This is a genomic window from Mycobacterium sp. NGS67 (assembly GCF_059812185.1).
This window is the reverse complement of record NZ_JCALCF010000029.1, coordinates 1-55555: the sequence shown is the minus strand read 5'-3', so window position 1 is coordinate 55555 and position 55555 is coordinate 1. Positions and strand designations below refer to the sequence as shown.

Here is a 55555-nt window from a genome sequence, read left to right as displayed (position 1 = left end):
ATCGGTTCGCCGCAAGCGAAAGGCAAAAAAATCCGGCGCTCAGGCCTCGGGCCCGGACGCCGGATCAAGCGTGTCGTGCGGTTAGGTTGCGGCGTGGAAGGCGTCGATGACGTCGGCCGGGATACGGCCGCGGGTCGACACGTTGTGCCCGTTGCGGCGCGCCCATTCCCGAATCGCGGCGCTCTGCTCACGGTCGATGGCGCCGCGGCCCCGTCCGGTACCCGAACGACCGCGCCGCCTGCCCCCGACCCGGCGCCCGGCAGCCACCCAGCCCTTCAGGTCGTTGCGCAGTTTCGCCGCATTTTTACTCGAAAGGTCGATCTCATAGGTCACCCCGTCAAGCCCGAATTCAACCGTTTCGTCGGCGGCGCCGGCACCGTCGAAATCATCGACCAAGGTGACGGTCACTTTCTTCGCCATTGGCTTACCCTCACGTTTCTTCGTGTGCTGTTACAGATCCAGTTCGGATAGACTCCCCGGAACTAATCTGCCATAAGAACCTCAAATACTCAATCCGGCACAACTCCGCCAGTTCAGTTGGAGTGCGGCCGAACAATCGGGAACAAAACGGTCTCCCTAATTGACAGCCCGGTCAAACACATCAACAACCGATCGATACCCATTCCCGTTCCGGTGCAAGGGGGCATACCGAACTCCAGAGCGGCGAGAAAATCCTCGTCGAGAAGCATCGCCTCGTCGTCGCCGGCGGCCGCCGCACGCGCTTGATCAGCGAATCTCTCCCGCTGCACCACCGGGTCGTTCAATTCCGAGTAACCGGTGGCCAGCTCCACGCCGTGCAGGTATAAGTCCCACTTCTCGGTGACCCCGGCAATACTGCGGTGCTGGCGGGTCAAAGGGGTGGTCTCGACGGGGAAATCCCTGACAAATGTGGGTGCGGTCAAGCTCTTGCCGACCGCGTGTTCCCAAAGTTCTTCGACGAGTTTGCCGTGCCCAAAACCCCGGTCGTCGGGAATCTCCACGTCTAGCCGAGCCGCGATCGCACGCAGACTGTCAACCGAAGTATCGGGTGTGATCTCTTCCCCGAGTGCGTCGGAGAGTGAGAAATACATCTCAAGAGTTGCCCATTCTCCGTCGATGTTGTACACGCTGCCATCTGGCATCGGAAGTTCTCTGGTGCCGATCGCCTCGTCGGCCACCTCTTGAATAAGTTCCCTAGTGACGACCGCCGAATCGTCATAGGTGCCGTAGGTCTGGTAGGTCTCCAGCATTGAGAATTCCGGCGAATGGGTGGAATCGGTTCCTTCGTTTCGGAACACTCGATTTAGTTCGAAGACCTTGTCAAAACCGCCCACGATGCAGCGCTTGAGGAACAGTTCCGGAGCGATCCGCAAGTAAAGATCGATGTCGAGCGCATTGGAATGGGTGACGAAGGGCCGCGCCGCCGCGCCCCCGGCCAACGTCTGCAAGATCGGCGTTTCGACTTCGAGGAACCCGCGGCGTTCCAGCGCATTCCTGATCGCGCGGATGACCGCGATCCGCTGCCGGGCCACGTCGCGCGCTTGCGGGCGCACGATCAGGTCGACGTAGCGCTGCCGGACCCGCGCCTCCTCGCTCATCTCTTTGTGCGCGACGGGCAACGGCCGCAGTGACTTGGCGGCCATCCGCCAGGAATCGGCCAGCACCGACAATTCCCCGCGCCGTGAACTGATCACCGTGCCGTGCACGTAGACGATGTCGCCCAGGTCCACGTCAGCCTTCCAGGCATCCAGCGAGGCCTGTCCGACCTTGTCCAGGCTGACCATCGCCTGCAGCTGGGTTCCGTCACCGTCTTGGAGCGTCGCGAAGCACAGTTTTCCGGTGTTGCGGGCGAACACCACGCGCCCCGCGACACCGACGACGTCCTCGGTCGCGGTGTCGGTGGGCAGGTCCGGGTAGGCGGCCCGGATCTCGGCAAGCGTGTGCGTGCGATCGATGGCCACCGGATAGGGGTCGTGCCCGTCGGCCAACAGCCGAGCCCGCTTGTCCCGACGGATCCGGAATTGTTCGGGAAGATCCGCGGCGGCGTCTTGATCGGGGGAACTCACGACGTGCCAGCTTAAATGAACTCGCGCCGTCGTTCGCTTCAGCGTGCGGACTTCAGCCGGCCGCGCTGGGCATCCCGGTTGCGTTCGAAGACCAGCCGCAGTCCGTCCAGCGTCAGGTGCTGGTCGTAGTGCTCGACGGTGTGCAGTTCGGGGAGCAGCAGCGGCGCGGTGTGGCCGGTGGCGACCACGGCGACGTCGTCGTCGGCGGAGAAACCCTTGACGTCGTCGCGGATCCGGCCGACCAGTCCGTCGACCAGCCCCGCGAAACCGAACACCGCGCCGGACTGCATGCATTCCACGGTGTTCTTGCCGATCACCGACCGCGGCCGGGCCAGTTCGACCCGCCGCAGCGCCGCCGAGCGGGCCGCGGCCGCGTCCGAGGAGACCTGCACGCCGGGCGCGATGGCGCCCCCGAGGAACTCGCCCTTGGCCGACACCACGTCCACGCAGATCGAGGAACCGAAGTCGACGACGATCGCGGCTTTGCCGAACTTGCTGAATGCCGCCAGGCAGTTGACGATTCGGTCGGCACCCACTTCCTTGGGATTGTCGACCAACAACGGGATCCCGGTGCGGACCCCGGGCTCGATCAGCACGTGCGGCACCGACGGCCAGTACTGCTCGAGCATGATCCGCACCTCGTGCAAGACCGAGGGAACGGTGGACAGCGCCGCGGCACCGGTGAGTCGCTCGGCGTCCTCACCGACCAGGCCGTCGATGGTGAGCGCGAGTTCGTCCGCGGTGACTTCGGACTCAGTGCGAATCCGCCACTGCTGCACGACTTTCGCGTGTTCCTTCGCGCCGGACAGCAGACCGACGACGGTGTGGGTGTTGCGGACGTCGATCGCCAGCAGCACGGTTATCGCACACCGATCCGCGGGTCGAGCAGTTCGTCCACGCCGTCGGGCACGAAGGCCGGGTCGTGGCCGAGGTCGATCTGCTTGTTCGCCGCGTCGACGAACACGATCCGCGGTTGGTAGGCGCGCGCCTCGGCGTCCTCCATGGTGCCGTAGGCGATGAGGATGACCAGGTCGCCTGGATGTACGAGATGTGCTGCGGCGCCGTTGATTCCGATGACGCCGCTACCACGTTCGCCGGTAATCGCATAGGTCACCAGCCGGGCGCCATTGTCGATGTCGACGATGGTGACCTGTTCGCCCTCGAGCAGGTCCGCGGCGTCCATCAGGTCGGCGTCGATGGTGACCGATCCCACGTAGTGCAGGTCGGCCTGGGTGACGGTGGCGCGGTGGATCTTCGACTTCAACATCGTCCGTAACATCAGTTCCTCCAATATGATTCGTCCGACCCGATGGCGGTGTCGGCGAGATTACCGATTTGGATAGCAACATTGTCCAGCAGTCTGGTGGCGCCGAGCCGCGCCGCGATCAGCAGCCGGCCGGACCCATTGGTAGGCACCGGGCCCAACTCGGTGTCGCGCAGTTCCAGATAGTCGAGCACCAGCCCCGGCGTCGCGTCGAGCACGGCCTGCGCCGCGTCCAGCGCGGCCTGCGCACCCTCGGTGGCAGCGTGCGCCCCAGCCGTCAGCGCCGCCGAAAGTGCCACGGCCAGTTCACGTTGCGCCGGGTCCAGGTAACGGTTGCGCGACGACATCGCCAGGCCGTCGGCCTCCCGCACGGTCGGCACGCCGACCACCTGCACGCCGACGTTGAGGTCGGCGACCATTTGCCGGACCAATACCAGTTGCTGGTAGTCCTTCTCGCCGAAGAAGACGCGGTCCGGGCGCACGATCTGCAGCAGTTTCAGCACGACGGTCAACATCCCGGCGAAATGCGTTGGCCGCGCGGCACCTTCGAGCTCGGCGGCGAGCGGGCCGGGCTGCACCGTGGTGCGCATGCCGTCGGGGTACATCGCCGTCGCGTTCGGGGCGAACACGATTTCCACACCCTCGGTCTGCAACAGCGCAACGTCCTGATCGAGGGTGCGGGGGTAGGCGTCGAGGTCTTCGTTGGCGCCGAACTGCAACGGGTTGACGAAGATCGACACCGCGACCACCGAACCCGGCACCCGCTTGGCGGCGCGCACCAGGGTCAGGTGACCGTCGTGCAGCGCTCCCATGGTGGGCACCAACATGATTCGTCGTCCGGTGTGCCGCAGCGCGCGGGTGACATCGGAGACGTCCCGCGGTGTTTCGTAGACGTTGAGTTGGCCTCGGTCGAACGTCGGCGCCTTCTTGGACCTCATCGCGCCAACACCTCGACAACGGCCGCGGGGGCATGGGCGCGCTGCGCGGTCCGCAGCGCATTCACCCGATAGGCCTGCGCCAGTTGCGGATCCGCGGCTTCCAATGCCCGCAGATGCCCGGCTACGGCGGCGGCGTCACCGCGGGCGACGGGCCCGGTGAGCGCGGCCTGCCCGCGCTGCAGGGTGTTCTCCAGCGCCGCGCGCGCCAGTGGCCCGACGATGCGTTCGGCGATGCCGCCCGGCTGGTCGTCGACGCGTTCCGCGCCGAGCAGTTCGTCGCCGCGCACCGCGGCCCGCAATGCCTCGAGCGCGTCGGCCAGTACCGTCACCAAGTGGTTGGCGGCGTGGGCCAGCGCGGCGTGATAAAGAACACGTGCGTCCTCGGGCACAGCGAACGGCTCGCCACCCATTTCCAGCACCAGCGACTGACCGATGGCGTAACCCACTTCGTCGGCTGCGGTGATACCGAAACAGGTGTCGGGCAACCGGACGATGTCCTCGTCGGAGCCGGTGAACGTCATCGCCGGGTGGATGGCCAGCGGTATGCAACCTTGTGCGGTCAGCGGCGCCAGGATCGCGAGGCCGTTGGCTCCGGAGGTGTGCGCCACCATCGTCCCGGGCCGCACCGCCGACGTGGCGGCCAAGCCGGATACCAGACCGGGCAACTCGCTGTCGGGAACCGCCAATAACAGCAGTTCAGCGCTGGCAGCGACGTCCGGTGGCGGCAGCACCCGGGTATCGGGCAATCGTCGCTGCGCCCGCTGCAGCGAGGCGTGGGAGATGGCGCTGCACGCGACCACGACGTGGTCGGCGCGCTCCAGCGCGACCCCCAGCGCGGTGCCCACCCGGCCGGCGGAGATGATTCCCACCTTGAGCCTGGCCGGGCGCACACCGTCGAACTGCCCCATCGCAGACGACCTCACAGAGTTATTCGTTCGTTCCAGTCCCGCGGCGCGGGTACCGGACGGTCACTAAGACTGTAGTCGATCCACCGGTGGGACCCCAGTTCATCCCTCGCGGCGACGACGCCGTCCGCCCCCGCCGGGCTGGACCTGTAGCCGCGCCATCAGGTCGGCCACCGTCTGCCCGGCGGCGTGCCGCTCGGCTTCAGCGGGTTGCTCGTTTTCCTCCTCGGCGCTGCGATGCCGAGGCGCCGGCGCGGGGGGTTCGGGTTGCTGGGGGGGAGCCGACGGGATCTCCTCGACGGCGCTTTCGGCCGGACGCGCGAAACTACCCACACCGAACTCGCGATACTCCTCGGAGTGGCGCGACCGCGACCGGCGACCCCCGTACTGGGGCGGCTCGTCGACCTGGGCCACCGGTGGCGCCGCGTCCTCAGCATCGTCCCGGCGTCGCCGGCGCCCGCCCGACGCCGCGGGGGCAGCGGGTTCTTCGGGGGACACCCAGTTGCTGCCGGGCGCGCCGGGCGGCAACCACTGCCCTTCCGCCGCGACCGGTTGCCACGGCTGCGGCTGTTGTGCTGGCGGAGCGGGTTGCGGCTGCGGCTGTGCTGGTGGAGGGGGCCGGTGCCGCGGCCCGACAAACGGCTCCGGAGGTGGGGGCGGCGCCGGGGGCGCATACTCGCGCGCCGGCTCAGGACGCGGCGGCAAGAGCGGTTCCTCGGGCACGTCGATGATCGCCGTGTCGTCGGTGCGGGCGATCCGCTCGTCCCGTCGCACTGCGGTGACGCGGTCGCTGGTCACCCAGTCGGCCGGCGGGAGGTCACCGTGTTGGGCGCCGTTGGGGGCTCGATCGGTCAAGGCCCGGGCGCCGTCTCGGCCCAGGGTTTCCAGCGCTGGTCGCTGCTCGAGGTCGGTGTCGAACAGGATCTCCAGGTTGGTGCGCAACGAGGCCAGTTCGGCCCGCAGCGCCGCGATTTCGTCGGCGGCCTGCGCGTGGATCTCGGCAGCCAGTTCGCGGCGCAGCTGCGACTCCACCGTCAGCTCGTACTCCCGGCGCGCCGATATCTCCCGATCCAACTGAAGGTCGTAGACCAACTTCATGTCCCGGGCTCTGGCCTGGTCCGCCTCAGCCTGCCGGCGGTACAGCACCGACACGAAAGCGCCGGCGACAGCGGCCCACAGCGCCAGGATCACAGCTAGCTTGAGAAGTTCCACGCGATCGGTGAAAACCAGTGCGGAACTGGCCCCGATGGCCAGCACCAGCAACGTCGTCAAGAGCACCCACCCCGGCCTGCGGCCGCCGCGCCGGACCCGGGCGCCGCGGGACAGAACGGTCATGGCCCCTGACTGTACCGGGCGAGGTCACTTGGCGTGTCGCGCCAGTCCGGCGATTCTCGCGCCGAGTTGCCGCCCGGCTAGGTCTCGGCTCCCTCGCCGTGCTCGGCCGGATCCTGCGGTGGGGACTTGCAGCAATGCTGCAACCACAACGCCGCGACGATCAGGGCCAACGCGCTGACGGCGGCCACCACGGCACCGGCGGTGTCCTCGGCGGCCGCCCGCATCCACGACATTCGCGGCAGAAAATAGACCAGTACCCCCAGCCACCAACCCAGCACCAGCGCACCCACCCACGCCGACGCCTTGGCCACCACCACGCTGCGCGCCACCGCCAGCGGATGCAGCCGGCCGGGTCCGTCCCCGATCTCGCCGTCGTCGATCTTGGTGCGCACGAAGCGGCCCCATCGCCATTCGGCGAACGCGACCACCAGCAGCGAGATGCCCGTCCACAACGTGATCGGGGGGAACCACCGGTACAGCGCGTTGATAAGCAGGTAACCCACCACGGCGGCACCGAGCACCAGGATGCTCAGGTCACGTTTGCGGGTGGGTCCCATCAGCGTTCCAGCGTCAACGACGTCGGTCGCACACCGGCCCGGTCGGCGGGTTCGAGTTCCGCGAGCAGCTTCGCGACGGGCTGCGGCCCGCCGGCGAGCGTCAGCTCGGCTTCGGGATCGACATCCAGCCAGGGGATCAACACGAACGCCCGCAGATGCGCATGCGGGTGGGGCAACGTCAACTCGCTTCGACTGCTCAGCACTTCGCTCGGGCCGTCGTAGCAGGTGATCAGGTCGACGTCGAGAGTGCGTGGCCCCCAGCGCAGTTCGCGCACCCGTCCGGCGGCGTGCTCGAGTTCTTGCGCGTGGCGTAGCCAGCCGTACGCATCGCGGCCCGGATCGTCGGCGATCACCACCGCGTTGAGGAACGGGCCCTGGTCCACCCCGCCCCACGGATCGGCTTCGTAGACCGGAGACACCGCCACCAGCGTCGGTCCGGGCGCGTCGCCGAGTCCGTCCACCACCGACTGCAGCCGGGCCAGCCGGTCGCCCAGGTTGGATCCGATCGAGAGCACCACGCGCGACATCAGACCGGGATCACCGAACCTCGACCGCCGCGGCGCGACCGCCGGGTCACCACCGCCACGTCGTCGAAATTCTGCGCGATGGGCGCCTGCGGCTTGTGCACGGTCACTTCCACGGCATGCACGCGCTCGTCGGTGATCACTTCCTCGGCGATCTGCGCCCCGACGGTTTCGATCAGGTTCCGGGCGGTTCCGCCGACCACGTCGGCGGCCAACTGGGCCAGCACGCTGTAGTCGTGGGTGTCGGTCAGTTCGTCACTGGCCGCGGCGCGAGCGAGGTCGATCCACACGGTGATGTCGACGACGAAGTCCTGGCCGTCGCGCCGCTCGTGTTCGAACACACCGTGATGACCACGAATCCGCAAGCCGCGCAACTCGATTCGATCAGCCATCGGACACCCCCTGCCAGGCCGCGACCACCTTGAGCGCGTCGACCGAAGCGCGCACGTCGTGCACCCGCACACCCCACGCCCCGTGCAGGGCGGCCAGCGCCGAGATCACCGCGGTCGCCGTCTCGCGGCCGTCCGGCGGGCGGGGGACGCCGTCGGGGCCGGCCAGCAGCGTCCCCAGGAAACGCTTGCGGGAGGCCCCGACCAGCACCGGCACCCCGGTGGCGACCAACGCCGACAAACCGTGCAGCAGCGCCCAATTGTGTTGTCCGGTCTTGGCGAATCCCAGTCCGGGGTCGATCACCAGCTTGGCCGGGTCGACGCCGGCGGCCACCGCGTCGTCGACGCTGGACAGCAGGTCGGCGCGCACGTCGGCCACCACGTCCCGGTAGTCCGGGACCTGATGCGGATGTTGCGCCGACACGGGCCGCCAGTGCATCAACACCCACGGCACCTTCGCCTCGGCCAGCAGGGGCGCCATCGCCGGGTCGGCCCGCCCGCCGGACACGTCGTTGACGAGCTGAGCGCCGTTCTCCAGCGCCACCCGGGCGACCTGCGCGTGCATGGTATCGATACTGACCGTGATGCCTTGCGCGGCAAGCTCTTTGACCACGGGGACGACGCGGTGGGCCTCGACGTCCGGTGCCACGCGCGTGGCGCCGGGGCGCGTCGACTCGCCGCCGACGTCGACGATCTCCGCGCCTTGGGCGGCCAGCGCCAGACCGTGCTCCACGGCGCCACCGACCTCGAGGTAGCGGCCGCCGTCGGAGAACGAGTCATCGGTGACGTTGAGCACCCCCATCACCTGCACCGGCGCCGAATTCACTTGCGCAGAATGAGATCGAGCGCCTCGGCTCGAGAGGCGGCGTCGGTCTTGAACTGACCCCGCACCGCCGACGTCGTGGTGATCGCGCCCGGCTTGCGCACGCCGCGCATCGCCATGCACAGGTGCTCGGCCTCGACGACCACGATCACGCCGCGCGGATCCAGCTTGCGCACCAGGGCGTCGGCGATCTGGCTGGTGAGTCGTTCCTGGACCTGCGGACGCTTGGCGTACAGATCGACCAGCCGGGCGATCTTCGACAGACCGGTGACGCGGCCGTCCTCCCCGGGGATGTAACCCACATGGGCCACTCCGTGAAATGACACCAGATGGTGCTCGCAGGTGGAGTACATCGGTATCTCCTTGACGAGCACCAGTTCGTCGTGATCCTCGTCGAACATGGTGTTCAGCACCGAGGCCGGATCGGTGTAGAGGCCGGCGAATATCTCCCGGTAGGCCCGAACGACGCGAGCGGGAGTGTCCCGCAAGCCATTTCGGTCCGGGTCCTCGCCGATCGCGACAAGCAGCTCGCGAACGGCGGCCTCGGCGCGGGATTGGTCGAACTCCCGCACCCGATTCCTGGAATCCAGCTGCGTCATCGAAGCCTCCGTTATTCAGCCGTGGGCCGGCGGGTTGGACCGAGTCACGTCCTTCTCGTGCTGGTCGGACTCGGCGGGGTCCTCGTCGGTATCCGGGCTGGGATAACTGGGTGCGGGTTGCGGACGGTTGGACGACTTGGGCGGCCACCCGGGTGCGTGCCAGCCGGCCGGTGCGCCGTAGTCGGGCTGAGTGGGGCCACGAGAACCATTGGGTGCCTGAGAACCGCTGTCGCCGTTGCCTTGCGACTCCGCCTGCGCATCCTCGGCGGCCTTGCTGGCGCGCGCGATCGCGGCCTTGAACTCCGGCTCGGGGACGGGCCGCGGCCACGGCTCGCCGCGCTCGATCGCCAGTTCGCCGGGCGTCTTGATCGGCGGCTTGTCCGACGGGATCCGCCCCCCGAAGTCGTCGAACATCGTCAGCCTGGGCCTCTTTTCGACGTCGCCGAAGATCGCCTGCAGCTCGGGCCGGTGCAGGGTCTCCTTCTCCAGCAACTCGCCGGCCAGGGTGTCCAGCACGTCGCGGTATTCGGTGAGGATCTCCCACGCCTCGGTGTGGGCGGCCTCGATCAGCTTGCGCACCTCTTCGTCGATCGCCCCGGCAACCTCGTGCGAATAGTCCGGCTGGGTGCCCATGGTGCGGCCCAGGAACGGATCGCCGTGTTCGGTGCCGTACTTCACCGCGCCCAGCCGGGCGCTCATGCCGTATTCGGTGACCATCGCGCGGGCCACCTTGGTCGCCTGCTCGATGTCGGACACCGCGCCGGTGGTGGGCTCGCGGAACACAAGTTCCTCGGCCGCGCGCCCGCCCATCGCGAACACCAACTGGGCGATCATCTCCGAGCGGGTTCGCAGGCCCTTGTCCTCTTCCGGAACGGCGACCGCATGCCCCCCGGTGCGCCCGCGGGCCAGGATCGTCACCTTGTAGACCGGGTCGATGTCCGGCATCGCCCACGCGGCCAGGGTGTGCCCGCCCTCGTGGTAGGCGGTGATCTTCTTCTCGTGCTCGCTGATGATGCGGCCCTTGCGGCGCGGCCCGCCGATGACGCGGTCGACCGCTTCTTCCAGGGCGGGGCCGGTGATGACGGTGCCGTTCTCGCGGGCCGTCAGCAACGCCGCCTCGTTGACGACGTTGGCCAGGTCGGCACCGGTCATGCCGACGGTGCGTTTGGCCAGCCCGTCCAGGTCGGCGTCGTCGGCGATCGGCTTGCCCTTGGAATGCACCCGCAGCACGGCCCGTCGGCCGGCCAGGTCGGGGTTGGACACCGGAATCTGCCGGTCGAAGCGACCGGGTCGCAGCAGCGCGGGGTCGAGGATGTCGGGCCGGTTGGTGGCCGCGATCAGGATGACGCCGGCGCGGTCACCGAAGCCGTCCATCTCGACCAGCAACTGGTTGAGGGTCTGCTCGCGCTCGTCGTGGCCACCGCCCAGCCCGGCGCCGCGCTGGCGGCCCACCGCGTCGATCTCGTCGACGAAGATGATGCACGGGCTGTTCTGCTTTGCCTGCTCGAACAGGTCGCGGACGCGGGAGGCGCCAACCCCGACGAACATCTCGACGAAATCCGAGCCGGAGATGGTGAAGAACGGAACTCCGGCTTCCCCCGCTACGGCGCGGGCCAGCAGCGTCTTGCCGGTTCCCGGCGGCCCGTAGAGCAGCACGCCCTTGGGGATCTTGGCGCCCAGGGCCTGGTACCTGGACGGGTTCTGCAGGAAGTCCTTGATCTCGTAAAGCTCCTCGACCGCCTCGTCGACGCCGGCAACGTCGGCGAACGTGGTCTTAGGCATGTCCTTGGACAGCTGTTTGGCGCGCGATTTACCGAAGCCGAAGCCCATCCGGGCGCCACCCTGCATGCGGGAGAACATGACGAACAGCCCCACCAGCAGCAACAGCGGCAACACGTAGACCAGCAGCTCGCCGATCAGACTGCCCTCATTCACGACTGTGCTGATCTTGGCGTTCTTGGCGTTCAACGCGTTGAACAGGTCCACGCCGTAGCCGGTGGGGAATTTGGTGATGACCTTGTCGGCGTTCTCGGTGTCGTTGTTGCCCTTTTTCAGGGTCAGCCGCAGTTGCTGTTCGCGGTCGTCGATCTGCGCGCTCTTGACGTTGTCGCTGTTGATCTGGGCCATCGCCACCGAGGTGTCGACGGGTTTGTAACCGCGGGTGTCGTCGCCGAAGTAGAAGAACGACCAGCCGAGCAGCACTAAAACGGCGATCGCCGTGATGGTGCGGATCACGTTTTTACGGTTCATCGATCATCGGCCGCCTCGGCCAGGTCCTTCCCGATACACGCAAGCTGGAAATGTCCAGGTTACCGCCCGTGGCGATCGCAAGCTCCGGCAGAGCCGGAGCGGCGCGGGTCGCCCGCATATGCCCCGTGGCGATCGCAAGCTCCGGCAGAGCCGGAGCGGCGCGGGTCGCCCGCATATGCCCCGTGGCGATCGCAAGCTCCGGCAGAGCCGCGACCCCTGCGTCACGCTGTCGTGACGCTCGGCGGCGACGGCCACTCGGCCGTGACACTCGACGGCTCTGATGAAGCGAATCACTCGTAGTAACGCGCCTCGAGCACATTGCCGTCGAGATCGGCGAAGTAGTAGGCCTGCGGTGCCCAGCCCTGGGCGCCGAAGCTGGGACTGAGCCGGGCGCTGGTATCCACACCTTCGTCCTGCAGCCGCTGGTCGAGCGCGTCGTACTCGTCCTTGGTCATCGACAGGCAGACGTGGTTGACGGTATGCCCCGCACTGCCGTCGACCTTGGTCATCGCGTCGGTGAAGACCGCGCCTTGGGTCGCCATCAGGTCGATGATTGCGTCGTCGCAGACCCGCACGCTGGGGAAAGGCCCGTCGCCGGCTTCGTACTCCTCGAACCGAACCGGCGCGAGCCCGACCACTCGCGTGTAGAAATCCATGGCCGCGCGCGGATCTTTGGTCCACAGCACGACGTGATCCACCCGCATAGGTCACCATGATGCGCCGCGGCTCTCCCGATATCTCCGGCGGGCCTTCTCAGCCCGGGGCCGTTGTGATTTGGTGAGACGGTGGGCTTATCAACCGAACGGTTAGTCGATACCAACGGCGTGCAGCTGCGAGTGATCGAGGCCGGGCAGCGCGGTGCGCCGGTGGTGCTGCTGTGCCACGGTTTTCCGGAGCTGGCCTACTCCTGGCGACACCAGATTCCGGTCCTGGCCGACGCCGGTTATCACGTGCTGGCTCCCGATCAGCGCGGCTACGGCGGGTCGTCACGGCCCGATGCGATCGAGGCCTATGACGTCCATCAGTTGACCGCCGACCTCGCCGGTCTGCTCGACGACGTCGGCGCCGAGCGGGCGGTGTGGATCGGCCATGACTGGGGTGCCGCCGTGGTGTGGAACGCACCACTGTTACACCCCGACCGGGTCGCCGCGGTCGCCGCCCTGAGCGTCCCGGTTACGCCCCGCCCCAAGGCCGCCCCGACGCAGGCGTGGCGAAAGATGTTCGGGGACAATTTCTTCTACATCCTTTATTTCCAGGAGCCGGGCGTGGCCGACGCCGAGCTCAACGCGGACCCGGCCCGCACAGTGCGCCGGATGATGGGCAGCTTGCGGCTCTCGGAAGACCAGGGCGCGGCTATGCGGATGGTGGCCGCCGGACCCGAGGGTTTCATCGACCGCCTACCCGAGCCCGACGCACTTCCGGACTGGATCAGCCAGCACGAACTCGACTACTACACAAGCGAATTCACCCGCACCGGTTTCACCGGCGGCCTGAATTGGTACCGCAATTTCGACCGCAACTGGGAGACGACACCCGAACTCGCCGGGGCCACCATCTCGGTGCCGTGCCTGTTCATCGGCGGCACGGCCGATCCGGTGCTGAGCTTCACCCGCGCCGACCGGGCCGCGGAAGTGATCACCGGGCCCTACCGCGAGGTGATGCTGGACGGCGCCGGCCACTGGATACAGCAGGAACGTCCCCAAGAGGTCAACACGACGCTTCTCGAATTCCTGAAAGGAGTGGAATGGTGAGTGCCCCAATGCGATTCGGTGTTTTCATCACGCCTTTCCATCCGACCGGCCAATCCCCCACGGTGGCACTGGAATACGACATGGAACGCGTCGTAGCGCTGGACCGCCTTGGATACGACGAGGCGTGGTTCGGCGAACACCATTCCGGCGGTTACGAATTGATCGCCTGCCCGGAAGTGTTCATCGCGGCCGCGGCCGAGCGCACCAAGCACATCCGACTGGGTACCGGAGTGGTCTCGCTGCCGTACCACCACCCGCTGATGGTGGCCGACCGCTGGGTGCTGTTGGATCACCTGACCCGTGGCCGGGTCATGTTCGGCACCGGCCCCGGCGCGCTGCCGTCGGACGCCTACATGATGGGCATCGACCCGATCGACCAACGCCGGATGATGCAGGAATCGCTGGAGGCGATCCTGGCGCTGTTCCGCGCCGCCCCCGAGGAGCGCATCGACCGGCACTCCGATTGGTTCACCCTGCGCGACGCGCAGTTGCACATCCGGCCCTACACCTGGCCGTATCCCGAGATCTCCACGGCGGCAATGATTTCGCCATCCGGCCCACGGTTGGCCGGCACACTGGGCACTTCGTTGCTGTCCCTGTCGATGTCGGTGCCCGGCGGCTACGCGGCGCTGGAGAACACCTGGGAGGTGGTGTGCGAGCAGGCCGCCAAAGTCGGCCGCGACGAACCCGACCGCCGCGATTGGCGGGTCTTGAGCATCATGCACATCGCCGACACCCGCGACCAGGCGATCGAGGACTGCACGTACGGGTTGCTGGATTTCGCCAAGTATTTCGGCGCCGCCGGGTTCGTCCCGCTCTCCAACACCGTCGACGGCAGCCAGTCGCCCCGCGAGTATGTCGCTGACTATGCAGCGCAAGGAAATTGCTGCATTGGCACACCCGAGGATGCGATCGCGCACATCGAGGATCTATTGGAGCGCTCCGGCGGTTTCGGCACGCTGTTGCTGCTCGGCCACGACTGGGCGTCGCCGCAGGCGACCTTCCATTCCTACGACCTATTCGCCCGCAAGGTCATTCCGCATTTCAAGGGTCAACTCGAAGCGCCTCGGGCATCGCACGAATGGGCCAGGGACAAGCGCGAGGAACTGATCGGTCGCGCCGGACAGGCTGTGGTGCAGGCGATTACCCAGCACGTCGCCGAACACGACGGCGCGGCCAACTGATGCGCGCGTCGGTGCTGCGCGACGGACGCATGGTCTACCGGGACGACGTGCCCGACCCGGTTCCCGGGCCGGGGCAGGTACTGGTCGCGGTGCGTGCATGCGGAATCTGTGGATCTGACCTACATTTCGCCGCGCATGGCAGCACGGTGCTGGAAATGAGTAACCAGGTGGCCGGCGATGCGGGCCGGATGGGCGTCGATCTGGATCGCGACGTCTTCATGGGGCACGAGTTCAGCGCGGAGGTGCTCGAGGCCGGGCCCGACACCGAAACCCACCCGCCGGGAACGCTGGTCACCGCCCTTCCGGTGTTGTTGTCCGACAAGGGTGTCGAGCCGATCGTCTACAGCAACACCACACTCGGCGGCTATGCCGAGCGGATGCTGCTGTCGGCACCGTTGTTGCTGCCCATCCCCAACGGCCTGGATCTGCGGTATGCGGCTTTGACCGAACCGATGGCGGTGGGACTGCACGCCGTGAACAAGTCGCGGATCGGAGTCGACGAGGTGGCACTCGTGCTGGGTTGCGGCCCGATCGGCATCGCGATCATCGCCGCTCTGCGCGTCCGTGGCGTGGAAAACATTGTGGCAGCTGATTTTTCGCCGAAGCGCCGAGAACTCGCCGCGCTGATGGGCGCGCAGCGGACGCTGGATCCGGCGCAGGGTTCGCCGTTCGACGCCGTCAAGGCGGCGGTGGTGTTCGAGGCGGTCGGCGTGCCCGGAATCATCGATGACGTGCTGCGGCGGGCCCGGCGGGGGACCCGCCTGGTGGTCGCCGGCGTATGCATGGAACCCGACACCATCCATCCGTTCTTCGGCACCGCCAAAGAGATCAACATCCAGTTCTCGCTGGCCTATGACATGGAGGAGTTCGGCGCATCGCTGCGCGCGATCGCCGAGGGCGATATCGACGTCAGCCCGCTGATCACCGGTGAGGTGGGTCTGGACGGCGTCGGCGCAGCTTTCGACGACCTGGCCGACCCGGAGCGGCACTGCAAGATCCTGGTAACGCCCTAGAAACCACTGGGTGCATCGCATTTAAATTCCAAGTTGACGGGCGGTGCTTCCTCAAGCACTCTTACCCGGGTGGGCGAGATAAACGAGGATGTGATGATCGCCCATATCGAGCACCGGCTGACGACCAAATACGCCCATCTTCCCCCGGCTCAGGTGTCCGGCGCCGTCCAGAACGCTCGCGCACGACTACAGCACAGCCCGATTCGGGATTTCATTCCGCTGCTGGTCGAGCGGCGCGCCAGCGCCGAATTGGCGGCAGCACGGTAGCCGATTCGGCTCCGGAAGACGAAAATTCCCCGTCATCGACTCGGGTGAGCGACGACGGGGAATGATCGATCGAACCGCTAGGCCCAGCTGGAGCCGACGGCGCTGTCGGTCTGCGCCATGTTGTTGCCGGCCGACTGAACCTTCTGGCCGTGCTGGTTGGCCTGCTCGTAGATGACCTGGAAGTTGCGGCCCAACTGGGCGATGAACTCCTGGCAGGCCACCGAACCGGCGCCGCCCCAGAAGTCACCGGCAGCCAGCACATCGCGGACGATGGCCTGGTGCTCGGCCTCCAAGTTGGCGGCCTGGGCGCGGATCAGCGCGCCGTGGGCGTCGACGTCGCCGAACTGGTAATTGATCGACATTGGTGTATTCCTCCTGGATGGGTTCTGGTGGGCTAGCTGGACAGGATCTGCTGGGAGGCCTGCTCTTGCTGCTCGTAGTTGTTCGCGTCGCGGATCAGCCCGTCACGCACGCCGTGCAGCATGTTCACGATGTTGCGGAACGCGGTGTTCATCTGGCCCATGGTGTCCAGCGAGGTCGCGGAAGCCAGACCGCTCCAGCCGGCGCCGGAGATGTTCTGCGAGGACGCCCACATCCGACGGGCCTCGTCCTCGACGGTCTGGGCGTGGGTCTCGAAACGGCCCGCCATCGCCCGCATCGCGTGCGGGTCGGTCATGAAACGTGTAGCCATGAATTTTCTCCTTAATAGAATCGTCGAGGTTTGATTGTCATGCGCGGTCAACGCGGCAGGATGCCGCGCCGTCGTGGTTTGCCGCCGGTTATCCCCCGGACGGCGGCTGAGCGATCACGGTCGGCTTGAACCCGTAGCGGGGCGCGGCAAAGTTCGCCACGCTACGACCCGTGCCGGCGCCAGGCACCATCGGCAGCCCGCCGAACGCGGCCGTCGCGGGCTCAGCGGCCGCCGCACCGGCGGCACCGTTGAGCGCCACGTTAATCGGGGTTGCCGCCGGGCCGGCCGTCCAGCTGGCCGGAACCGACACCGCGCCAACCTTGGCCGCGCTGCCGACGGCACCCGTGATTCCCCCCAGTCCTCCGCCGCCGAGGGCTTGCGGAATCGCGGCCAGATCCTTGGCGGCCTCTTTGGCGGCCGCCGCGGCTTCCTTGGCGCCCGCATTGGCCCACGAGGGTAGGTCGTGCGCGAGGCCGAAGTAGTCCTTCATCTGGGTGACCGTCAGACGAGCGGGGTTGACCAACCGAATGTAGGCGTCGGCGAATGTGCTGGCGTCAATCGTCTGCGATCCGGTCAAGCCTTCGACGAAGTCGCCCAGCACGCCGTTGACGACGATACCGTCGCCGTTGGCGTTCCAGGTGTGCCCAGTGAGACCGAGCGCATTCAGCGGGTTGCTCAGTCCCGGTGCCTCATTGGTCAGTCCGCCGAGTCTCAGCAGAGCTCGGGGCACATCGTAAAAGCCCTGCGCATTGAGGCTCGAGTTGAGACCGTTTATACCCGCAAGGGCATCGGCGTAAATCGAGTTCAGCGTCCCCGCGGGGTCGAACGGGTTCAACGTCGCTGCCGTCGCTGCAGCACCCGCATAGGAGTACATCGTTGTCGCATCCTGTGCCCACATCTCGGCGTACTGCGCTTCGGTCGCCGCGATCGCCGCGGTGTTGATGCCGAAGAAATTCGTCGCCAGCAAAGTGGCCAAAAGCGCGCGGTTGGCCGCGATTTCCACCGGCGGCACGGTGCCGGCAAACGCGGCTTCATATGCACTCGCCGCAGCGGTCGCCTGAGCGCCGGACTGCTGCGCCAAGGCGGCCGTGTTGCCGAACCAGGCGATATGGGGTGTGACGGAGGCCGCCATGGCCGCCGCGGACGGACCCTGCCAGGGCCCATCGGTCAACCCGGTGAGCATGGTTGTCCAAGCGCCCGCCGTACTCTGCAACTCGCTGGCCAGCGATTCCCAGGCCGCCGCCGCGGCCAGCATCGGACCCGATCCTGGTCCGGCGTACATCAGCGCCGAGTTGACCTCCGGCGGCAACATTGCGAAATCCACAACAGTTCCTTCTCGAGTCGGTTCTCGACTAGTCGATGTCAGCGGCGTTGCTGGCCTCGGTAGCCGCGTACGCCGCTCCGTTGAGGCCAAGCGTGACGGCCATGCGCTGGTGAATCTCGGCGGCCTCCGTGCTGATCTGCTGGTAAAGGTTTGCGTGGCGGGCGAACTGCGCGGCGGTCAGAAACGACACCAAGTCAGATGCGGCCGGGACCACTCCGGTCGTCGGCATGGCCGCGGCGGCGTTCCCAGCAGCCATTGCGGCGTTGATGGACGCCAACTCCGAACTTGCCCCCACCAAAGCTTCCGGCTCTGCGAAAACGAGCGACATGAATCTTCCTCCCTGAATAAAGCTTTTGTTTCAACAGCGTTCGGCGCCAGGGGACATCACCGTCCCTCGACGCCGAAGCGAACCAGACGACACGCTATGCCAGGCACTCAGGCACAAGACAGGTGTCAGCCAGCTTGTTCACTGGCGAGTCAATAACTATTCATTTGCTACGCCCGATCCGCAGCGGCAATCTAAATATTATTTGAGTTTTATATGTTTCAGATATGATATGAGTTTGGCATGAAATTTCCGAATGTTGTGCGAGATATCCCCCTACGTGCGATAAGCGCTCTTTGCTGTGGCCTTGACAGGGGCTACACCGAGATAGGATCGGTCATCAAGCCGGACTGAACGCTGCGCGCGACTCGCCGCTCGACGGTCACCCTGCCTCGTGTCGACTTGGACCGCCGACGGTGTACGCGACAGAAGAAGCTCTGCACAACAACAACTTTGCTGTAGCGGAACCAGTCGGGGATATGGCTTCCTACTGAGGAAAAGCGACCGCGCTGTTCCGACGGAGCCGTTCAGGCCCGTTGCACGCATCGGGCCGCGACCATCGCAGCGGTTGCGGCGCTGACCGCTGGCCAAGCACACATCGAATTTGCTGTGCGAGTGTCAAAGCGGTGAAACCCAACTGTGCTCTGCTACCGGCCGTCCGCAAGCACTCAACCCCACAACTGTTTGCTGGGAGTTACCTGCGTCACTTATTAGCGCTACGCACACCACATTTTGGCTCGTCAAGCCGCCTGCTATTCCTGCCTTGATTGAATAAAAGGTAAACAAATGGCGTCCTGGCGGCGGAGAAAAGATGTCTACTGATCGATGGTTTTGGCAGCTAGGGCCCAGGCATGCCGATCCGATTTAGCTCCACGCAATCCGTCCGCAGGTCGGTCGCTGTGGCCATGGTAGCCGTGGCAATCGCCACGCTGTCATCTTGCGATCCCACACCGCACCTCCGAGCCAGGTGCCGGCGCCGCGCGCCGCGATGGCACCGCCGGAACCGGGCCAGCAGACGGTCGACTTCTCGGTGACCGCGGTGTGGGAGCCGACTTAGCGCTACTGATACACCCGCGGGTCCAACGTCCCGATGTAAGACAGGTCGCGGTAGCGCTCGTCGTAATCCAGTCCGTAGCCGACGACGAAGTCGTTGGGGATGTCGAAGCCGACGTAGGCGATGTCGACGTTGGCGCCCACCGCGTCGGGCTTGCGCAGCAGCGTGCAGACCCGCAGCGAGCGAGGATGCCGGGTGGTCAGGTTGCGCAGCAGCCACGACAGCGTCAAGCCTGAGTCGACGACGTCCTCGACGATCAGCACGTCGCGGTCGTGGATGTCGCGGTCGAGGTCTTTGAGGATGCGGACCACGCCCGACGACGACGTCGAGGAACCGTAGGAGCTGACCGCCATGAATTCGAACTGGGTGGGCAGCGGGATCGCGCGGGCCAGGTCGGTGACGAACAGCACGGCGCCCTTGAGCACGGTGATCAACAGCAGATCATGACCGGTCTCGGCCGCCAGATCGCGGTAGTCGTCCCCGATCTGCGCCCCGAGTTCGGCGATGCGGGTCTGGATCTGCTCCTGGGTGAGCAGCACCGACTTGATATCGCCCGGGTACAGCTCCGCCGTCACGTGCACAGCCTGCCACGCCCGGCTGTGATCGACCAACGCAGCCGTCAAATCGCCTCCTGTCGCAACGTGAGGACACCGTCGTGCCGCCCGGCGACCAGGCGCTGACCGCGCAGCTCGGACGCGACCGCCACCCCACCCTGGCCGCGCCAGGCGGTGACCAGCTTGTCCACTCCGCGAATTTGCTTGTCCGTGAGTCCGATTGCCCCGCCGGCGAGCAGCCAGCCGCGGATCACCCGCCGCCGCACCGGGTCGGGCAGCGCGCGCAGGGTGCCGGTGTCCAGTCCCGATCCGGCGGCGACCGTGCGCAGCGACTCGGCGGCGATCGCGTCGATCAGCTCGGTGTCCTCGCGCAGCGCGGTCGCCGTACGGGCCAGCGCCGCGGCGACCCCGCCACCGAGTACGTCCTCCAACAACGGCAGCACCTCGGTGCGCAGCCGGACCCGGGTGAAGCGGCGGTCGTCGTTGTGCGGGTCCTGCCAGGGGGTCAGGCCCAGTTCCCGGCACGCGGCGTGGGTGACCTCGCGGCGCACCGCCAGCAGCGGCCGGCACCACGGCGGATCGTAGGCGCGCATCCCGGCGATGGACCGGGCCCCGGAACCGCGGCCCAACCCCAGCAGGACCGTCTCGGCCTGGTCGTCGAGCGTGTGCGCCAACAGCACCGGACCGTCCCGGTGGCTGTCCAACGCGTGGTAGCGGGCGGCCCGCGCCGCGGCTTCCGGGCCGCCGCCGGCACCGACCTGGACACGAATCACCCGAGCATCCGCACATCCAAGCGAAAGGGCTTGCGTACGTGCGGTTTCGGCGACCGCGGCGGATCCGGACTGCAGCCCGTGGTCGACGATCAGCGCGGTGGTCGGACGCAACGTTGCGGCAACGGCGGTGAGCGCCAACGAATCCGGGCCGCCGGACAGCCCGACGCACCAGCGGTCGTCGGAACCCAGATGGTCCTGCGCGAAATCAGTTGCAGCCCTGCGCAACTGGGCTACAGCACCCGATCGATCCATCGCTGCGGATGTTCGATCTCGGCGGGCAGGGGCAACGTCTGGGGCCCCGTCCAGATGGTGTTGAAGCGCTGCATGCCGACCCGGTCCACCACGGTGTCGACGAACGCCTTGCCGCGGGTGTACTGCTTGAGTTTCGCGTCCAGACCCAGCAGTGCGCGCAGCACCCGCTGCAGCGGCGGTTGTTTACGCTGCCGACGCTCGTCGAACCGTTGGCGGATCGTGGCGACCGAAGGAACCACCATCGGCCCGACCGCGTCCATCACATGCTCGGCGTGTCCTTCCAACAACGTCCCCAGCACCAACAACTGATCCAGCGCTCGGCGTTGCGGCTCGGACTGCACGGCGCGCACTAGGCCCAGAACCCCGGTGGCGTCGGAGTCGTCCTCCTCGGCGCCACGGGTCCGGACGAATTCGGCGAGCCGACCGGCGACCTGACGGATGTCTTCGGCGGGTTCCCGGGTCAGCAAGGCCAGCGAATCGGACATGTAGCCGGCGATCCAGGGGTTGGCGGTGAACTGCACCCGGTGGGTGACCTCGTGCAGGCACACCCACAGCCGGAAGTCGGACGGATCGACCTTGAGCTGGCGTTCGACGGCGATGACGTTCGGATACACCAGAAGCAAGGTTCCGCCGTCGGTCCCGAACGGGTCGTACTGGCCCAGGATTCCCGACGACACGAACGCCAGCACCGCGCCGGTCTGGGCGCCGGTGAGCCGCCCGGTGAGGAAGCCGCGCGGCTTGTCGCCGCCCTTGGTCATCAGCCGCATCGACTCGGCAGCCGCCCGGATCCACTGCGGCCGGTCCACGATCCGGGCCGGCGGCACCGCGCCGTCGGTGATCAGTCCGGTGACGTCACGCACCGGCGGTTCGGCCTGCTCGGCGGACCGCAGCAACTGATCGGCCACCTGCGACCGGGTGTATTCGGAGGTGACCGGGCCCCCGCGGGCCAGCTTCTCCCCCACGGTGGCGGCGAACCGCCAGTCGACCGCGTCGCCCATGGTCAATTCGGCAGAAGCTGCGGACGGGCTCACGTCACGCACCCACAGAACCAGAGCCGAGTGGCCAGCGCGTCGATCGCGTTGCGGCCGTTGGGGCCGGCGTCGTTGGAGATGAACGCGAAGGTGAGCACCCGCCCGCTGGCGTCGGTGAGCACTCCGACCAGGGAGTTGACGGCGGTGAGCGAACCCGTCTTGGCCCGCAGCCAGCCGGCGGGCCCCTGGTCGGTGGAGCGGTCGAGGAAACGTTCGCCCAGCGTGCCGCTGCCACCGGCGATCGGGAGCAGATCCAGCAGTGCCCGCAGCGACGGCTGATCCGGCCCCGCCGCGGCCTGCATCACGCCGTCGAGGGTGCGCGCCGTCAATCGGTTGTCGACGGACAGGCCGCTGGAATCGACCAGCGCGGTACCGGCTGTGTCGACGTGCGCGGTGTTGAGTCTGCTGGTCACCGCGTCGACGGCGCCGGTGAAACTGCGCGGCCGGTTGATGGCGGCGGCCACTTCCCGACCGATGCATTCGGCCATCACGTTGTCCGAAGCGTTCATCATCTGACTGAGCCGCTGGATCAGCGGGGCCGACTGCACCACGGCCAGCTGGCGGGCCGCCGACGGCGCCGAGGCCAGCGACACCGCGGCCGGATCCAGGCCCAGCGCGCTGGCCAGCTCCCGACCGGCGTCCAGAGCCGGAGTCTTGGAGCGCCGCGAGTTGACCGTGGTGGGCTGGATGCGCCCGGCGTCGATCATCGCGGCCTCCATCGGGGCGACATCGCCGTTGTCGACGTCGGCGGGATCCCAGCCCGGCGCCAGGGTGGGACCGCTGAACGCCGAGATGTCCACCTGCACCGCGGTCGGCGTCACCCCGCTTCGGTGGATCTGTTCGACCAGGTCGTTGATCCGCGCCGCGCCGCGATACCAGGTATCGACGCCCGGTGGTGCGGCCGACAACGTCGGATCCCCGGCGCCTACCAACACGACCGGACTCTGCGGGCTTTGCCCCGCCGCCACCACCCGGGTGCTGATGCGGGCCTGCCGGTCCAGGGTGAGCAGGGCCGCCGCGGCGGTCAGGACCTTGTTGACCGACGCCGGCACCATCGGCACGTCGTCGAGTTGCCGCCACAGTTCCTTGCTGGTGATCGCGTCGGTGACCCGGCCGCCGAGCCGGCCCAGATTGGGGTCGGCCGCGGCCGGCGCCAGCGCCGCCGCCACGCCCGTCGCGCTGGGCGTCTCGGCGTTGTCGGCCACCGCGCTGACCCCTGGTTTGACCGTCGGCGGCCGCGGCGGCGGAACGGGGGACCGCGCCCCGCTGGTGCCGTGCCCGCCCGCGGTGAACAGCACCGCGGCGGCCACCACGGCGGCGACGAACGCAACGACCGCCAACCCGACGAGCACGTGGGTGGTCTTGCGCCAGCGTCTGGGACCCATGGAAACCTGCGATCTCCTGTCTTCTCGGGTCCCATTCTGCCGAACCGGCCGCACGGCAATGCCGCCGCACCTGCTCGACTACTGTGTAGCCGTGCAATTCGACGTCACCATCGAAATACCGAAGGGCCAGCGCAACAAATACGAGGTCGATCACGAGACCGGCCGCGTGCGTCTGGACCGCTACCTCTATACCCCGATGGCCTACCCGACCGACTACGGATTCATCGAGGACACCCTGGGCGAGGATGGCGACCCGCTGGACGCGCTGGTGCTGCTGCCGCAGCCGCTGTTCCCGGGCGTGCTGGTGGAGGTCCGGCCGGTGGGAATGTTCCGGATGGTCGACGAGGCCGGCGGCGACGACAAGGTGCTGTGCGTGCCGGCCGGCGACAAGCGGTGGGATCACATCCAGGACATCGGCGACGTTCCAGAGCACGAGCTCGAGGCGATCAAGCACTTCTTCGTGCACTACAAGGACCTGGAGCCGGGCAAGTACGTCAATGCCGCCGACTGGGTGGGCCGGGCGGAGGCCGAGGCCGAGGTGCAGCGTTCGGTGGAGCGGTTCAAGACCACCGGGCACTGACGCGATCCGTCGACCGCTAGTGTCGCCACGGTGACGGACGGCGCGGGTCCCCCCGCAGTGTCGGCGGGGCCGGTCACCCGCGGCAGTGTCGCGCGGGTCGGCACCGCCACCGCGGTCACCGCGCTGTGCGGCTACGCCGTGGTGTACCTGGCGGCACGCAACCTGGCGCCGAGCGGTTTCTCGGTATTCGCGGTGTTCTGGGGCGCCTTCGGCCTGGTCACCGGCGCTGCTTCGGGTCTGTTGCAGGAAACCACGCGCGAGGTGCGGGCGATGCAGTACGTCGACGTACTGCCCGAGCACCCTCGCACCCATCCGCTGCGCGTCGCCGCCCTGGTCGGCTTGAGCTCGGCCGTGCTGATCGCGGGCAGTTCCCCGTTGTGGAGCGGGCGGGTGTTCGTCGAGGCGCGCTGGTTGTCGGTCGGACTGCTCAGCGTCGGACTGGCCGGGTTCTGCCTGCATTCGACGTTGCAGGGCATGCTGGCCGGCACCAACCGGTGGGGTCACTACGGGACGCTGATGGTCACCGACGCCGTCATCCGGGTCACGGTCGCCGCCGCGACCTTCGTGCTCGGCTGGGGTCTGGTCGGGTTCCTGTGGGCGACCGTCGCCGGCTCGGTGTCCTGGCTCATCATCCTGGTTTCGTCGCCGACGGCGCGCGCGACCGCGCGGCTGCTGACACCTGGCACTATGGCTGCGTTTCTGCGCGGCACCGCGCACTCGATCACGGCCGCGGGGGCCAGCGCCATCCTGGTGATGGGCTTCCCGGTGCTGCTGAAGGTGACGTCCGCCGAACTGGGCGCGCAGGGCGGCGTCGTCATCCTGGCAGTGACGTTGACCCGCGCGCCGTTGCTGGTGCCGCTCACGGCGATGCAGGGCAACCTGATAGCGCACTTCGTCGACGAACGCGGCCACCGGTTGCGCGCGCTGATCTCGCCAGTGCTGCTGGTGGCCGGCGTCGGTGGGCTGGGGGTGCTGCTGGCCGGGCTGGTGGGGCCATGGCTGCTGCGCTCCGCGTTCGGCGCGCAGTATCAGGCCTCCAGTGCGCTGCTGGCATGGCTGACGGCCGCCGCGGTGGCGATCGCGCTGTTGACACTCACCGGCTCCGCGACCGTGGCCGCAGCCCTGCATCGCGCGTATTCGGTGGGCTGGGTCGGCGCGACGGTGGCCGCGGCGTTGCTGTTGATGCTGCCGATAGCGCTGCAGACCCGCACCGTGGTCGCCCTGCTGTGCGGACCGTTGGTGGGTATCGGCGTCCACCTGTTCGCCCTCGGGCGTGCCGCACGCGCGGGCGACTGATCGCGACCTGCTCGGCGTGTACGTTGTGGCTTGAAATGGGCTCCGAAACACATGACGTCTGGATCGTCGTCCCGGACTTCAACGAAGGCCAGGTCATCGGCGAGGTGATCGCCGACCTGAGATCGGTTTTCGACAACGTCGTCTGCGTGGACGACGGCAGCTCCGACGGCAGCGGCGCGATAGCCCGGCAGGCCGGGGCGCATCTGGTGCGCCATCCCATCAACCTCGGGCAGGGCGCGGCGCTGCAGACCGGTATCGAGTACGCCCGCGCGCAGCCCGGGGCCGCGGTGTTCGCGACCTTCGACGCCGACGGTCAGCACCGGGTGAAGGACGTGGCCAGGATGATCGACCGGCTCCGACGCGGCGACGTCGACGTCGTGATCGGGACCAGGTTCGGCCAAGCCGTCGCCAGCCGGCCTCCGTTGCTGAAGCGGATCGTGCTGCAGACCGCGGCCCGGCTCAGCAGACGCGGCCGGCGGCTTGGTCTGACCGACACCAACAACGGTCTGCGGGTGTTCAACAAGACCGTCGCCGACGGGATGAACATCACCATGAGTGGGATGAGCCACGCCACCGAGATCGTCATGATGATCGCCGAAAACCGTTGGCGGGTGGCCGAAGAGCCCGTCGAGGTGCTCTACACCGACTACTCGAAGTCGAAGGGCCAGCCGCTGCTCAACGGCGTCAACATCATCTTCGACGGGTTTCTGCGGGGAAGGATCAGGCGATGAACTGGATCAAGGTGCTGCTGATCGGTTCGATCATCGCCCTGCTGATCTTTCTGTTGCGGTCGCGCCGCAGCGCTCGGGCACGCGCCTGGGTGAAGGTGGGCTACGTCCTGTTCGTGCTGCTCGGTATCTACGCGGTGTTGCGGCCGGACGACACCACGGTGGTCGCGCACTGGTTCGGCGTGAATCGCGGCACCGACCTGATGCTCTACGGGCTGATCATGGCGTTCAGCTTCACGACGTTGAGCACCTACATGCGGTTCAAGGACCTGGAGTTGCGCTACGCGCGGCTGGCCCGGGCCATCGCCCTGGAAGGCGCGCAACTCCCTCCGCGAGCAGACGCAGAATCGCATAATCGCTAGCGATTTTGTGCGATTCTGCGTCTGCTCGCGCAGTTCTAGTGGCGGAAATAGTCCACCGTCCGGCGCACGCCCTCTGCCAACTCGACCTGTGGTCGCCAGCCCAAAACCCTTGCCGCCAAACCGATGTCAAGACACGAGCGCTTCAGGTCACCCAGCCGCGGCGGATGGAACTCCGGGTCGTCGGGGCCGCCGACGGACGCCGCGACCGCCGTGTGCAGTTGCCGGTCGGACGTTTCGATGCCGGTGCCGACGTTGAAGCGTTGCCCGCCGCCCGCCGTTCCGGACGCCTTGACGAAGGCGTCGACGACGTCGTCGACGAACACGTAGTCGCGTGTGTTGGAGCCGTCACCGAACACCTTGGTGGGCCTGCCCTCCAGCAATGCCTGCGCGAAGATCGCCACCACTCCGGCCTCACCGTGCGGATCTTGACGCGGGCCGTAGACATTGGCGGGCGCGATATGCGAACAGTCCAGACCGTACAGATGCCGGAAGGTGTTCAGGTAGATCTCACCGGCCACCTTTCCCGCGGCGTATGGCGAAGCCGGATCGGTGGGCACCGTCTCGGGCGTCGGATACACCGGCGGCACCCCGTAGATCGATCCGCCCGAGGAGGTGTGCACGACCTTGCGCACCTGCGCGTGCCGCGCCGCCTCGGCCAGCCGGATGGTGCCGATCACGTTGACCGACGCGTCGAACTGCGGGTCTGCCACCGAGTGCCGCACGTCGATCTGTGCGGCCAGGTGGAATACCACCTCCGGGCGGTGTTCATCGAGGACGGCGTCCAGGTCCGCGGTCACGATGTCGGCCTCGACGAAGACGTGCGCCGGGTTGTCGGCGAGGTGCTCGAGGTTGGTTGCGCGGCCGGTCGCGAAGTTGTCCAGGCTCACCACCGTGTGGCCGTCGGCGACGAGACGGTCGACTAGCGTCGACCCGATGAAACCGGCTGCCCCGGTGACCAGTGCGCGCACCGGCCCACCATACAGAGTGGCGACGGCGGCAGCGGTGTTGATCGCGGTGCAGTTGGGCATTCGCGCGGTGCTGGCGTTCGGCGGATATTTCTACTGGGACGACCTGATTCTCATCGGCCGGGCCGGCACCCAGGATCTGCTGTCCCCGTCCTACCTGTTCGACGACCACGACGGGCACGTGATGCCGGGTGCGTTCCTGGTGGCCGGGGCGATCATCCGACTGGCGCCGCTGGACTGGACCGGCCCGGCGGTCAGCCTGGTGGTGCTGCAACTGCTGGCGTCCCTGGCGTTGCTGCGCACGCTGTATCTGATCCTGGGCTGGCGGCCGGTGTTGTTGCTGCCGTTGACGTTCGCACTGTTCACGCCGCTGGGTCTGCCGGGATTCGCGTGGTGGGCGGCGGCACTGAACTCGCTGCCGATGCTGGCTGCGCTGGCCTGGGTGTGCGGGGACGCCGTGTTGCTCATCCGCACCGGTCGTCAGCGCTACGCGGTCACCGCCGCGCTGGCCTATCTCGGCGGGCTGCTGTTCTTCGAGAAAGCCGCGGTGATCCCGTTCGTGGCCTTCGCAGTGGTCGCCCTGCTGTGTCACGTCGCGGGTGAGCCGAGCCCGGTGCGCGCCGTTTGGCGCGAGGGGCGTCGGCTGTGGGTGGCGTCGCTGGCACTGACCGCCGGTTGGGTGACCCTCTACTTGTCGGTGGTCGACCAGCGGCGCTGGAGTTCGGATCTGACGATGACGTGGGCGCTGCTGCGTCGCTCGATCACCCACGGCATCGTGCCGGGTCTGGCTGGCGGACCCTGGGATTGGGCGCGGTGGGCGCCGGCCTCCCCATGGGCCACCCCGGGTCCGTTGGTGATGACGCTGGGCTGGCTGACTTTGGTTGGCGTGCTGGCGGTTTCGCTGATCCGCAAGCGGCGCATAGGGCCCGTGTGGCTCAGCGCGGCCGGGTACGCCGTGGCCTGCCAGGTGCCGATCTACCTGATGCGGTCCTCGCGGTTCACCGCACTCGAACTGGCACAAACGCTGCGGTATTTCCCCGACCTCGTGGTGGTACTCACATTGCTGTCCGCGATCGCGTTGACCGCGCCCAACCGCGAATCGGCTGGGTGGCTGGACTCGTCCCGGCTACGCACCGCGACGACATCCGTTGTGGCACTGTCTTTTCTGGCGAGCAGCCTGTATTCGACGGCAACATTCCGGACGGCGTGGCGGGACAACCCCGCCGAACCGTATCTGAAGAACGCCCGTAACGGTCTGGCAAGCGCGAATCCGACTGTGCCGCTGCTGGATCAGGAAGCCGACCCGCTGGTCCTGCAGCGGGTGGCGTGGCCGGAGAACCTGGCCAGCCACCTGTTCGCTCTGCTTCGTGACCGGCCTGAATTCGCTTCGGCGACAACGGCGTTGCGGATGCTGAACAGCAAGGGCCAACTCGTCGACGCGCGGGTGACCTGGGTGCGGACGATCAGACCTGGGCCCGTCGAGCAATGTGGTTACTTCGCCGCTCCTGACCAGCCGGCCCGCCTGATCCTGGATGGTCCGCTGCTGCCGGCCGACTGGACCGTCGAACTGAACTACTTGGCGAACACCGACGGCTCGATGATGCTGGCTCTCTCCGAGGGCCCCGAGGTGAAGGTTCCGGTGCATCCCGGACTCAACCGAGTCTATGTCCGGTTGCCGGGCGCCGGAGACGCGATCACGGTGCAGGCCAGCACCGCCGCCCTTGCGCTGTGCCTGGCGTCGGGACCGGTGGGTTTCCTGGCCCCCACCTGATCTGCCTGAACATCGACCTGCGGAGCCGTCACGGCGATAAGCTGAGTTTCCCCTAACGGCGGGAGGACGACGATGTCCTATCTGACAGCGGCCCCGGAGTACCTGGCGTCGGCGGCGACAGACCTGGCCGGCATCGGGGAATCGCTCCGCGCGGCGAATCTTGTTGCGGCCCTTCCCACTTCAACGGTGTTGGCGGCCGGAGCCGACGAAATCTCGGCCGCGCTGACCGCGCTGTTCGGCGGGTACGCGCAGCAATACCAGGCCGTGAGCGCGCACGTCGCGGCGTTGCACCAGCAGTTCGTGCAGACGCTCACGGCCGGAGCCGGGGCGTACGCGGCCGCCGAGGCCCTCAACGTCGGTCCGCTGCAACCGGTTGTCGACCTGATCAACACACCCACCCAGACGCTGCTGGGCCGTCCGCTGATCGGTAACGGCACCGACGCGACGACGCCCGGCGGCGCCGGAGGTGCCGGCGGATTCCTGTACGGCAACGGCGGCAACGGCGCGGCGGGCGGGACTAATCAGGCCGGCGGCGCCGGCGGCGATGCCGGCCGATCGGTAATGGCGGGATCGGTGGCAAGGGCGGACTCGGCGGGATGGCCGGTGGTGCCGGTGGACGCGGCGGCTGGCTGTTCGGCGACGGCGGCATGGGCGGGGCGGGCGGACAAGGCTTCGGGATCAACCTCGTCGGTGGTGCCGGCGGGGCGGGCGGGCCGGCCGGAATGTGGGGCAACGGGGGCTACGGCGGGGAAGGCGGAGCTGGCACAGCGACCTTGACCCCCGGTAGTGCCGGTGGCCGCGGGGGTGACGGCGGCCACGGCGGATGGCTGAGCGGTGATGCCGGTGACGGTGGAAATGGCGGCCACGCCACCGTCTCGGCGGGGGGCGGCGACGGCGGCAACGGCGGCAACGCCGGTCTGATGGGCGGCGGTGGCCACGGCGGGGTCGGCGGCGCCGCGAACGGCCTCGGCGGATCCGGCAGTTTCACCGGTGGCAACGGCGGTCTCGGCGGGCGTGGGGGATGGCTGCTCGGTGACGGCGGCTGGGGTGGCATGGGCGGGGTCAGCACCAGCACCAGCCTGGGTTCGCAGGGCGGGGCCGGTGGCAATGCCGGGCTGTTCGGCGACGGTGGCGCAGGTGGCGGGGGCGGGGACGGCTTCAGCGGGGGGTTCGGCGGGCTGGGCGGGGCCGGTGGTAGCGGTGGACTGATCGCCGGCAACGGGGGCGGTGGCGGCCTCGGCGGGGCCGGCGGAGCCAACTTCGGGCCCGGCAAGAACGGGGGCAGCGGCGGATCCGGCGGCCTAGGTGGGGCCGGCGGGATGTTCTTCGGCAGTGGTGGAGCCGGCGGCGGCGGGGGCCGCGGCGGCGACATCGCGGGTGGTATCGGCGGCGAGAGCGGCGGCAAGGGCGGGGCCGGCGCGAGCGGGGGCGGCGGCGGGCTGCTGTACGGCAATGGCGGAGCAGGCGGGGCCGGCGGAAGGGGCGGCTTCGCACTCGGCGCCGGTACTTCTCCCGGGGGCGGGGGAAACGGCGGCGTCGGAGGGTCCGCGCAGCTGATCGGCAACGGCGGAAACGGTGGCCCGGGCGGAACCGCTTCTCCACCCGCGACTCCCGGCACCGCCGGCCCCGGCGGCGCCCGCGGGATCCTCTTCGGCACTCCCGGCGCGTCCGGATAGTCAACGGGTGGCTGAGAGAATGGATTCGTGAGTTCCGAACCGCCGGCCTCGGCACCCGATACGCCGAAACCGCGCCCGCGCATCACCCGCGAGGATCTCGAGCGGTTCGCCGACGAGGACCTGATGCGAACGGCGTGGGACGAAGACCGACTGCGCGACGAAGCACCGCCGCACCATCGGTAGCGTGTGCCGTCGCCGCGAGTTGGAGCCGCCTAGGAGAATCGAACTCCTGACCTATTCGCGTATGCGCAGGGAGCAGTTCGATCCACTGAAGTCCGTTGAAGTGCTGGGGCACAACGGGATACAAATTCTAGCGTCCGTTGGAGTGCACACAAATCTGGATGAATTTGCGCGGGTTTGTATCGGGAAAGTGGCGACACAACTCGTGAACAACCCGGATCTGCGACTACAGGCGCAGACGCTATGCGATATTCATCCCGTGACCATTGCCCTAGTGGTGAAGGTGAACGACGGATACGTCGTGGCATCGGACAGCGCAACAACGGTCCAGGCACAGACCCCCTCGGGCCCGACCGTCATCAACATCTACAACAACGCCAACAAGATCTTCAACCTGTACAAAGGACTCCCGATATCGGTGTTGACTTGGGGACTCGGCAACATCGGCCCAGCCTCCATCTCGACCCTGGCCAAAGATCTACGGGCCAGACTCAGCACAGGGCCAGCCGACTGGAAGCTGAAACCCGCCAGCTACAAAATGACCAAAGTCGCTGAACAGTTCAAGAAATTCTTCTACGACGAGCACTACGAGCCTTTAGCCACGGCCGCAACGGCTAACGGGGAGGACGTGCCACTGCTCGGACTCGCGTTGGCCGGATACAGCTCCGGCAAAGACGAGCCAGAGATCTTCTATCTCGAAATGACGCCGAGCGGCTGCACCGGACCGATGGAGATCCTCGCGGGCGACACCGGCGCCGCGTGGTGGGGCCAACAGGAGGCAATCTCCAGACTCCTCAACGGCGTGAGCATTTTCACACCCGGAGCGTTGAAGAACCTTCAGTTAGCAGCCGACGATGCAGAGGCAATCTCCCTCTCCGAGGACATCGCGAACCAGATCAGAGTCGGTATCGTCGGCCCGGCCATGCCAATTCAGGATGCCGTCGACCTTGCTGAATTCCTGGTAAAGGTGACAATTGGTTTTGTACGGTTCTGCCCTGGGCATCCCACCGTTGGTGGTCCAATAGAGATCGCGGCAGTAACCAAGCACGAAGGTTTCCGATGGGTGCAACGTAAGCACTACTTCGACACCAAACTCAACCCGCCGACCAAGGGGACGCCATGACCGCCGATTCATACGCCAACATGGCCCGCGGCCGTGGGAGTTACACCAGCGGTCCCCAGGGAGCAGCCGTCGGCTCGCCAACCACCGCTGCGTCGCGATCGCTGTCGACTACGTCATCGAGCCATAGCCGCAAGGCGGCCGCTGCGTCCGAGTCCACGCGGAAGACCAAGAAGTCGAAGTAGCGGGCATGGGGACAGGCCCCATGCCCAACCATCCCTGTACTCCGTCATCAGCAAGCCCGCCGCTGACCGCTGCAAAATCGCTCCCGGACGGGTTCCCACAAAAACGGGGCCGCCCCCCCCAATGACAGGAAAGTCGTTGCGGCACATTAAGATACAGAAATCAGACCGAGACTGTTTGCGGCGCAGACGATTTCAGTTTGCTTAGCTGCCGCGCGAAGTCGTGGGAAGCGTACAAACCATTTTTTGCAGTACCGCTTCGGTGTCCGGTTGGGTGGGGGCGGGGGTGGGACGGCCCCGTCATAGCTCTTCGTCGTCAAGAAGGACCCTCGCGGAGACCAGGTCCGCTTCCGCGGAGTTATGTGCGTGCAGACCGTTGAGCGTGTCAGCCTTTTGTCGATAACTTTGGGCCTTCGCAACATTCCCTCGCGCTTCGTGCTTCTGCGCGGCATCTCTGAGTAGCTGGACCAGTCGCTCAGTGTGGCCGCTGGCTTCGTGCAAGCGCGTTCTTGCGACAATGTCAGCGATATAGGTCTTGAGTTCCTCTCTCGAAGGATTTTCGGGCGGGTCAGGGAAGTCCCATTCGCTCTGCCACTTAGGGATCTCGGGCTGCTCGCCACCGGTCGCATTAGCCATCTGCTCATCGTAGAAGCGTTGGGGCGGCGGCGGGGCGCAGGTGCGGCTCGGGCTCGAAAGGAGCAATACTCACCGTCATGGCCGGACCTTGCCTCGGTTGCAGTCGGGGTTTGACGCCCCTGCCGCCACCGGTCTTTCACTTGTTGGTCGTTGGTTCGGTCTTGGCTGACGGTTCCGGTTTGTCATCGATGACGGTGACCCAGCCGTGCTTTTGCCAGTGTTCAGCCACCTCGGCCGGAACGCCGGTCAGTGTGCCGGCGCGTTGTTCGCCGTTGTGGTAGACGAGGTGTGGTTCGACGACGGTGACCGTGGCGGTGGTGTCGTCGTTGGCTGGTGCGCGTCGCGGACGCTTGGTTGTCATGGTCATCTAGGTGGTCACAATCTTGACGATGGCGGCGGGGTTGGGGAAGCCGAAGCCGGCGCGCAGGATGGCCCGCACGGCGACGCGATCAGAGGTGAAAAACACCGACTTGTCTTTCTCGACCACGGCGTCCTGCCGCAGTATGAAGTACCCGAAGGCTTTGGGGATGCCCCACACCACGTTGTTCGTGGTGGTGACGTAGGGCGAGGTGAGCAGCGGGATTCCGAGGATCTGACGCTGGCCCGGCATGGTCGGATCCGGGCCTAGCAGCGGCACATTGGAGTTGGCCGAGGTGTACTGCTTGACCTTGGCCAGCGCTTTGGCCGTGGCGGGGTTGGTCACCCACGCGTTGATCTCGCCGTTGTACTGGGCTGAGGTGTAGATCGCGTCGGAGAACGGGTCCACGTTGCTGTAGGCGGTGGCCGGGCCGTTGATCGCGGTGACTCCTGAGACGCCGGGCAGGCCGCCGGGCCCATTGGTCGTGGTCGCGGTGAACAAGGCTTGATCGACCTTGCGGGTGAGATCGCGGACGATGCCTTCACCGACGGCTTCTGCGGCCTCGGGGGTGCTGTCGTTGGCGAGCTCGGAGGAGATGACCGACAGTGCCGCGAGCTTCGACGGGGTGATGATCAGTTCGTCGAGAGTTGCATCGGATGCTGCGATTTCGGCGCCTTCTGCAGTCCAGCTCGCCGACGGGTCCGAGGTCACCAGCGGCACCCGGTAGGAGTGGGTCGAGATCGCGATGGTGGTGAGGACTTGGCCGGCCACGGACTGCTGAATCAGCGGCTGTATAACAAGGTCCCCCACCTGCGAGGGCGTGAGGATCGGCGCGAACGCCGAGGTCGTTGAAGCCATGAGTTGCCTCCATAGGCGTTGATGCGCTTGTTGCGCAACGGATTCGGTGTGATCCGGTCACTCGCCTGGAGTTCGGCCGGTTGGCTCCTGGCCCTCGCTTTGACGTTCGGTCCGGTACCTGCCGTCGCTCCGACCGTCGAGGTCGATTCTAGCTGCCCAGTACGTCACCCCAGTTGCTGCCGCGCGGGGGCGGGGGTGGTGAGTGCTGACCGAAGTTTTGCCAACGCGGGCCAGCAGGTGTCGGTTTGCCTAGCCGGGGGCGTTCCTCGAGGAGTGCGCCGGCGGCGGCGCGGAGTTCGTCCTCGTTGAGGGTGCCGTCGTCGTTGTAGAAGGCGTCGAGGTCGGCTTGCCCGATGTCGAAGAGGTCGGCTGGGACGTCGAGGAGGTCGGCGACCGCGGTTTCGCATTCGCGGCGCTGGTATGCCTGTACGCGGGCGGTGAGGGTGTCGCGTTCGGCTTCGGCGTCGCGGAGCTGGCGGCGCCACCGTGCGGCCTCCGAGTTCGGCGTCGCTTCAGGTGGATCGTTCTCGGGCACTTGCTGTTCGGCGGCGGGATCGTTGCTTGCATCGACGTCGGGTTGCCCGGTGGTCGGTTCCGTGGGGTCGGCGGGTTGGGTCATTTTGGCTATGCCTCCTGTTCGAGTTGGGGCCAGCGGCGGCGGCGCACCAGCGTGGTGGGGAATGACACCTTGGTGATGAGTTGCTCTGGCACGGTGTAGCCCAGGAGGGTCAGCAAGGTTTTCTCGGTGTCGGTGGCGGGCCGCTCGAAGAAGTCGCACTGGTAGCCGGTCTCGGCGTCCCACTCATAGCGCCACTGGACACCTTCGGCTCGAAAGTCAGCATCTTGGCGGGAGTCCTCACCGCGTTGCAGGTCATCGGGAAGCGGCTCTGCGAAGGCCAACCATCCACGTGGGTCTGGCTGCGGCACTTGAAGTGGCAGGTCAGGCATCGGCTTCTCCTGTCTGCTGGCGGGTCGCTTCGAGCCAGACAGCAAGGCGCTCTTCGACATCAGCACCGAAATGGATCAGCGTCCCGAACAGGAAGCCACACAACTGAAGTGAAACGCTGTAGGGGTCGCAGTTGCCGAGAATCACTGAGGTCGCGGCGATGTCATCCCGGTAGAAAGACTGCGCCAGCAGCACAGCATCAAGGGGCGCCCGGCGGGTAAGCGGATTGTCCGGGTAACCAAGTGGGTCATTCATTGCGGTGTCCTCTCAAGTGGGGGTGTGGGTGGGTTGCGTGAAATCACGCGGGGCGTAGGGTTTTCCGTCACCGCTGCCGATGCTGGCGGTTGCCCGTTCGACGCAGGGCACTCGTCTGACGCGGCCGTCGGGGCGTGTGCACCATTGGTTCTGCTGTGCGCCGCAGTTGGCGCATGTCACGGCTAGGGCGCCGGTGTCGGAGTAGGCCGCCCAGATCGCCCGACCTTGCTTCACGACGCGCTCTCCTCGGGGCTGACGATGTGCCAGACGCGATCAGTCTTCGAGTCGCCGCGGGCGGGCTGGGAATCGATACGGGGGTGCTTTGCTGCGACGTTGCGGATGTTTGCCCAGCTATGCCCTGCGGCTTCACCGGCGGCCCGGACGTTGCCAGGGATCAGTGAACCGGTTTCGGCGTTCTCGATGAATTCCTCAAGCCACTGACGTGCCGACTGATAGCAGGAGGGCTGCTCCCCGGCGGTGTCGATCGACCAAGTTGTGGTGCCGCCGGATCTGTCGATTACCCGGATGCCCGGATGATCGTTAGCGGCGTTCGCGAGAGCCTTCCGGTTGTAGCCGGCGGCCTCCCCTGCGCCGTAGACAGCAAACGTTGTGGTAGTCGTGAAGCCATCTGCTTGCAACGTGGCTATGTGATTGGCAAGCCACTGCACCGCTGTCAGCGACGGTTGATAGATTTTAGCTGACCTGCGCGAATCCAGATCGGTGACGCTAGCCTTGGGTACCTGCGGGTACTCTGGTTCACGCGTCTTGAACTGGGTGTTTGGTGCGTGTACCGGGGTCCCCGCGTGTACCTGGGGCGTCAAACGGTATCGCTTGCCGCCATCGACTTCTATGGCCAGAATCTGGCCGTCGTCAGCTAACTCAGAGAGCGCCGTTGCGAAGTTGTCCCGGATGTCTGCTTTCAAGGCAGATCTGAGTTCGCGGGTCGGTACTTCAACTGATCTTCCGAGCTTGCGAACGATCGCCTTCTTGGCGCGGTTCAGCTTGCTGTCGGAGATGATCTCGTCACGGTCGGCGGCCGCCAGCGCGCGGCCACGGTTGATACGCCGGGCCGCCTCGGCGCGTTCACGCTGGACCCATGCACGGGTCCGGTCCGAGATCTCCATGACGGTGCCCGCTAGATGCCAGTCCTCGTCGCTGATTACCGGGGGCTCGTCCCGGTCGTCGAGGACCATCAGGGCTGCAGCGACCTTGGCCCGCACCAGTAGCCGATGCCCGTCGAGTGGGTCGACCATGCCGCGGTGCATCGCGAGCTGGTGGGCGTCGATGGCGTCGCGGGCAACCTGCGGCAGCTCGAGGTCTCCGCAGAATCGAGGTTGTCGGATGATGAGCTGCTGCGGCTCGTCGGGACGCTCGTCGGGCATGTCGGGGTCGAGTACCGGCGCCCACACGAACCGTTGTGGGGTGCCGCCGTCGGCGCCGTCTAGCAGTGCTCCGGCGCGGCCGGGCTGGACGCCGACGATCAGCCCGCACCGGTAGGTGTGCGCCTCCACGCGGGTGCGGGTGTGGTTCTGGGCGTTGGTGAAACCGAGCTGTTCACCGGAGAACACCTTGCGTAGTTCGGATTCCAGCGTCGAGCCCGACCGGGAGAACAGCCCGGCCGCGGTGTCAACCTCGGGTGCGGAGAAGATGGCGTAGATGATCTGGTCGCGTTCGGGTTCGCCGTCTTTGCCTACGGGCGGCGGCATGAAGGTGCGGGCGATGCCTTCACCGGAGCCGATGGGGAACTCAGGGATGCGCGCGGGGCGACCGTCGTGCCACTCGAAGCGGATAGCGTCTCGGGCCGCTGCTTCGCTGGTTCCCTTGCCAGCACCTGACGGGCCGGTGAGAGCCACGAACAGGTTCAGGCTGGCTCGGCCGCCGACGTGCGGGGGCAGCCCGACTGCGGGGGGAATGACGCTGATGGCGCGAAGCAGTGAAACACCGAGCACAGCCGGGGGGTTGCGTCGGCGAGCCCGCGCAAACCGGTGGATATGCGTCAGAACTTCTCGGGCCTGCCAGAACTCGTCGATATCGGTGTCGGTCAAGCTGATCTCCTGATGTAGCCGCTGGTGCGGCGTTGGTGGATTTGGCGGCCGATCCGCGACCAGTCCTGGGCTGCGGCAACGGCTTTCGATGCCTCGGCCGCTGCATCTTGTGCTGCTTCCACGCGTAGGACGTGGTGCTCGCCGTCGATCGCGACAGCCACCAGCTTGCGGGGATCGCCGTCGGCCAGGGCTTGCCACGACGGGGTACCGGCAGCCGGTATTGGTCCGTAATTTGCTTGGGCGACAACTGCTTCGATGAATTCGTGCACGGGCCACCATGCGCGCTGTTGAGAGGGTGGAGCGCCGGCCCGCTGGGGGCCGGCCTCCTTCAGGTTGAACGGCTGCCGCTCGCTCATCGGCACTCCCTCAGCAATTCGGCTGCTTTGGCGGAAACAGCTGCTAAGTCGTCGAATACGCCAGGGTGCGTGGCAACTACATCGGCAACACCAGCGGTTTCCGGCAGTCCGTCGATGTAAGCTTCGAACCCGACCTCAAGTGGCTGGTTGTCCTTCGGGTCCCAGTACAAGAAGCGCCTGACAACCGAGGTGATCTCACCGGCACCCTTTATTTCGGCGAACGTGTCCCACAGGAACAGCGGGTCATCGCCGGCCTTCGGCGACGGGATCGGCGACATGTCGAACTTCTTGACTTGCAATTCCGTTGCCGGTTCGGACTCGTCGTTTAGATCGGCGGCGAAGGGCTCGAGCAGGCTGTGCAGGATCTTGACGTAGGCGCGCAGCACGGCCAGCTCGTTGTCGTAGCCGTCGGGTCTAGGTGTGAAAGTCGGTTCCTCTTTGAGCATGTCATTGATGCGCCAGCCGAACCGAGTCACGCCCTTGCAGAAGTCGAACGCAGCGAGCATGCCCACCCAGTTGGCGTCGTGGTCGGACAGACCGTCGAATGCTCGCATGTCGATCAGGTCGGCCGCGAAGGCGCGGAGCCCTTGACCGTTGAACGGCAGTTCGGCTGCGGCAATGCTTTCGTCCTCGGCCAGAATCTCGATGGCCTGGCGGAAGCGCTCGTAGCGGTCGCCTGGGAAAACGCCCTGTTGGCAGTCCTGGGTATGCCTGCCGATACCACCGCAGCATTTACGGGTGGTCGAGTCGACCGGGTACGGGTTACCGCTGTCCATAGCTTGCGCCGCTTCGTTGAGCCGGTCGGAAAGCGCCGACCAGGTTGGTGGTTCCGGCGCAGCGCCGGGAGTGGGTACAGTCATGGGTGAACTTCCTTTCTGGTGATGGGTTGGTTCGGAAGCCCTCGAAGCGGCAACTTCGGGGGCTTCACTGATTTCGTTGGACATGTCAGGCAGCGCCTGGGCTACCGTCAGCACCCTGTTCCAGGCGGGCTAGGTAGGCGTCGAGTTGGCGGTCGGTCGAAAACCTTCGGCGGCCGATGGTGACCGATCCGAGCTCGCCCGATGCCCAGAGTCGGAAGACCGCGCTTCGGCCAACGCCGAGTCGCTCTCCCACGGCAACATGGTCATTGTTCTTGTTCATCCCTTTTCCTGTCGTTGTTACTACGCACCAAGTCGGTACATGCTCGTAGTACTACCACGAACGTAGAAAACACGCAATAGACGCGCTATTGTGCGTAGCTATGACGAGTTGGCGAGAATGGGCGGCTGCAACTGTCGCGGGTGTGGCCGGCGTAGTTAAAGATCGGCGCTCGCATCTCGAATTGACTGCCGCCGATGTGGCCGCGAGGACGTCGGCTGGGAAGCCGATGACGCGGGCTGTCATTTCGGATCTTGAGACTGGACGGAAGCGGACATTAGAGATTAGTGAACTGTCAACGCTCGCAATGGCTTTAGAGATGCCGCCGCTTGCGTTGCTGTTTCCTAATGTGCTTGAGGACGTTGAGGTGCTGCCAGGCAAGAAGATGCGGGGTGTTGAAGCGCTCGGGTGGTTTACGGGTACGGGTGAGGACACGCCTGGGGGCGCCGCGGGGATCCAAGTCGCCCTGCAACTGGTCATAGTGGAGCGGACGCTCAATGTGCAGCGGCACAATCTGCGCCAGCATGAGCGCGGTCCGGAACTCCTCAATATGTCCGAGACGATGAAGCAGTACGAGGCGCACCAAGCCGCTCACTCAAGGGAGCAGATATCGAGACTTGAGGCCGAACGCAAACGGCTGCTCGGCGTTTATACGCGACTAATGGAGATCGAGAGGCGCGATGCCTAGACAGCGTATGGAGCCGGGCGAGCACGGCCGCATCACCGAATCGTGTTCCGCTGGAAAGTATTTTGCTTCCACCTATGTCCGGGACAACGACGGTAAGCGTCGGCGGGTTGAGCGGTCGAGTGATAAGTCGATAGAGGATGCTCGCCGGGTTCTTCAGCGGCACCTGGTCAAACGTCGCGCACCGCTGTCGGGTCAGCTGGTGACTGATCGAACAACACTCGCCCAGCTGTTCGAAATATGGCTTGCAGCAAAGGAATCCGAGGACGGCATCAAGCCGCAGACCGCGGGCCAATACCGTCAGGTATGGGCGAAGTACGGCGCCGAGCAGCTCGGTGCACTCCGGGTGACCGAGCTTCCGACTTCTCGGGCCAACGCACACATTCAGGCGGTCGCGGCGACCACGAAGTCTCAGGCCGGCTATCTGCGGATCATCCTCCGGGGCATGTTCTCGACGGCCGTCCGTTTCGACGTGTTGGCGGTCAACCCGATCGTGGAGACCAAGACGGCGAAGGTTCAGCGGAAGCCGGCCCGGGCGATGACCCCCGACGAGTTCGACCAGGTGCGGGCTGCCGTGCATGCGTACGTCACACAGGAGCGCCACGGAGGACCGAAACCGGGTCGGCTGCTGGCACCGTTCATCGAGGTGCTTGCCGCCACCGGCGGCCGGCCGAGCGAAGTGCTGGCACTGCGGTGGTCCGACGTCGACCTGCTCGCCAATCCGCCGACCGTGACGATCTCGGGCACCCTGGTCGACCACCAACGAATCCCCGGCAAGGGTCTGCACCGCCAGGAGGCGCGCAAGGGTGACGCGCCGGCCCACACCGTCGTGCTCCCCCACTTCGGCGTCGAGGCCCTCACCACACTGCTCGGCGAGACCGGACCCACCGGCCCGGTGTTCGCCAGCCGTGACGGCGGCTGGATGTCCCTGTGCAACATGCGCCGCGCGCTGCGGGCCGCCCTGCCCGACGAGCTGCGATGGATCACGCCGCACTCATTTCGCCGCACGGTCGCGACCGTCGTTCGGGACGACCTGGGGCCGGCGCTGGCTCAGCAGCAGCTCAGCCACTCCAAGCTGTCCACCACCGAGGCCCACTACCTACAGCGGCACACCCGCGGGCCCGATGTGCGGTCCACGCTGGACAGATTCGCCGCCGGGAAAGTGTCAGCTGAAAGTATCAGGAAAGTATCAGGTGACCCCGGTCCTGGCGGGACGAACGACGCCGCTTAGTCATGTTTACGCTGGTGGATGGAGCCGCCTAGGAGAATCGAACTCCTGACCTATTCATTACGAGTGAATCGCTCTACCGACTGAGCTAAGGCGGCCTGCCGCTTCGGGCGGCACGAGTCTACGGCAGAGCGCCGGACCGACCCAAGTCCGACCGCCGCCCCGTCGTCAGCGCAATTCCTGGCCGATCGTGGCCACCATGGCGTCGACCGCGAATTTGGGCTTGACGTTGGTGCTCAGCGCTTCGCGGCAGGCCAGGACGGCCTCCACGCAGCGCAACAGTCGCTCGGGGCTGGCGTGCGCGGCCAGCGCGCCCACCCGCTCGGCCATGTCCGGATGGTTCGCCCGAATCCGGCCCGCGTTCGCCGAAACCACCAGCGCATCGCGGAAATAGGTGGCCAGATCGATCAAGGCACGGTCCAGCGCGTCCCGCGAGGCACGGGTATGACGGGATTTCTGCCGTCGTTCCAGGTCCTTGATCGCTCCGGCGGAACCCCTGATCGCCCCGGCGGCGCCCTTGCCGGTACCGCCGGCCCCCAGCGCCGTGCGCAGTTCCTCGGTCTCCGCTTCGGCGCGATCGGCGGTCAACGCCACCGCCTCGGCTTCGGCGGCGGCGACCAACTCCTCCGCGGCGGCGTAGGCCCGTGAGGGCCGGGTTGCATCGCGGATCAGTTCCAGCGCCCGCTCGCGTCGTTGCCGGGCTTCGGGGTCGGTGGCCAGCCGGCGCGCCCGCCCGACGTGACCGCCGCTGACCGAGGCCGCCCACTGCGCCGTCTCGGTATCCAGCCCGTCGCCGTCGACGAGGACCTGGGCGATCGCCTCGGTGGACGGCGTCACCAGCGCAACGTGCCGGCACCGGGAGCGCAGCGTGATCGCGATGTCCTCGGGATCCACCGAGGGTGCGCAGAGCAAGAAGACCGTCGACGGCGGGGGCTCCTCGACGACCTTCAGCAGCGCGTTGGCGGCCCCCTCGGTCAACCGATCGGCGTCCTCGATGAGAACGATCTGGTGGTGGCCGGTGGTCGGGCGCCGCGAGGCGATCTGCACGATGCCGCGCATCTCGTCCACACCGATGGACAGACCTTCGGGAATGACCCGCCGGACGTCGGCGTGGGTGCCCGCCATGGTCGTCGTGCACGCCCGACAACTCCCGCAACCGGGCTCGGACTCCGACGTACATTGCAGCGCGGCGGCGAAGCACAGCGCGGCTACCGAACGTCCCGAGCCCGGCGGTCCGGTGATGAGCCAGGCATGTGTCATAGTTCCGGGGCTCGAAGCCGCGTGAGCCTGGTCACCCCGACTATCTCTGCGGGCGTCCCGGGCTGCCGCCAACAGCTCGGCTTCCACGACTTCCTGGCCTACCAGCCGCGTAAACACTCCCGTCATCATCGGCAACAGTAGTGAGCGCCTCCGACAGAGACCGATCAGCGTCCGTTTCGCGACAATTCCGTGATCTTTGCCCGGCTTTCGCCCTCGTCGGAGGGCATGGCGGGCCCATTTCCGGTTACCGACGAGTCGCCGCTGACCGATACGGTGGGTTCGTGAACACGGTGGCGACCTTCCCCCGGCGAATCGCTGCATTCGCACGGTGGGTGGTGCGCACCCCGTGGCCGGTCTTCTCCCTGAGCATGTTGCAGGCCGACATCATCGGCGGGCTGTTCGTGTTGGGCTTCCTGCGCTACGGATTGCCGCCCCGCGACCGCATCCAGCTACAGGACCTCCCGCCTGCCAACGTGGTGATCTTCGTTGCCACGGTCATCTTGCTGTTTCTGTTCGGGTTCGCCTGGAACCTGCGCCTGCTGATGCCGGTTTTCCGCTGGCAGCGTCGCGACAACCTGCTGGTCGAAGCCGACCCGTCCACCACTGAACTGGCCCGCACCCGAGCGCTGCGGATGCCGTTCTATCGCACGGTGGTCAGCGCGGTGTCCTGGGCCGTCGGCAGCATGGTCTTCGTGATCGCCAGTTGGTCGGTGGCCCGGCACGCCGTGCCGGTGGTGGTCGTTGCGAACGCCCTGGGCGCCACCGCGACGGGGATCATCGGTTATCTGCAGTCCGAGCGGGTGCTGCGCCCGGTGGCGGTCGCGGCGCTGCGCAGCGGGGTGCCCGAAAACGTGCGGGCACCCGGCGTCATCCTGCGGCTGATGCTGACCTGGGTTCTGTCCACGGCGGTGCCGCTGGTGGCGATCGTGCTGGCCGTGGTTTCGGACAAGATCGCGCTGCTGCACGCCTCACCCAGCGCATTGTTCAACCCCATCCTGCTGTTGGCGCTGGCGGCGTTGGCCATCGGGGCGGCCGGCACGCTGCTGGTGTCGATGTCCATCGCCGACCCGCTACGCCAGCTGCGCTGGGCCCTGTCGGAGGTACAGCGCGGCAACTACAACGCCCACATGCAGATCTACGACGCCAGCGAGCTCGGACTGCTGCAGGCCGGGTTCAACGACATGGTCCGCGACCTCTCGGAGCGGCAGCGGCTGCGCGACCTGTTCGGTCGTTACGTGGGCGAGGACGTCGCCCGCCGGGCGCTCGAGCGCGGTACCGAACTGGGCGGGCAGGAACGCGACGTCGCGGTGCTCTTCGTGGACCTGGTGGGCTCGACCCAGTTGGCGGCTACCCGGCCGCCCGCCGAAGTCGTCCACCTGCTCAACGAGTTCTTCCGGGTCGTCGTCGACACCGTCGGCCGCCACGGCGGGTTCGTCAACAAGTTCCAGGGCGACGCGGCGCTGGCGATCTTCGGCGCGCCGATCGAGCATCCCGACGGCGCGGGAGCGGCGTTGGCGGCGGCCCGTGAGTTGCACGACGAACTGATCCCGGTGCTCGGGTCCGCCGAATTCGGCATCGGCGTCTCCTCCGGCCGGGCCATAGCCGGCCACATCGGCGCCCAGGCCCGGTTCGAGTACACCGTCATCGGTGACCCGGTCAACGAGGCCGCCCGGCTGACCGAGCTGGCCAAACTGGAAGAGGGCCACGTGCTGGCGTCGGCGATCGCGGTCAGCGGGGCGCTGGACTCTGAGGCGCTGTGCTGGGACGTGGGTGAGGTGGTCGAGCTGCGTGGTCGCGCGGCGCCCACCCAGTTGGCGCGTCCGCTGAATCTCGCTGCCTGCAGCGAGGTTTCGGACGAAGCCGAGGAGGTCTCGACCAGACGGCACTGATGCCGAGCAGACGCGAAAGCCCCTGTTTCGTGCCGAAACAAGGGGCTTTCGCGTCTGCTCGCGCGGGTTAGGTGCGCTTGCTCGCGCGGGTTAGGTGCGCCTGATGCGGCGCGGGTTAGGTGCGCTTGGCCGCGCGCTTCGCCGGTGCCTTCTTGGCCGCCGCCTTCGACGTGGCCTTGCGTGCCGTCTTCTTCGCGGCTCGCTTCACCGGGCCGCGGGCCCGCCGATCGGCGAGCAGTTCGGAGGCGCGTTCGTCGGTGATCGACAACACGTCGTCGCCTTTGCGCAGACTGGCGTTGGTCTCGCCGTCGGTGACGTACGGACCGAACCGGCCGTCCTTGATCACCATCGGCTTGCCCGACGCCGAATCGGTGCCCAGCTCCCGCAGCGGCGGTGCCGAAGCAGCCTGTCGCCCAGAGCGTTTCGGCTCGGAGTAGATCTTGAGCGCCTCGTCGAGGGTGATGGTGAACATCTGGTCCTCGGTGGCCAGCGATCGAGAATCGGTGCCGCGCTTGAGATATGGGCCGTAGCGTCCGTTCTGTGCGGTGATCTCCTCACCGGATGCGGGGTCGGTGCCGACCACCCGCGGCAGGGACAGCAGTTTCAGTGCGTCCTCGAGTGTGACCGTCTGCAGGTCCATGCTGCGCAGCAGCGAACCGGTGCGCGGCTTCGGACCGGTCGGCTTTTTGCCCTTCTTCGCCGGAGCGGCATCGCCTTCGTCGTCTTCGGACTTGGGCAGGATCTCCGTCACGTACGGCCCGTAGCGCCCATCTTTGGCCACGATCTCGTGACCCGTTTCCGGGTCCACACCCAGCACGCGCCCCTCCTGCGGAGTGGCGAAAAGTTCTTCTGCCACTTCCAGAGTCAGCTCGTCGGGAGTCAGCGAATCGTTCAGGTTGGCCCGCTGCGGAGTCGACTCGCCGTCGTCACCGGCGATCGTACGTTCCAGATACGGGCCGTTCTTGCCGACCCGAACGTAGACCGGGCGTCCCAACGCGTCGTCGAAAACCTTGATGGAGTTGACTTCTCGCGCGTCGATACCTTCGAGGTTGATGCCGACCAGTTTTTTCAATCCACCGGATCGGGCAACGGAGTCGGCCACGCCGTGCTCACCGCCGAAGTAGAAGTTGTTCAGCCAGTTGGTGCGTTGCTCGTTACCCGAGGCGATCGCGTCGAGCTCATCTTCCATCGCCGCGGTGAAGTCGTAGTCGACCAGACGGCCGAAATGCTGTTCCAGCAAACCGATTACGGCGAACGCGACCCAGGACGGCACCAGGGCGCTGCCCTTCTTGTAAACGTAACCGCGGTCCTGGATCGTCTTGATGATCGAGGAGTAGGTCGACGGCCGTCCGATGCCCAGCTCTTCGAGCGCTTTGACCAGCGATGCCTCGGTGTAGCGGGCCGGCGGGTTGGTGGAGTGCCCGTCGGGTGTGAGTTCGACGGCATCCAGACGCTGTCCGGGGGTCAGTTGCGGCAGCCGGCGCTCGGCGTCGTCGGCTTCGCCACCGGCCAGTTCGTCCACGGTTTCCACGTAGGCCTTCAGGAAGCCGGGGAAGGTCAGGGTGCGGCCAGAGGCGGAGAAGATCACTTGCCGCTCACCCGAGCGGCCTTCGATCCGCAGGCTCAGCGTGGTGCCACGCGCATCGGCCATCTGGGAGGCCACGGTGCGCTGCCAGATCAGCTCGTAGAGACGGAACTCGTCACCGTCGAGCTCGCGACGCACCGCGTCGGGGGTGGCGAACGTCTCACCGGCGGGCCGGATCGCCTCGTGCGCCTCCTGGGCGTTCTTCACCTTGCGGGTGTACTGGCGCGGCGAGGGGGCCACGTACTCCTCGCCGTAGAGCTGGCGCGCCTGGTTGCGCGCGGCGCCGATCGCCGACTCCGACAGCGTCGTGGAGTCGGTCCGCATATAGGTGATGTAGCCGTTCTCGTAGAGCCGCTGAGCGATGCTCATCGTGCGCTCGGAGGAGAACCGCAGCTTGCGGCCGGCCTCCTGCTGCAGCGTCGAGGTCATGAACGGCGGATACGGGCGGCGGGTGTAGGGCTTCTCCTCGACCGACGCCACCGAGAGCTGAGCGCCACGCAAGCCTTCGGCGATCGAAGTGGCGGCGGACTCGTCCAGAACGGTGACCTCGTCGGCCTTGCGTAGCTGACCCAGCGAGTCGAAGTCACGGCCGGTGGCCACCCGCAAACCGTCGACGTTGGTCAGGCGCGCGGTGAACGTCGGCGGCTGCGCCTTCGGGTCGGACACGCTCGCGTCCAGCTTGGCCAGGATGTCCCAATACGACGCGCTGCGGAAGGCCATCCGGTCGCGTTCGCGCTGCACGATGATGCGGGTCGCCACCGATTGCACCCGGCCGGCCGACAGCTTGGGCGCGACCTTCTTCCACAGCACCGGGCTGACCTCGTAGCCGTACAGCCGGTCCAGGATGCGGCGGGTCTCCTGCGCGTCGACCAGGTCGATGTCGAGATCGCGCGGGTTCTCGGCGGCCTCGAGGATGGCCGGCTCCGTGATCTCGTGGAACACCATCCGCTTGACCGGGATCCGCGGTTTGAGGGTCTCCATCAGGTGCCAGGCGATCGCCTCGCCTTCCCGGTCACCATCGGTGGCCAGATAGAGCTCGTCGACGTCTTTGAGCAGGCCCTTCAACTCGGTGACGGTGCTCTTCTTCTCGGGGCTGATGATGTAGAGCGGCTCGAAGTCGGCGTCGACGTTCACCCCCAACCGTGCCCACGGCTCGGACTTGAACTTCGCGGGCACGTCGGCGGCGGCGCGGGGCAGGTCCCGGATGTGGCCGCGGGACGACTCCACGATGTAGTTGGCGCCCAGGTAACCGGCCAGCTTGCGCGCTTTGGTGGGCGACTCGACGATCACGAGTCGCCGGGTGCTCCCGTTGCTGGCCACCTGCGCTTACGCTCCATCTCGATCTATCGGTCCCCTCGCGGAACCGCCCCCGCAGGGAAGAATGACAGGTCGACTCCCTGAAATTCCCGGAAATCCGGTCCGTTTCCGGTCAGTTTCCGGCCAGTGGACCTACGCGCTGTCCCCTTCGCCCCGCGGGCAACTGACAATTTCGCACCATTGGGCGGGCCTGCGCAAACCGGCCGACCCCATCGCGGGCCTGTGCGACCGCTCAGACGTGGGGCCACTGGGCTGCCGACTCGGGGTCGTCGGGAGCCTCCCCCACGTTCTCTACCAGGCGCGATAGCCTGCGGCGGCCGCTGATCCGCAGCGCCGGCCGAGCCCCGCGGGTGCCGATGAGGGTGGGTGCGATCCCGACCCGCATCAGAGCCGACGCCAGCGGCGAATGGGTGTCCGGCGCGTGCGGATCCAAACCCAGCAGGTACCGGTCGGCTTCCGGGGTGCCGGCGGCCAGGGTCCACGCCCGCAACTCCCGCGGCCCGGGCAGCCAGCGCGGCGGCACCGTCTTGACCGCGCCCCTCGTCCACTCCTTGGCGATATTGCACAATCGCGGGTCCACCGCCGTGCGGACCAACGGGTGATCCTCGTCGGTCCGGGTGATCTCCGGGACCAGTCCGGCTTCGGTGATCATCTCCGCCAGCGCGGCGGCCCGCCAAGGCCGATCCACCACCACCGACACCCTGGCTCCGGACCCCACCGTGACGATCTGACCGGGCGCGGCCAGCAGTCCACACAGATCGTCGACCGCGGGCGGTACCGACTCCGCGGCGAAGAAGGACAGCTGGCTCACGCCACAGACAGTAAGGCAGCGGACCGAGCCAGGGTCGGTCCGCGTGCGGCGCGGCGTGACCAGAGGCGTAAGTGGGTGCCAATAACGGAAACCCCCCGGGGCGGGTCCCGCAAGAGCGGGACTGCGCCGGGGGGTTTCTTTTCAGAATCTGCTCGGATTAAAGGGAGCGGACTCCGGTGGCCTGGGGGCCCTTAGGGCTGTGGCCGATCTCAAACTCGACCTTCTGGTTCTCTTCGAGGGTGCGGAAGCCCGTCCCCTGGATTTCCGTGTAGTGGACAAAAACATCCGCGGAACCGTCCTCGGGGGCGATGAAACCGAACCCCTTCTCCGCGTTGAACCACTTCACAGTTCCCTGTGGCATCTCTCTGATCTTTCCTTTTCTTCTGGGTGCGGGGCACCGCCGTTCGGTGCCCCGGGCCCGTCACGACCGCCATACCTCGCGGAGTCGCCGGAACTTCACCCGACAGATAACCTCGCAGGAACCGCGATCGCAACGTCGATCCTGCGAAAGTTTGACACGAACACAGAAGCTACGACCGCACTCAGTCAACCACGTTCGTCGCGTAGGCAACAGCCTGTTGGCAGCGCAGGTCGCCGGACGGAGCCTCAATTTACGTAAGCGTCACTCGGCGGCCGCGGCAGCGGCCCCGGACGCTCGGAAAGGTTAGCGATGGCGAGTTTCGGCAGCGAGCTGCTTGCCGCCGCACTCGCCGGCACCGCCCCCGGCGAGCATCCGCTGCGCCATGTCGCCGAATTGCCGCCCCGGCCCGCCCAACCCGCCGACTGGCCCGACTGGGCCCGGCCCGAGGTGGTCCGCGCCTTCACCGAACGCGGGATTCGCACCCCCTGGTCGCACCAGGTGCGGGCCGCCGAGCTGGCGCACACCGGACGCCACGTGGTGATCAGCACCGGCACCGCCTCGGGCAAGTCGCTGGCCTACCAGCTCCCGGTGCTCAACGCGCTGGCCTCCGACCCACGGGCCCGGGTGCTGTACCTGTCGCCGACCAAGGCGCTCGGTCACGACCAGCTGCGCGCTGCCCACGCCCTGGTCACCGCGGTTCCCCTCGTTGACGTCGCACCCACGGCCTACGACGGCGACGCGCCCGCCGAAGTCCGCCGCTTCGCCCGGGAGCGCTCGCGCTGGCTGTTCTCCAATCCCGACATGATCCACCTGTCGATCCTGCGCAACCATGCCCGCTGGGGGGTGCTGTTGCGCGGACTGCGGTTCGTGATCGTCGACGAATGCCACTACTACCGTGGGGTGTTCGGTTCCAACGTGGCGATGGTGCTGCGCCGCCTGTTACGGCTGTGCGCGCGCTACTCCTCGTATCCGACGGTCATCTTCGCCAGCGCGACCACCGACTCCCCCGGCACGACCGCCACCGAACTCATCGGCCAACAGGTCCTCGACGTGGTCGACGACGGATCACCGCAGGGGGGACGGACGGTCGCGTTGTGGGAACCCGCGTTGCGGACCGACCTGCTCGGGGAGCACGGGGCTCCGGTGCGCCGGTCGGCGGGCGCCGAGGCGGCTCGGGTGATGGCCGACCTGATCGTGGAGGGCGCGCAGACGTTGACGTTCGTGCGGTCCCGTCGCGGCGCCGAGCTGACCGCGTTGGGGGCGCGGGCGCGACTGGACGACGTCGCCCCGCAGCTGTCGGGGCTGGTGGCGTCCTATCGGGCGGGCTATCTGGCCGAGGATCGCAGTGAATTGGAGCAGGCCCTGGCCGAGGGTCTGCTACGTGGACTGGCCACCACCAACGCGCTCGAACTCGGCGTCGACATCGCAGGTCTGGACGCGGTGGTGCTGGCGGGGTTCCCGGGCACGGTCGCGTCGTTCTGGCAGCAGGCCGGACGGTCGGGGCGGCGCGGGCAGGGCGCACTGGTGGTGCTCATCGCGCGCGACGATCCGCTGGACACCTACCTCGTCCATCATCCGGCCGCGTTGTTGGACAAGCCGGTTGAACGCGTCGTGATCGATCCCACCAATCCCTACATCCTGCGACCTCAACTTCTCTGTGCGGCAACGGAATTGCCGCTGGACGACGCGGAGGTCCGCGTGCTGGACGCGGTGGACGTGGTCGACGGACTGGTCGACGACGGCCTGCTGAAGCGCCGGGGTGGCAGGTACTTCCCCGCACCGGGAGTCGAACCCCATGGCGCAGTGGACATCCGGGGATCCATCGGCGGAGAGATCGTCATCGTCGAAGCGGACACCGGCCGCCTGCTGGGCAGCACCGGAGCGGGGCAGGCGCCGTCGTCGGTGCACCCCGGAGCGGTCTACCTGCATCAGGGCGAGAGCTACGTCGTCGACTCGTTGGACCTCGAGGAGGGCCTCGCCTTCGTCCGTGCCGAGGATCCCGGATACTCGACGTTCGCGCGCGAGATCACCGACATCACCGTCACCGGCCCCGGTGAGCGTCGCACCTTCGGTCCCGTCACGCTGGGCTTGGTCCCGGTGACGGTGACCCACCAAGTGGTCGGGTACCTGCGCCGCCGCATCGACGGCGAAGTGATCGACTTCGTCGAATTGAGCATGCCGCAGAGCTCGCTGCCCACTGTCTCGGTGATGTACACGATCGATCCGGAGACGTTGGACCGCAACGGCATTGATCCGCTACAGGTACCAGGATCGCTGCATGCCGCCGAGCACGCGGCCATCGGGTTGCTGCCGCTAGTGGCCAGCTGCGATCGCGGCGACATCGGCGGGCTGTCCACCGCCCTCGGCCCCGAGGGACTGCCGACGGTTTTCGTCTACGACGGCCATCCCGGGGGTGCCGGCTTCGCCGAACGCGGCTTTCGGAAGGCGCGTACCTGGCTGGGCGCCACCGCCGCGGCCATCGAAGCCTGCGAGTGCCCGCGTGGCTGCCCGTCCTGTGTGCAGTCACCCAAATGCGGCAACGGCAACGATCCGCTGGACAAGGCGGGCGCGGTACGGGTACTCAGGCTGGTGCTCGCGGCGTTGGACCGAGGACGGTGCGCTAACCAGGGGTGCTGAACGTCGCCGGTAAATTCGGTGGCACGGCCGCAGCGGTCCTTCCCCCGTTGTTCCGCGGTCGGAGCATCCGTTCCGGATACCTTGAAAAAATTGTTACTTCCATTCCCCGAAAATGGCTTTACAGTGCTCATATCCGTTGCAGTGCGATGGCGATCAGACACTGGCCGAGTCTGTCGGAATTCGAATTCGGAGGTGTCGTATGTCGTTTGTGAACGCGGCTCCCGAAGTTATGGGGACCACGGCCACGAATTTGGCAGGCATCGGCGCGACGATCAGCGCGGCCAACGCGAACGCGGCGACCCCGACGACCGCTCTCGTAGCCTCTGCGCAGGATCAGGTATCGGCAGCGGTCGCGACGTTCTTCAACGGCCACGCGCAGGGCTATCAGACGGTGGGCGCGCAGGCGGCGGCTTTCCATCAGAATCTGGTGCAGGTTCTGAAATCCGGTGCGGGTGCGTACGCGACAGCGGAGACCGACAACGCCGCAACCACCGGCAATCCCACCGGCACACCGGCTGAGCAGACCAACCGCCGTGACAATCCGTTACCGAAGGCCAAACCCGAGTCATCGATGGACGGCAATCGCGCGACCGGCGGCTCGGGCGCAACCGCCGGGATGGAAAGCAGGAGCGGCGTCACCGGCCTGATCGGCCTCGGCGGCGCGCGTGCCGTCGGCGTCACCGGCCCAGTGGTGGAACCGGGCTTGCTCCCCGGCGCGATGCGCGTCGGCAGCTCCGGCATCCGACTCGGCGCGGACAGGATCGTCGTCAGCGGCCCAAGATCGGGCGCCAGCGAGTCGCCATCGGCCATGCGCGCAACTGCCGCAACCACCGAACCGCCCGCACGGCTGATCACCCCCGCCGGATCGCGCGGGAACGCCACAGTGGTGACCCTCAATGCCCGCGGCGGCGGCAGTGGGGGCCTGGCTCGGAGCGTCAGGCACGCCGTCCCGGGCAGAAGTGCCGGTGGAGCCGGAGGTTTCGGCGCTCGCGAAAGTCTTCCATCCGGTTCGTAGGCGAAAGACTTTCGGAGCAACCAACAGACGTCAATCGGCAAGTGGTGAACGAGGATTGACGTGATCCCGAATCACGAAAGCCGTTGGAAAGTCCGATGGACGGGCGACCGACCCCTCGACGATCGTCCTCCACGGATCCGCTTTGCGACGGCCTGACAACACAATCCGCACACACTGCCCAATCGGGAGCGCAGCAGAAACCTACCTGGCTCGACGGCGCAAGCGCAACAAGCCGAGCACGTGATTCGCGAAGTTCCCGAGGCCGATTCCGTCCGGCGGTATGACAAACCACCCCAGGTGAGACCCAATTACGTTGCACCACGCCCAGATACCTACCGCCGCGCTCAACTGACCAGTGGTCACAGGATTCCCGCACACAACGCCTCATTGACGCCCAAAGCCCGCCGGGACAACGGTTTTGACGCTATCGTCAACAATCTGGCGCGCAATCGCGGGGTATTATTCGTCGGCCAGCGTTATCCGCTTTGCCCGCAACGGATTCCGCAATCGCGGCACCCGGCGGCCAGACGCCACCGGCACCATTGCGGCCTGCACCGATGACGCCGTCGCAGGCAACCGGCCCCCGGTCAGTATACTGCAGCCCTATGGGCCACGACTGGTTGCTCGTGGAGACGATGGGGGACGAGCCCGCTGTGGTTGCGCAGGGCCGTCAGCTCAAGAACCTCGTCCCGATAACCAGCTTTCTGCGCCGCAGTCCCTACCTTGCGGCAGTCCGTACCGCGGTAGCCGAGTCGGTCCAGACCGGTCAGGCTCTCACCAGCATCACCCCGAAAAGCGACCGCGTCATCCGCACCGAACCGGTGGTGATGTCCGACGGCCGGATCCATGGCGTGCACGTGTGGACCGGCCCGATCGACGAGGAACCCCCCGAGCGGCCCATTCCCGGCCCGCTGAAATGGGACCTCACCCGCGGTGTGGCCACCGACACTCCTGAGTCGCTGGCCAACAGCGGCAAGAATCCCGAGGCCGAGGTCACCTACGGCAGGGCCTTTGCCGAAGACTTGCCCTCCCGCGAACTCAACCCGAACGAAACCAAGGTGCTGGCCATGGCGGTTCGGGCCGAGCCAGGCCAGACACTGTGCAGCACATGGGATCTCACTGATTGGCAAGGAAACCCGATTCGGATCGGCTTCACCGCGCGCAGTGCGATCGAACCGGGGCCAGACGGCCGCGACCATCTGGTGGCGCGCGCGATGAACTGGCGTGCCGAGCGCAGGGAAAGTCCGGCGGCCACCGGCGACCTGGCGCAGCGGATCCTCAACGGCCTGGCGCAGGCCGGTGTCCATCGCGCCCTCGTCGACCTGAAGAACTGGACGTTGCTCAAGTGGCTCGACGACCCGGCGCCGTTCTACGACTGGCGGGGCAACGAAGACACGCAGCGGGTTCACCCCGAGGACGAGCACGTAGTGGCCTCGATGACAACGGAATTCGCTGACGGCGCGACAAGTCGGGTGCTCCGGTTGCCCGGCAACGACACCGACTGGGTGCCGGTACACGTCACCGTCAACCGGGTGGAACTCGAGCCGGACACGTTCGCCGGGCTGCTGTCGCTGCGCTTGCCCACCGACGACGAGGTCGCCGCCGCACAGTTTTCGCAGGCACCCGACCAGACCTGATCGGGGGGGTAGCCATCGGGCCTACGAGCGCACCGGTCCTGCCCGCGCCGAAGCTGCCGCCGCCGCGACGTGAGCAACCGGCACTTCGACGGTGACGACCACGTCCAGGCCGTCCGCCTGACACCGGACGTCACCGACGCGCATCTGCCGCGCCACGATCGTCGCCCGGGCGCACGCCGCCGCCGGTCCCTGCGGCAGTGCCGCGGCTGCGGCCAGGGCGGCCAGGTCGGCCACCGCCTGGGCGCGGTGGCGGGCCAGCACGACCGACCCCAGCCAGACGCCGGCCGCGGTGACGCACAACAGCACCGCGACCATCGCAGCCCCGAGCACCGTTGCCGACCCCGCCTCATCCCGGCTCAGCCGCCGAAACCGCCTGTGCCGCGATCTGCACAGTCGGCAACAACGTTGACCGCGCACTGACGGTGGCGACCAGCAGATCGCCGTCGCGTCGCACCGCGACCTGCGCACCGGACGGCGCGATGTTCCGCGCGACCGCGACGGCGGCGTCCCCGTCACCGCGCGCCGCGAGCCGGGCGGCCTCCCGGGCCGCGTCGATGCACCGCACCTGCATCGACACCGCGGTGATCCCGGCCAGGCACAGCACCAGGACCACGACCAGCGTGGCGATCGCCAGCGCCGCCTCGACGGTGCTGGAACCGTCATCGGCGATCAGACCTTGGTGCTCAGTGCGCGACCGATGATGTGGTTCAGCGCCGAGACGACGGAGTCGCCGGTGACCACGGTGTACAGGATGGCGCCGAAGGCCGCCGCCGCTATCGTGCCGATTGCGTACTCGACGGTGGACATGCCCGATTCGTCGACGGCAAGTAGCAGCATGCGCGCCCTGAGCGCACCGATCATCCGAAACATCGATTACTTCCTCCCTCATACGAGACCCGACTGCAGGACACCACCGGCCAGCCCGGCCACCACGGGGACGATCCCGAGACAGACGAAAGCCGGCAGAAAACACAAGCCCAACGGACCGGCGATCAGGACTCCGGCGCGCTCGGCCGCCGCGCCGGCCGCATGCGCGGCGTCATGGCGAGACTGCGCGGCGAGTTCCACCAGACCGTCGGCCAGTGCGGCACCTGAGGCCGCCGAACGGCGAGCCAACCGCAGCAGACCATCGGTCTGGGCATCGACCGCCACGCCGGGCGGCGCCGACCACGCAGCATCGGCACCGGCACCGAGCGCCAGGAGATCGGCCGCCCGCCGCAACACCTGAGCCAGACATGGCGGAGCCGACCCGGCCGCCGCGGCGGCAGCCGTCGACACCGCCATGCCCGCAGCCAGGCACACGGCGAGTACATCCAGACTGGACGCGACCCCGAGGGGATCCGATCCGGCCGGTCGCCGCGCTCCCCGCCGGACAGTCCGCGTGACCGGCTTGGCCCGCGCACGTACCGCCGCTGGACCCGCGCCGACCAGTAGTGCCGCGGCCAGCAACACCGCCATGACTTTCATGGCGACATCACCCGATCGGTGATCCGGTCCGACCACAGCAACCCGGCGCAGACCAGCACCGAACCCACGACCAGAAACCAGCCACCCGGGCCGGACAACAGGAAGCCGAGCGGCCGTGCGCCGATCAACTGTCCCAACAGCACCCCGAGCGTCGGCAACCCGGCAAGGATCGCCGCGGTGGCGCGTGCGCCGGCCAGACCGGAGGCGACCTTGGCCGCGAAGCGTTGCCGCTCGGCGACATCGCGTTGCGCGGCCCGCATCAAGCCGGCGATCGCCAGACCGTGCTGGCCGGCCAGCTCCCAGCAAACCGCGATGCGCTCCCACTGTGCGGGCAGGGATGAAGAGCGCGCCGCCGCGCGCAGGCCAGCCGCGACGTCGGCACCCAACCTTGCCCGCGCCGCGACCCCTTGCAGCGCGACCGACACGACCCCACCGGTCTCCGCGGCCGCGGCGTCGAACGCGCGCACCGGATGGGCGCCCACGCGAAGTTCGCCGACCAAGATCTCGAGTGCCGCTTCCAGCGCCCGGCCTTCGGCCAACGCATGCCGGTGTCGCCGGCTCCGGCGGAGACGCACACCCACCGTCGCGCCGAGCACGGCAACCGACAGTGCGGCGGTCAACGGCAGGACCACGGCGGCGAGTACCAGAACACACCCGCACACTCCGCCGACACCGGGCCCGCCGGCCACGAACCGCCGACGGGTCGTCCGCTGCAACCCGAGCCGGGGGCCCGACGAGGCGGGCGACACCAGCAAGGCCAGTGCCAACAACAGCGCCGTGAGCTGCAACCCGGTCATGCCGACAACCTGGAGCTCAACAGGTCCTGCAGTAACACGCCGTGGTCGGTCATCCCGCGATCGACGTGCCAGCCGGTGACGGCACCGACCCGCCCGCCCTCGACCGGGTGCAGCACGGCGATCTCACTGAGCCGTCGCCGGCCGGATCGGTCCCGCTCTACGTGCAACAGCACCCGGCCCAG

58 protein-coding genes, 1 tRNA gene and 3 pseudogenes are annotated in these 55555 nt (G+C 67.2%); 19 read left to right on the top strand and 43 right to left on the bottom strand.

All coding sequences use genetic code 11. The features are described from left to right. Positions 1-81: 81 nt before the first annotated feature. From lsr2 to AC5Y4D_RS22235, 14 genes are all read right to left on the bottom strand, one after another. Positions 82-420 carry a histone-like nucleoid-structuring protein Lsr2 gene (gene lsr2 / locus AC5Y4D_RS22300; RefSeq protein ID WP_499943258.1) on the bottom strand — a complete coding sequence of 113 codons (339 nt, stop codon included), beginning with the start codon at positions 418-420 and terminating at the stop codon, positions 82-84. Positions 421-533: 113 nt separating this feature from the next. After that, positions 534-2045 (bottom strand): lysine--tRNA ligase, encoded by a 1512-nt coding sequence (lysS, locus tag AC5Y4D_RS22295; protein ID WP_500038222.1) that lies wholly within the window; start codon positions 2043-2045, stop codon positions 534-536. A 38-nt stretch (positions 2046-2083) separates the two neighbouring features. Continuing rightward, positions 2084-2902: a type III pantothenate kinase gene (locus AC5Y4D_RS22290; protein ID WP_499943260.1), complete on the bottom strand. Its 819-nt coding sequence runs from the start codon at positions 2900-2902 to the stop codon at positions 2084-2086. Between the two features lie 2 nt (positions 2903-2904). Continuing rightward, a complete protein-coding gene (gene panD / locus AC5Y4D_RS22285; protein WP_499943261.1) occupies positions 2905-3324 on the bottom strand; it encodes an aspartate 1-decarboxylase in 420 nt (139 codons plus the stop codon). Next, on the bottom strand, positions 3324-4247 hold the full coding sequence (gene panC / locus AC5Y4D_RS22280; RefSeq protein ID WP_500038221.1) for a pantoate--beta-alanine ligase: 924 nt from the start codon (positions 4245-4247) through the stop codon (positions 3324-3326). Before panC ends, panD begins: the two co-directional genes overlap by 1 nt. Then, positions 4244-5155 (bottom strand): Rossmann-like and DUF2520 domain-containing protein, encoded by a 912-nt coding sequence (locus tag AC5Y4D_RS22275; RefSeq protein ID WP_500038220.1) that lies wholly within the window; start codon positions 5153-5155, stop codon positions 4244-4246. Before AC5Y4D_RS22275 ends, panC begins: the two co-directional genes overlap by 4 nt. A gap of 99 nt (positions 5156-5254) precedes the next feature. Further along, entirely contained in the window at positions 5255-6487 is a 1233-nt protein-coding gene (locus AC5Y4D_RS22270) for a DUF6779 domain-containing protein (RefSeq protein WP_500038219.1), read from the bottom strand. A 77-nt stretch (positions 6488-6564) separates the two neighbouring features. Continuing rightward, positions 6565-7044 (bottom strand): DUF3180 domain-containing protein, encoded by a 480-nt coding sequence (locus AC5Y4D_RS22265; protein ID WP_499943265.1) that lies wholly within the window; start codon positions 7042-7044, stop codon positions 6565-6567. Next, positions 7044-7571 (bottom strand): 2-amino-4-hydroxy-6-hydroxymethyldihydropteridine diphosphokinase, encoded by a 528-nt coding sequence (gene folK / locus AC5Y4D_RS22260; protein WP_500038218.1) that lies wholly within the window; start codon positions 7569-7571, stop codon positions 7044-7046. Before folK ends, AC5Y4D_RS22265 begins: the two co-directional genes overlap by 1 nt. Then, on the bottom strand, positions 7571-7960 hold the full coding sequence (folB, locus tag AC5Y4D_RS22255) for a dihydroneopterin aldolase (RefSeq protein ID WP_500038217.1): 390 nt from the start codon (positions 7958-7960) through the stop codon (positions 7571-7573). Before folB ends, folK begins: the two co-directional genes overlap by 1 nt. Continuing rightward, positions 7953-8783: a dihydropteroate synthase gene (gene folP / locus AC5Y4D_RS22250; protein ID WP_500038216.1), complete on the bottom strand. Its 831-nt coding sequence runs from the start codon at positions 8781-8783 to the stop codon at positions 7953-7955. The genes folB and folP overlap by 8 nt, the downstream gene beginning before the upstream one ends. Continuing rightward, positions 8780-9379 carry a GTP cyclohydrolase I FolE gene (gene folE / locus AC5Y4D_RS22245; RefSeq protein ID WP_500038215.1) on the bottom strand — a complete coding sequence of 200 codons (600 nt, stop codon included), beginning with the start codon at positions 9377-9379 and terminating at the stop codon, positions 8780-8782. Before folE ends, folP begins: the two co-directional genes overlap by 4 nt. 15 nt (positions 9380-9394) lie before the next feature. Beyond that, positions 9395-11629, bottom strand: coding sequence for an ATP-dependent zinc metalloprotease FtsH (gene ftsH / locus AC5Y4D_RS22240; protein WP_500038214.1), 2235 nt, complete (start codon positions 11627-11629; stop codon positions 9395-9397). Between the two features lie 290 nt (positions 11630-11919). Then, on the bottom strand, positions 11920-12333 hold the full coding sequence (locus tag AC5Y4D_RS22235; RefSeq protein ID WP_500038213.1) for a VOC family protein: 414 nt from the start codon (positions 12331-12333) through the stop codon (positions 11920-11922). An 81-nt stretch (positions 12334-12414) separates the two neighbouring features. On the opposite strand from AC5Y4D_RS22235, the gene AC5Y4D_RS22230 reads away from it, so the two are divergent. The 4 genes from AC5Y4D_RS22230 to AC5Y4D_RS22215 all read left to right on the top strand — a co-directional run bounded on the left by AC5Y4D_RS22230 (position 12415) and on the right by AC5Y4D_RS22215 (position 15844). Then, on the top strand, positions 12415-13380 hold the full coding sequence (locus tag AC5Y4D_RS22230) for an alpha/beta fold hydrolase (protein WP_500038212.1): 966 nt from the start codon (positions 12415-12417) through the stop codon (positions 13378-13380). After that, a complete protein-coding gene (locus AC5Y4D_RS22225) occupies positions 13377-14564 on the top strand; it encodes an LLM class flavin-dependent oxidoreductase (RefSeq protein WP_500038211.1) in 1188 nt (395 codons plus the stop codon). Before AC5Y4D_RS22230 ends, AC5Y4D_RS22225 begins: the two co-directional genes overlap by 4 nt. After that, positions 14564-15577: a zinc-binding dehydrogenase gene (locus AC5Y4D_RS22220; RefSeq protein ID WP_500038210.1), complete on the top strand. Its 1014-nt coding sequence runs from the start codon at positions 14564-14566 to the stop codon at positions 15575-15577. Before AC5Y4D_RS22225 ends, AC5Y4D_RS22220 begins: the two co-directional genes overlap by 1 nt. Positions 15578-15646: 69 nt before the next feature. After that, positions 15647-15844 carry a three-helix bundle dimerization domain-containing protein gene (locus AC5Y4D_RS22215; protein WP_500038209.1) on the top strand — a complete coding sequence of 66 codons (198 nt, stop codon included), beginning with the start codon at positions 15647-15649 and terminating at the stop codon, positions 15842-15844. A gap of 77 nt (positions 15845-15921) precedes the next feature. Here the strand turns inward: AC5Y4D_RS22215 and AC5Y4D_RS22210 are convergent, their stop codons facing one another. The 4 genes from AC5Y4D_RS22210 to AC5Y4D_RS22195 all read right to left on the bottom strand — a co-directional run bounded on the left by AC5Y4D_RS22210 (position 15922) and on the right by AC5Y4D_RS22195 (position 18187). Beyond that, positions 15922-16206: a WXG100 family type VII secretion target gene (locus AC5Y4D_RS22210; protein WP_500038208.1), complete on the bottom strand. Its 285-nt coding sequence runs from the start codon at positions 16204-16206 to the stop codon at positions 15922-15924. Positions 16207-16238: 32 nt separating this feature from the next. Further along, positions 16239-16535: a WXG100 family type VII secretion target gene (locus AC5Y4D_RS22205; protein ID WP_499942468.1), complete on the bottom strand. Its 297-nt coding sequence runs from the start codon at positions 16533-16535 to the stop codon at positions 16239-16241. An 88-nt stretch (positions 16536-16623) separates the two neighbouring features. After that, positions 16624-17847 (bottom strand): PPE family protein, encoded by a 1224-nt coding sequence (locus tag AC5Y4D_RS22200; protein WP_500038224.1) that lies wholly within the window; start codon positions 17845-17847, stop codon positions 16624-16626. 40 nt (positions 17848-17887) lie between these two features. Then, positions 17888-18187 carry a PE family protein gene (locus AC5Y4D_RS22195; RefSeq protein ID WP_500038207.1) on the bottom strand — a complete coding sequence of 100 codons (300 nt, stop codon included), beginning with the start codon at positions 18185-18187 and terminating at the stop codon, positions 17888-17890. A 952-nt stretch (positions 18188-19139) separates the two neighbouring features. Between AC5Y4D_RS22195 and AC5Y4D_RS22190 the strand changes: the two are divergent. Continuing rightward, positions 19140-19241, top strand: a pseudogene (locus AC5Y4D_RS22190) (SIMPL domain-containing protein); the annotation flags it as partial. Positions 19242-19243: 2 nt separating this feature from the next. Here the strand turns inward: AC5Y4D_RS22190 and hpt are convergent. The 4 genes from hpt to dacB are packed head-to-tail and all read right to left on the bottom strand — an operon-like array spanning position 19244 to position 23233. Beyond that, positions 19244-19861, bottom strand: coding sequence for a hypoxanthine phosphoribosyltransferase (gene hpt, locus AC5Y4D_RS22185; RefSeq protein ID WP_500038206.1), 618 nt, complete (start codon positions 19859-19861; stop codon positions 19244-19246). Beyond that, positions 19858-20817, bottom strand: coding sequence for a tRNA lysidine(34) synthetase TilS (gene tilS, locus AC5Y4D_RS22180; RefSeq protein ID WP_500038205.1), 960 nt, complete (start codon positions 20815-20817; stop codon positions 19858-19860). Before tilS ends, hpt begins: the two co-directional genes overlap by 4 nt. Further along, a complete protein-coding gene (locus AC5Y4D_RS22175) occupies positions 20796-21815 on the bottom strand; it encodes a zinc-dependent metalloprotease (protein ID WP_500038223.1) in 1020 nt (339 codons plus the stop codon). Before AC5Y4D_RS22175 ends, tilS begins: the two co-directional genes overlap by 22 nt. Before the next feature lie 29 nt (positions 21816-21844). Next, positions 21845-23233 carry a D-alanyl-D-alanine carboxypeptidase/D-alanyl-D-alanine endopeptidase gene (gene dacB / locus AC5Y4D_RS22170; protein WP_500038204.1) on the bottom strand — a complete coding sequence of 463 codons (1389 nt, stop codon included), beginning with the start codon at positions 23231-23233 and terminating at the stop codon, positions 21845-21847. 91 nt (positions 23234-23324) lie between these two features. On the opposite strand from dacB, the gene AC5Y4D_RS22165 reads away from it, so the two are divergent. The 4 genes from AC5Y4D_RS22165 to AC5Y4D_RS22150 are packed head-to-tail and all read left to right on the top strand — an operon-like array spanning position 23325 to position 26199. After that, on the top strand, positions 23325-23813 hold the full coding sequence (locus AC5Y4D_RS22165) for an inorganic diphosphatase (protein ID WP_499943281.1): 489 nt from the start codon (positions 23325-23327) through the stop codon (positions 23811-23813). A 30-nt stretch (positions 23814-23843) separates the two neighbouring features. After that, the gene (locus AC5Y4D_RS22160) at positions 23844-25109 is read left to right on the top strand and encodes a hypothetical protein (RefSeq protein WP_499943282.1); all 1266 of its coding nucleotides are present in this window, start codon (positions 23844-23846) and stop codon (positions 25107-25109) included. Positions 25110-25144: 35 nt separating this feature from the next. Continuing rightward, a complete protein-coding gene (gene ppgS / locus AC5Y4D_RS22155; protein WP_499943283.1) occupies positions 25145-25840 on the top strand; it encodes a polyprenyl-phospho-N-acetylgalactosaminyl synthase PpgS in 696 nt (231 codons plus the stop codon). Beyond that, positions 25837-26199 carry a DUF2304 domain-containing protein gene (locus AC5Y4D_RS22150; protein WP_499943284.1) on the top strand — a complete coding sequence of 121 codons (363 nt, stop codon included), beginning with the start codon at positions 25837-25839 and terminating at the stop codon, positions 26197-26199. The genes ppgS and AC5Y4D_RS22150 overlap by 4 nt, the downstream gene beginning before the upstream one ends. 35 nt (positions 26200-26234) lie before the next feature. On the opposite strand, the gene AC5Y4D_RS22145 is transcribed toward AC5Y4D_RS22150, so the two are convergent. Next, entirely contained in the window at positions 26235-27167 is a 933-nt protein-coding gene (locus AC5Y4D_RS22145; RefSeq protein WP_499989982.1) for an NAD-dependent epimerase/dehydratase family protein, read from the bottom strand. On the opposite strand from AC5Y4D_RS22145, the gene AC5Y4D_RS22140 reads away from it, so the two are divergent. From AC5Y4D_RS22140 to AC5Y4D_RS22125, 4 genes and pseudogenes are all read left to right on the top strand, one after another. Next, entirely contained in the window at positions 27133-28935 is a 1803-nt protein-coding gene (locus tag AC5Y4D_RS22140; RefSeq protein WP_499989981.1) for a hypothetical protein, read from the top strand. The genes AC5Y4D_RS22145 and AC5Y4D_RS22140 overlap by 35 nt on opposite strands. Positions 28936-29007: 72 nt before the next feature. Beyond that, positions 29008-30611: pseudogene (locus AC5Y4D_RS22135) on the top strand (PE family protein). 27 nt (positions 30612-30638) lie between these two features. Next, entirely contained in the window at positions 30639-30794 is a 156-nt protein-coding gene (locus AC5Y4D_RS22130) for a hypothetical protein (RefSeq protein WP_499943411.1), read from the top strand. A gap of 61 nt (positions 30795-30855) precedes the next feature. Next, the gene (locus AC5Y4D_RS22125; RefSeq protein WP_500038203.1) at positions 30856-31914 is read left to right on the top strand and encodes a hypothetical protein; all 1059 of its coding nucleotides are present in this window, start codon (positions 30856-30858) and stop codon (positions 31912-31914) included. Positions 31915-32393: 479 nt separating this feature from the next. Here the strand turns inward: AC5Y4D_RS22125 and AC5Y4D_RS22120 are convergent, their stop codons facing one another. The 9 genes from AC5Y4D_RS22120 to AC5Y4D_RS22080 all read right to left on the bottom strand — a co-directional run bounded on the left by AC5Y4D_RS22120 (position 32394) and on the right by AC5Y4D_RS22080 (position 38491). Continuing rightward, positions 32394-32729 (bottom strand): hypothetical protein, encoded by a 336-nt coding sequence (locus AC5Y4D_RS22120; RefSeq protein WP_500038202.1) that lies wholly within the window; start codon positions 32727-32729, stop codon positions 32394-32396. Positions 32730-32865: 136 nt separating this feature from the next. Next, on the bottom strand, positions 32866-33096 hold the full coding sequence (locus tag AC5Y4D_RS22115) for a hypothetical protein (RefSeq protein WP_500038201.1): 231 nt from the start codon (positions 33094-33096) through the stop codon (positions 32866-32868). Continuing rightward, the gene (locus tag AC5Y4D_RS22110; protein WP_500038200.1) at positions 33097-33945 is read right to left on the bottom strand and encodes a phage major capsid protein; all 849 of its coding nucleotides are present in this window, start codon (positions 33943-33945) and stop codon (positions 33097-33099) included. A 148-nt stretch (positions 33946-34093) separates the two neighbouring features. Next, complete coding sequence (locus tag AC5Y4D_RS22105) at positions 34094-34564, bottom strand: hypothetical protein (protein ID WP_500038199.1); 471 nt, start codon at positions 34562-34564, stop codon at positions 34094-34096. Positions 34565-34569: 5 nt separating this feature from the next. Then, a complete protein-coding gene (locus tag AC5Y4D_RS22100) occupies positions 34570-34893 on the bottom strand; it encodes a hypothetical protein (RefSeq protein ID WP_500038198.1) in 324 nt (107 codons plus the stop codon). Further along, positions 34886-35146 (bottom strand): hypothetical protein, encoded by a 261-nt coding sequence (locus AC5Y4D_RS22095; protein ID WP_500038197.1) that lies wholly within the window; start codon positions 35144-35146, stop codon positions 34886-34888. The genes AC5Y4D_RS22100 and AC5Y4D_RS22095 overlap by 8 nt, the downstream gene beginning before the upstream one ends. Positions 35147-35376: 230 nt before the next feature. Next, positions 35377-37191: a hypothetical protein gene (locus AC5Y4D_RS22090; RefSeq protein WP_500038196.1), complete on the bottom strand. Its 1815-nt coding sequence runs from the start codon at positions 37189-37191 to the stop codon at positions 35377-35379. Next, positions 37188-37547 (bottom strand): DUF2742 domain-containing protein, encoded by a 360-nt coding sequence (locus AC5Y4D_RS22085; RefSeq protein WP_500038195.1) that lies wholly within the window; start codon positions 37545-37547, stop codon positions 37188-37190. Before AC5Y4D_RS22085 ends, AC5Y4D_RS22090 begins: the two co-directional genes overlap by 4 nt. Next, positions 37544-38491, bottom strand: a complete 948-nt coding sequence (locus tag AC5Y4D_RS22080; protein WP_500038194.1) for a hypothetical protein — start codon at positions 38489-38491, stop codon at positions 37544-37546. The genes AC5Y4D_RS22085 and AC5Y4D_RS22080 overlap by 4 nt, the downstream gene beginning before the upstream one ends. Positions 38492-38787: 296 nt before the next feature. On the opposite strand from AC5Y4D_RS22080, the gene AC5Y4D_RS22075 reads away from it, so the two are divergent. Next, positions 38788-39372, top strand: coding sequence for a hypothetical protein (locus tag AC5Y4D_RS22075; RefSeq protein WP_500038193.1), 585 nt, complete (start codon positions 38788-38790; stop codon positions 39370-39372). Beyond that, positions 39365-40600, top strand: coding sequence for a tyrosine-type recombinase/integrase (locus AC5Y4D_RS22070; RefSeq protein WP_500038192.1), 1236 nt, complete (start codon positions 39365-39367; stop codon positions 40598-40600). The genes AC5Y4D_RS22075 and AC5Y4D_RS22070 overlap by 8 nt, the downstream gene beginning before the upstream one ends. Positions 40601-40619: 19 nt before the next feature. On the opposite strand, the gene AC5Y4D_RS22065 is transcribed toward AC5Y4D_RS22070, so the two are convergent. Next, positions 40620-40695 (bottom strand) — tRNA-Thr (locus AC5Y4D_RS22065). Between the two features lie 70 nt (positions 40696-40765). Next, positions 40766-41983 carry a DNA polymerase III subunit delta' gene (locus AC5Y4D_RS22060; protein ID WP_499993681.1) on the bottom strand — a complete coding sequence of 406 codons (1218 nt, stop codon included), beginning with the start codon at positions 41981-41983 and terminating at the stop codon, positions 40766-40768. Between the two features lie 110 nt (positions 41984-42093). Here AC5Y4D_RS22060 and AC5Y4D_RS22055 point away from each other — a divergent pair, with 110 nt between their 5' ends. Continuing rightward, on the top strand, positions 42094-43746 hold the full coding sequence (locus AC5Y4D_RS22055) for an adenylate/guanylate cyclase domain-containing protein (RefSeq protein WP_499993686.1): 1653 nt from the start codon (positions 42094-42096) through the stop codon (positions 43744-43746). A gap of 115 nt (positions 43747-43861) precedes the next feature. Here the strand turns inward: AC5Y4D_RS22055 and topA are convergent, their stop codons facing one another. From topA to cspA, 3 genes are all read right to left on the bottom strand, one after another. Next, complete coding sequence (gene topA / locus AC5Y4D_RS22050; RefSeq protein WP_499993682.1) at positions 43862-46651, bottom strand: type I DNA topoisomerase; 2790 nt, start codon at positions 46649-46651, stop codon at positions 43862-43864. A gap of 229 nt (positions 46652-46880) precedes the next feature. Beyond that, positions 46881-47459, bottom strand: a complete 579-nt coding sequence (locus AC5Y4D_RS22045; RefSeq protein WP_499943408.1) for a hypothetical protein — start codon at positions 47457-47459, stop codon at positions 46881-46883. A gap of 157 nt (positions 47460-47616) precedes the next feature. Beyond that, positions 47617-47820, bottom strand: coding sequence for a cold shock protein CspA (gene cspA, locus AC5Y4D_RS22040; RefSeq protein WP_003419650.1), 204 nt, complete (start codon positions 47818-47820; stop codon positions 47617-47619). Between the two features lie 309 nt (positions 47821-48129). On the opposite strand from cspA, the gene AC5Y4D_RS22035 reads away from it, so the two are divergent. The 3 genes from AC5Y4D_RS22035 (at position 48130) to AC5Y4D_RS22025 (ending at position 53109) form a co-directional block, all read left to right on the top strand. Next, positions 48130-50457 carry a DEAD/DEAH box helicase gene (locus AC5Y4D_RS22035; RefSeq protein ID WP_499993683.1) on the top strand — a complete coding sequence of 776 codons (2328 nt, stop codon included), beginning with the start codon at positions 48130-48132 and terminating at the stop codon, positions 50455-50457. Between the two features lie 199 nt (positions 50458-50656). Continuing rightward, entirely contained in the window at positions 50657-51472 is an 816-nt protein-coding gene (locus tag AC5Y4D_RS22030; RefSeq protein WP_499943405.1) for a PE family protein, read from the top strand. A 605-nt stretch (positions 51473-52077) separates the two neighbouring features. Then, entirely contained in the window at positions 52078-53109 is a 1032-nt protein-coding gene (locus AC5Y4D_RS22025; RefSeq protein WP_499943404.1) for a PAS domain-containing protein, read from the top strand. A 21-nt stretch (positions 53110-53130) separates the two neighbouring features. Here the strand turns inward: AC5Y4D_RS22025 and AC5Y4D_RS22020 are convergent, their stop codons facing one another. From AC5Y4D_RS22020 to AC5Y4D_RS21995, 6 genes and pseudogenes are all read right to left on the bottom strand, one after another. Then, a complete protein-coding gene (locus AC5Y4D_RS22020) occupies positions 53131-53439 on the bottom strand; it encodes an Rv3654c family TadE-like protein (RefSeq protein ID WP_499943403.1) in 309 nt (102 codons plus the stop codon). Between the two features lie 16 nt (positions 53440-53455). Further along, complete coding sequence (locus AC5Y4D_RS22015; RefSeq protein ID WP_499943428.1) at positions 53456-53779, bottom strand: TadE family type IV pilus minor pilin; 324 nt, start codon at positions 53777-53779, stop codon at positions 53456-53458. Continuing rightward, positions 53779-53979, bottom strand: a complete 201-nt coding sequence (locus AC5Y4D_RS22010; protein ID WP_499943402.1) for a DUF4244 domain-containing protein — start codon at positions 53977-53979, stop codon at positions 53779-53781. Before AC5Y4D_RS22010 ends, AC5Y4D_RS22015 begins: the two co-directional genes overlap by 1 nt. A gap of 15 nt (positions 53980-53994) precedes the next feature. Then, positions 53995-54576: a type II secretion system F family protein gene (locus tag AC5Y4D_RS22005; RefSeq protein ID WP_499943401.1), complete on the bottom strand. Its 582-nt coding sequence runs from the start codon at positions 54574-54576 to the stop codon at positions 53995-53997. Continuing rightward, on the bottom strand, positions 54573-55373 hold the full coding sequence (locus tag AC5Y4D_RS22000) for a type II secretion system F family protein (RefSeq protein WP_499943400.1): 801 nt from the start codon (positions 55371-55373) through the stop codon (positions 54573-54575). Before AC5Y4D_RS22000 ends, AC5Y4D_RS22005 begins: the two co-directional genes overlap by 4 nt. After that, positions 55370-55555, bottom strand: a pseudogene (locus AC5Y4D_RS21995) (TadA family conjugal transfer-associated ATPase); the annotation flags it as partial. The gene AC5Y4D_RS22000 and the pseudogene AC5Y4D_RS21995, both read right to left, overlap by 4 nt.

Coding starts and splice junctions, on each gene's coding strand:
- lsr2 (WP_499943258.1), bottom strand. CDS start 420: ATGGCGAAGAAAGTGACCGTCACCTTGGTCGATGATTTCGACGGTGCC.
- panD (WP_499943261.1), bottom strand. CDS start 3,324: ATGTTACGGACGATGTTGAAGTCGAAGATCCACCGCGCCACCGTCACC.
- panC (WP_500038221.1), bottom strand. CDS start 4,247: ATGAGGTCCAAGAAGGCGCCGACGTTCGACCGAGGCCAACTCAACGTC.
- AC5Y4D_RS22275 (WP_500038220.1), bottom strand. CDS start 5,155: ATGGGGCAGTTCGACGGTGTGCGCCCGGCCAGGCTCAAGGTGGGAATC.
- AC5Y4D_RS22270 (WP_500038219.1), bottom strand. CDS start 6,487: ATGACCGTTCTGTCCCGCGGCGCCCGGGTCCGGCGCGGCGGCCGCAGG.
- AC5Y4D_RS22265 (WP_499943265.1), bottom strand. CDS start 7,044: ATGGGACCCACCCGCAAACGTGACCTGAGCATCCTGGTGCTCGGTGCC.
- folK (WP_500038218.1), bottom strand. CDS start 7,571: ATGTCGCGCGTGGTGCTCTCGATCGGATCCAACCTGGGCGACCGGCTG.
- folB (WP_500038217.1), bottom strand. CDS start 7,960: ATGGCTGATCGAATCGAGTTGCGCGGCTTGCGGATTCGTGGTCATCAC.
- folE (WP_500038215.1), bottom strand. CDS start 9,379: ATGACGCAGCTGGATTCCAGGAATCGGGTGCGGGAGTTCGACCAATCC.
- ftsH (WP_500038214.1), bottom strand. CDS start 11,629: ATGAACCGTAAAAACGTGATCCGCACCATCACGGCGATCGCCGTTTTA.
- AC5Y4D_RS22235 (WP_500038213.1), bottom strand. CDS start 12,333: ATGCGGGTGGATCACGTCGTGCTGTGGACCAAAGATCCGCGCGCGGCC.
- AC5Y4D_RS22220 (WP_500038210.1), top strand. CDS start 14,564: ATGCGCGCGTCGGTGCTGCGCGACGGACGCATGGTCTACCGGGACGAC.
- AC5Y4D_RS22210 (WP_500038208.1), bottom strand. CDS start 16,206: ATGTCGATCAATTACCAGTTCGGCGACGTCGACGCCCACGGCGCGCTG.
- AC5Y4D_RS22205 (WP_499942468.1), bottom strand. CDS start 16,535: ATGGCTACACGTTTCATGACCGACCCGCACGCGATGCGGGCGATGGCG.
- AC5Y4D_RS22200 (WP_500038224.1), bottom strand. CDS start 17,847: ATGTTGCCGCCGGAGGTCAACTCGGCGCTGATGTACGCCGGACCAGGA.
- AC5Y4D_RS22195 (WP_500038207.1), bottom strand. CDS start 18,187: ATGTCGCTCGTTTTCGCAGAGCCGGAAGCTTTGGTGGGGGCAAGTTCG.
- tilS (WP_500038205.1), bottom strand. CDS start 20,817: ATGGATCGATCGGGTGCTGTAGCCCAGTTGCGCAGGGCTGCAACTGAT.
- AC5Y4D_RS22175 (WP_500038223.1), bottom strand. CDS start 21,815: ATGGGCGACGCGGTCGACTGGCGGTTCGCCGCCACCGTGGGGGAGAAG.
- dacB (WP_500038204.1), bottom strand. CDS start 23,233: ATGGGTCCCAGACGCTGGCGCAAGACCACCCACGTGCTCGTCGGGTTG.
- ppgS (WP_499943283.1), top strand. CDS start 25,145: ATGGGCTCCGAAACACATGACGTCTGGATCGTCGTCCCGGACTTCAAC.
- AC5Y4D_RS22150 (WP_499943284.1), top strand. CDS start 25,837: ATGAACTGGATCAAGGTGCTGCTGATCGGTTCGATCATCGCCCTGCTG.
- AC5Y4D_RS22140 (WP_499989981.1), top strand. CDS start 27,133: ATGAAACCGGCTGCCCCGGTGACCAGTGCGCGCACCGGCCCACCATAC.
- AC5Y4D_RS22125 (WP_500038203.1), top strand. CDS start 30,856: ATGCGCAGGGAGCAGTTCGATCCACTGAAGTCCGTTGAAGTGCTGGGG.
- AC5Y4D_RS22120 (WP_500038202.1), bottom strand. CDS start 32,729: ATGGCTAATGCGACCGGTGGCGAGCAGCCCGAGATCCCTAAGTGGCAG.
- AC5Y4D_RS22115 (WP_500038201.1), bottom strand. CDS start 33,096: ATGACCATGACAACCAAGCGTCCGCGACGCGCACCAGCCAACGACGAC.
- AC5Y4D_RS22110 (WP_500038200.1), bottom strand. CDS start 33,945: ATGGCTTCAACGACCTCGGCGTTCGCGCCGATCCTCACGCCCTCGCAG.
- AC5Y4D_RS22105 (WP_500038199.1), bottom strand. CDS start 34,564: ATGACCCAACCCGCCGACCCCACGGAACCGACCACCGGGCAACCCGAC.
- AC5Y4D_RS22100 (WP_500038198.1), bottom strand. CDS start 34,893: ATGCCTGACCTGCCACTTCAAGTGCCGCAGCCAGACCCACGTGGATGG.
- AC5Y4D_RS22095 (WP_500038197.1), bottom strand. CDS start 35,146: ATGAATGACCCACTTGGTTACCCGGACAATCCGCTTACCCGCCGGGCG.
- AC5Y4D_RS22085 (WP_500038195.1), bottom strand. CDS start 37,547: ATGAGCGAGCGGCAGCCGTTCAACCTGAAGGAGGCCGGCCCCCAGCGG.
- AC5Y4D_RS22080 (WP_500038194.1), bottom strand. CDS start 38,491: ATGTCCAACGAAATCAGTGAAGCCCCCGAAGTTGCCGCTTCGAGGGCT.
- AC5Y4D_RS22075 (WP_500038193.1), top strand. CDS start 38,788: ATGACGAGTTGGCGAGAATGGGCGGCTGCAACTGTCGCGGGTGTGGCC.
- AC5Y4D_RS22070 (WP_500038192.1), top strand. CDS start 39,365: ATGCCTAGACAGCGTATGGAGCCGGGCGAGCACGGCCGCATCACCGAA.
- AC5Y4D_RS22060 (WP_499993681.1), bottom strand. CDS start 41,983: ATGACGGGAGTGTTTACGCGGCTGGTAGGCCAGGAAGTCGTGGAAGCC.
- cspA (WP_003419650.1), bottom strand. CDS start 47,820: ATGCCACAGGGAACTGTGAAGTGGTTCAACGCGGAGAAGGGGTTCGGT.
- AC5Y4D_RS22035 (WP_499993683.1), top strand. CDS start 48,130: ATGGCGAGTTTCGGCAGCGAGCTGCTTGCCGCCGCACTCGCCGGCACC.
- AC5Y4D_RS22030 (WP_499943405.1), top strand. CDS start 50,657: ATGTCGTTTGTGAACGCGGCTCCCGAAGTTATGGGGACCACGGCCACG.
- AC5Y4D_RS22025 (WP_499943404.1), top strand. CDS start 52,078: ATGGGCCACGACTGGTTGCTCGTGGAGACGATGGGGGACGAGCCCGCT.
- AC5Y4D_RS22010 (WP_499943402.1), bottom strand. CDS start 53,979: ATGTTTCGGATGATCGGTGCGCTCAGGGCGCGCATGCTGCTACTTGCC.
- AC5Y4D_RS22005 (WP_499943401.1), bottom strand. CDS start 54,576: ATGAAAGTCATGGCGGTGTTGCTGGCCGCGGCACTACTGGTCGGCGCG.
- AC5Y4D_RS22000 (WP_499943400.1), bottom strand. CDS start 55,373: ATGACCGGGTTGCAGCTCACGGCGCTGTTGTTGGCACTGGCCTTGCTG.